General features: G+C 46.4%; 48 protein-coding genes. 29 read left to right on the top strand and 19 right to left on the bottom strand.

Annotation, left to right across the window (positions count from 1 at the left end; all coding sequences use genetic code 11):
* Positions 1-121: 121 nt before the first annotated feature.
* A complete protein-coding gene (locus tag FVR03_RS10985; RefSeq protein WP_147921796.1) occupies positions 122-1,747 on the bottom strand; it encodes an ABC-F family ATP-binding cassette domain-containing protein in 1,626 nt (541 codons plus the stop codon).
* Positions 1,748-2,077: 330 nt separating this feature from the next.
* Here FVR03_RS10985 and FVR03_RS10980 point away from each other — a divergent pair, with 330 nt between their 5' ends.
* From FVR03_RS10980 to FVR03_RS10970, 3 genes are all read left to right on the top strand, one after another.
* On the top strand, positions 2,078-2,551 hold the full coding sequence (locus FVR03_RS10980) for a DUF4199 domain-containing protein (RefSeq protein WP_255474173.1): 474 nt from the start codon (positions 2,078-2,080) through the stop codon (positions 2,549-2,551).
* Positions 2,552-2,594: 43 nt separating this feature from the next.
* Positions 2,595-3,053: a DUF4199 domain-containing protein gene (locus tag FVR03_RS10975; protein ID WP_147921795.1), complete on the top strand. Its 459-nt coding sequence runs from the start codon at positions 2,595-2,597 to the stop codon at positions 3,051-3,053.
* A 721-nt stretch (positions 3,054-3,774) separates the two neighbouring features.
* Positions 3,775-4,170: a hypothetical protein gene (locus FVR03_RS10970; protein WP_147921794.1), complete on the top strand. Its 396-nt coding sequence runs from the start codon at positions 3,775-3,777 to the stop codon at positions 4,168-4,170.
* A 47-nt stretch (positions 4,171-4,217) separates the two neighbouring features.
* Here FVR03_RS10970 and FVR03_RS10965 read toward each other — a convergent pair whose 3' ends face one another.
* Positions 4,218-4,607 (bottom strand): hypothetical protein, encoded by a 390-nt coding sequence (locus FVR03_RS10965; protein ID WP_147921793.1) that lies wholly within the window; start codon positions 4,605-4,607, stop codon positions 4,218-4,220.
* 542 nt (positions 4,608-5,149) lie between these two features.
* Here FVR03_RS10965 and FVR03_RS10960 point away from each other — a divergent pair.
* Positions 5,150-5,887: a murein L,D-transpeptidase catalytic domain family protein gene (locus FVR03_RS10960; RefSeq protein ID WP_255474172.1), complete on the top strand. Its 738-nt coding sequence runs from the start codon at positions 5,150-5,152 to the stop codon at positions 5,885-5,887.
* Between the two features lie 92 nt (positions 5,888-5,979).
* Here FVR03_RS10960 and FVR03_RS10955 read toward each other — a convergent pair whose 3' ends face one another.
* Positions 5,980-6,171 (bottom strand): hypothetical protein, encoded by a 192-nt coding sequence (locus tag FVR03_RS10955; protein ID WP_255474171.1) that lies wholly within the window; start codon positions 6,169-6,171, stop codon positions 5,980-5,982.
* A 342-nt stretch (positions 6,172-6,513) separates the two neighbouring features.
* Between FVR03_RS10955 and FVR03_RS10950 the strand changes: the two genes are divergently transcribed.
* The gene (locus FVR03_RS10950) at positions 6,514-7,311 is read left to right on the top strand and encodes a M48 family metalloprotease (RefSeq protein ID WP_255474170.1); all 798 of its coding nucleotides are present in this window, start codon (positions 6,514-6,516) and stop codon (positions 7,309-7,311) included.
* A gap of 157 nt (positions 7,312-7,468) precedes the next feature.
* Positions 7,469-8,374, top strand: a complete 906-nt coding sequence (locus tag FVR03_RS10945) for a diacylglycerol/lipid kinase family protein (protein WP_147921789.1) — start codon at positions 7,469-7,471, stop codon at positions 8,372-8,374.
* 33 nt (positions 8,375-8,407) lie between these two features.
* On the opposite strand, the gene FVR03_RS10940 is transcribed toward FVR03_RS10945, so the two are convergent.
* Entirely contained in the window at positions 8,408-9,634 is a 1,227-nt protein-coding gene (locus tag FVR03_RS10940; RefSeq protein ID WP_147921788.1) for a metallophosphoesterase, read from the bottom strand.
* A 23-nt stretch (positions 9,635-9,657) separates the two neighbouring features.
* Positions 9,658-10,293: an LON peptidase substrate-binding domain-containing protein gene (locus tag FVR03_RS10935; RefSeq protein WP_147921787.1), complete on the bottom strand. Its 636-nt coding sequence runs from the start codon at positions 10,291-10,293 to the stop codon at positions 9,658-9,660.
* Between the two features lie 335 nt (positions 10,294-10,628).
* Here FVR03_RS10935 and mtgA point away from each other — a divergent pair, with 335 nt between their 5' ends.
* Together mtgA and FVR03_RS10925 are read left to right on the top strand one after the other, a co-directional pair.
* Complete coding sequence (mtgA, locus tag FVR03_RS10930) at positions 10,629-11,384, top strand: monofunctional biosynthetic peptidoglycan transglycosylase (RefSeq protein ID WP_187270127.1); 756 nt, start codon at positions 10,629-10,631, stop codon at positions 11,382-11,384.
* Positions 11,368-11,838, top strand: coding sequence for a YybH family protein (locus FVR03_RS10925; protein WP_147921786.1), 471 nt, complete (start codon positions 11,368-11,370; stop codon positions 11,836-11,838). The genes mtgA and FVR03_RS10925 overlap by 17 nt, the downstream gene beginning before the upstream one ends.
* A 413-nt stretch (positions 11,839-12,251) precedes the next feature.
* Here FVR03_RS10925 and FVR03_RS10920 read toward each other — a convergent pair whose 3' ends face one another.
* From FVR03_RS10920 to FVR03_RS10910, 3 genes are all read right to left on the bottom strand, one after another.
* The gene (locus FVR03_RS10920) at positions 12,252-13,403 is read right to left on the bottom strand and encodes an App1 family protein phosphatidate phosphatase (protein WP_147921785.1); all 1,152 of its coding nucleotides are present in this window, start codon (positions 13,401-13,403) and stop codon (positions 12,252-12,254) included.
* Positions 13,404-13,454: 51 nt separating this feature from the next.
* Positions 13,455-14,279 (bottom strand): M48 family metalloprotease, encoded by an 825-nt coding sequence (locus tag FVR03_RS10915; protein ID WP_147921784.1) that lies wholly within the window; start codon positions 14,277-14,279, stop codon positions 13,455-13,457.
* Positions 14,280-14,743: 464 nt separating this feature from the next.
* Positions 14,744-15,145 carry a hypothetical protein gene (locus FVR03_RS10910; RefSeq protein WP_147921783.1) on the bottom strand — a complete coding sequence of 134 codons (402 nt, stop codon included), beginning with the start codon at positions 15,143-15,145 and terminating at the stop codon, positions 14,744-14,746.
* 134 nt (positions 15,146-15,279) lie between these two features.
* Between FVR03_RS10910 and FVR03_RS10905 the strand changes: the two genes are divergently transcribed.
* Entirely contained in the window at positions 15,280-16,365 is a 1,086-nt protein-coding gene (locus FVR03_RS10905; protein ID WP_147921782.1) for a DNA topoisomerase IB, read from the top strand.
* 315 nt (positions 16,366-16,680) lie between these two features.
* Entirely contained in the window at positions 16,681-16,905 is a 225-nt protein-coding gene (locus FVR03_RS10900) for a hypothetical protein (protein WP_147921781.1), read from the top strand.
* A gap of 147 nt (positions 16,906-17,052) precedes the next feature.
* Here FVR03_RS10900 and FVR03_RS10895 read toward each other — a convergent pair whose 3' ends face one another.
* Positions 17,053-18,645: a hypothetical protein gene (locus tag FVR03_RS10895; protein ID WP_147921780.1), complete on the bottom strand. Its 1,593-nt coding sequence runs from the start codon at positions 18,643-18,645 to the stop codon at positions 17,053-17,055.
* Positions 18,646-18,859: 214 nt separating this feature from the next.
* Positions 18,860-20,512, bottom strand: a complete 1,653-nt coding sequence (gene pgi, locus FVR03_RS10890) for a glucose-6-phosphate isomerase (RefSeq protein WP_147921779.1) — start codon at positions 20,510-20,512, stop codon at positions 18,860-18,862.
* 556 nt (positions 20,513-21,068) lie between these two features.
* On the opposite strand from pgi, the gene FVR03_RS10885 reads away from it, so the two are divergent.
* From FVR03_RS10885 to FVR03_RS10870, 4 genes are all read left to right on the top strand, one after another.
* Positions 21,069-21,818 carry a beta-phosphoglucomutase family hydrolase gene (locus tag FVR03_RS10885; protein WP_187270126.1) on the top strand — a complete coding sequence of 250 codons (750 nt, stop codon included), beginning with the start codon at positions 21,069-21,071 and terminating at the stop codon, positions 21,816-21,818.
* An 11-nt stretch (positions 21,819-21,829) separates the two neighbouring features.
* On the top strand, positions 21,830-22,651 hold the full coding sequence (otsB, locus tag FVR03_RS10880) for a trehalose-phosphatase (protein WP_147921778.1): 822 nt from the start codon (positions 21,830-21,832) through the stop codon (positions 22,649-22,651).
* A 10-nt stretch (positions 22,652-22,661) separates the two neighbouring features.
* Positions 22,662-25,067 carry a glycoside hydrolase family 65 protein gene (locus FVR03_RS10875; RefSeq protein ID WP_147921777.1) on the top strand — a complete coding sequence of 802 codons (2,406 nt, stop codon included), beginning with the start codon at positions 22,662-22,664 and terminating at the stop codon, positions 25,065-25,067.
* A gap of 291 nt (positions 25,068-25,358) precedes the next feature.
* Positions 25,359-26,294, top strand: a complete 936-nt coding sequence (locus FVR03_RS10870; protein WP_147921776.1) for a 1-phosphofructokinase family hexose kinase — start codon at positions 25,359-25,361, stop codon at positions 26,292-26,294.
* 342 nt (positions 26,295-26,636) lie between these two features.
* Here FVR03_RS10870 and fbaA read toward each other — a convergent pair whose 3' ends face one another.
* Complete coding sequence (gene fbaA / locus FVR03_RS10865; RefSeq protein WP_147921775.1) at positions 26,637-27,716, bottom strand: class II fructose-bisphosphate aldolase; 1,080 nt, start codon at positions 27,714-27,716, stop codon at positions 26,637-26,639.
* 718 nt (positions 27,717-28,434) lie between these two features.
* Here fbaA and FVR03_RS10855 point away from each other — a divergent pair.
* Both FVR03_RS10855 and FVR03_RS24375 read left to right on the top strand, forming a co-directional pair.
* Complete coding sequence (locus FVR03_RS10855; RefSeq protein WP_147921774.1) at positions 28,435-29,034, top strand: UvrD-helicase domain-containing protein; 600 nt, start codon at positions 28,435-28,437, stop codon at positions 29,032-29,034.
* A gap of 99 nt (positions 29,035-29,133) precedes the next feature.
* A complete protein-coding gene (locus FVR03_RS24375) occupies positions 29,134-29,286 on the top strand; it encodes a hypothetical protein (protein WP_187270125.1) in 153 nt (50 codons plus the stop codon).
* An 85-nt stretch (positions 29,287-29,371) separates the two neighbouring features.
* On the opposite strand, the gene FVR03_RS10850 is transcribed toward FVR03_RS24375, so the two are convergent.
* Positions 29,372-30,781, bottom strand: a complete 1,410-nt coding sequence (locus tag FVR03_RS10850) for an exonuclease domain-containing protein (protein ID WP_147921773.1) — start codon at positions 30,779-30,781, stop codon at positions 29,372-29,374.
* Between the two features lie 437 nt (positions 30,782-31,218).
* Positions 31,219-32,349, bottom strand: a complete 1,131-nt coding sequence (locus FVR03_RS10845) for an AI-2E family transporter (RefSeq protein ID WP_147921772.1) — start codon at positions 32,347-32,349, stop codon at positions 31,219-31,221.
* A 357-nt stretch (positions 32,350-32,706) separates the two neighbouring features.
* Between FVR03_RS10845 and FVR03_RS10840 the strand changes: the two genes are divergently transcribed.
* From FVR03_RS10840 to rplT, 8 genes are all read left to right on the top strand, one after another.
* Positions 32,707-34,569, top strand: a complete 1,863-nt coding sequence (locus FVR03_RS10840; RefSeq protein WP_147921771.1) for a DNA topoisomerase IV subunit B — start codon at positions 32,707-32,709, stop codon at positions 34,567-34,569.
* A complete protein-coding gene (locus tag FVR03_RS10835; RefSeq protein WP_147921770.1) occupies positions 34,562-37,312 on the top strand; it encodes a DNA gyrase/topoisomerase IV subunit A in 2,751 nt (916 codons plus the stop codon). Before FVR03_RS10840 ends, FVR03_RS10835 begins: the two co-directional genes overlap by 8 nt.
* A gap of 73 nt (positions 37,313-37,385) precedes the next feature.
* Positions 37,386-38,174, top strand: a complete 789-nt coding sequence (locus FVR03_RS10830; RefSeq protein WP_255474169.1) for a tetratricopeptide repeat protein — start codon at positions 37,386-37,388, stop codon at positions 38,172-38,174.
* Positions 38,175-38,333: 159 nt separating this feature from the next.
* On the top strand, positions 38,334-39,437 hold the full coding sequence (locus FVR03_RS10825; RefSeq protein WP_147921769.1) for a tetratricopeptide repeat protein: 1,104 nt from the start codon (positions 38,334-38,336) through the stop codon (positions 39,435-39,437).
* A gap of 5 nt (positions 39,438-39,442) precedes the next feature.
* Positions 39,443-41,380, top strand: a complete 1,938-nt coding sequence (gene thrS, locus FVR03_RS10820; RefSeq protein WP_147921768.1) for a threonine--tRNA ligase — start codon at positions 39,443-39,445, stop codon at positions 41,378-41,380.
* A gap of 112 nt (positions 41,381-41,492) precedes the next feature.
* Positions 41,493-42,029 carry a translation initiation factor IF-3 gene (gene infC / locus FVR03_RS10815; protein WP_147921767.1) on the top strand — a complete coding sequence of 179 codons (537 nt, stop codon included), beginning with the start codon at positions 41,493-41,495 and terminating at the stop codon, positions 42,027-42,029.
* A gap of 24 nt (positions 42,030-42,053) precedes the next feature.
* Complete coding sequence (rpmI, locus tag FVR03_RS10810; RefSeq protein ID WP_007656420.1) at positions 42,054-42,248, top strand: 50S ribosomal protein L35; 195 nt, start codon at positions 42,054-42,056, stop codon at positions 42,246-42,248.
* 94 nt (positions 42,249-42,342) lie between these two features.
* Complete coding sequence (rplT, locus tag FVR03_RS10805; protein WP_147921766.1) at positions 42,343-42,687, top strand: 50S ribosomal protein L20; 345 nt, start codon at positions 42,343-42,345, stop codon at positions 42,685-42,687.
* A gap of 332 nt (positions 42,688-43,019) precedes the next feature.
* Here rplT and FVR03_RS10800 read toward each other — a convergent pair whose 3' ends face one another.
* From FVR03_RS10800 to FVR03_RS10790, 3 genes are all read right to left on the bottom strand, one after another.
* Positions 43,020-43,790: a GAF domain-containing protein gene (locus FVR03_RS10800; protein ID WP_147921765.1), complete on the bottom strand. Its 771-nt coding sequence runs from the start codon at positions 43,788-43,790 to the stop codon at positions 43,020-43,022.
* A gap of 199 nt (positions 43,791-43,989) precedes the next feature.
* The gene (locus FVR03_RS10795) at positions 43,990-44,205 is read right to left on the bottom strand and encodes a response regulator transcription factor (RefSeq protein ID WP_147921764.1); all 216 of its coding nucleotides are present in this window, start codon (positions 44,203-44,205) and stop codon (positions 43,990-43,992) included.
* 655 nt (positions 44,206-44,860) lie between these two features.
* Complete coding sequence (locus FVR03_RS10790) at positions 44,861-45,091, bottom strand: hypothetical protein (RefSeq protein ID WP_147921763.1); 231 nt, start codon at positions 45,089-45,091, stop codon at positions 44,861-44,863.
* A 213-nt stretch (positions 45,092-45,304) separates the two neighbouring features.
* On the opposite strand from FVR03_RS10790, the gene FVR03_RS10785 reads away from it, so the two are divergent.
* Complete coding sequence (locus FVR03_RS10785) at positions 45,305-45,679, top strand: hypothetical protein (RefSeq protein WP_147921762.1); 375 nt, start codon at positions 45,305-45,307, stop codon at positions 45,677-45,679.
* 79 nt (positions 45,680-45,758) lie between these two features.
* Here FVR03_RS10785 and FVR03_RS10780 read toward each other — a convergent pair whose 3' ends face one another.
* Complete coding sequence (locus FVR03_RS10780) at positions 45,759-46,139, bottom strand: hypothetical protein (RefSeq protein ID WP_147921761.1); 381 nt, start codon at positions 46,137-46,139, stop codon at positions 45,759-45,761.
* Between the two features lie 518 nt (positions 46,140-46,657).
* Here FVR03_RS10780 and FVR03_RS10775 point away from each other — a divergent pair.
* The 3 genes from FVR03_RS10775 to FVR03_RS10765 all read left to right on the top strand — a co-directional run bounded on the left by FVR03_RS10775 (position 46,658) and on the right by FVR03_RS10765 (position 49,252).
* Complete coding sequence (locus FVR03_RS10775) at positions 46,658-47,233, top strand: helix-turn-helix domain-containing protein (RefSeq protein ID WP_147921760.1); 576 nt, start codon at positions 46,658-46,660, stop codon at positions 47,231-47,233.
* 190 nt (positions 47,234-47,423) lie between these two features.
* Positions 47,424-48,407 carry an NAD-dependent epimerase/dehydratase family protein gene (locus FVR03_RS10770; protein WP_147921759.1) on the top strand — a complete coding sequence of 328 codons (984 nt, stop codon included), beginning with the start codon at positions 47,424-47,426 and terminating at the stop codon, positions 48,405-48,407.
* Entirely contained in the window at positions 48,404-49,252 is an 849-nt protein-coding gene (locus FVR03_RS10765; protein ID WP_147921758.1) for an SDR family NAD(P)-dependent oxidoreductase, read from the top strand. The genes FVR03_RS10770 and FVR03_RS10765 overlap by 4 nt, the downstream gene beginning before the upstream one ends.
* A gap of 157 nt (positions 49,253-49,409) precedes the next feature.
* On the opposite strand, the gene FVR03_RS10760 is transcribed toward FVR03_RS10765, so the two are convergent.
* Positions 49,410-49,820 carry a response regulator gene (locus tag FVR03_RS10760; protein ID WP_147921757.1) on the bottom strand — a complete coding sequence of 137 codons (411 nt, stop codon included), beginning with the start codon at positions 49,818-49,820 and terminating at the stop codon, positions 49,410-49,412.
* A 3-nt stretch (positions 49,821-49,823) separates the two neighbouring features.
* The gene (locus FVR03_RS10755) at positions 49,824-53,123 is read right to left on the bottom strand and encodes a PAS domain S-box protein (protein ID WP_187270122.1); all 3,300 of its coding nucleotides are present in this window, start codon (positions 53,121-53,123) and stop codon (positions 49,824-49,826) included.
* Positions 53,124-53,556: 433 nt separating this feature from the next.
* On the opposite strand from FVR03_RS10755, the gene FVR03_RS10750 reads away from it, so the two are divergent.
* Positions 53,557-55,119, top strand: coding sequence for a heavy metal translocating P-type ATPase (locus tag FVR03_RS10750; protein ID WP_147921755.1), 1,563 nt, complete (start codon positions 53,557-53,559; stop codon positions 55,117-55,119).
* Positions 55,120-55,160: the final 41 nt, after the last annotated feature.

The raw sequence follows: 55,160 nt of genomic DNA, 5'->3' as shown, positions 1-55,160 counted from the left end.
TTCTGTCTGCGCAAAGGTAGCAGAGGCCGATAACAGGCATAGCATACCAGTTACCAACATAGTGGCCCGCAAGTTTTTTAGCATATCAAGTTATTGGATACAACAATTAATGTGTCTAACGCTAAACAAGCGCCGATTTGTACATCTTTTTGCGTAAGTCCTTAATAAATTCATCGTTCAGGTAGGCCTCGTAGCTCATGCGCCTGTCTATAATACCGCCAGGCGTAAGTTCTATAATACGGTTTGCTATCGTGTCTACAAACTGTAAGTCGTGCGAGGAGAAGAGAACGGTGCCGTCAAAATCACGGAGCGAGTTGTTCAGCGCCGTAATAGACTCCAGGTCAAGGTGGTTCGTTGGTTCGTCCAGTACCAGCACATTGCCTGACTGCAACATCATTTTAGAGAACATACAACGCACTTTCTCGCCTCCCGATAGCACGTTGGCTTTCTTGAGCGACTCTTCACCGGAAAACAGCATACGCCCCAGGAAACCCCGGATAAAGCTTTCATCTTTTTCGGTAGAATATTGGCGCAGCCAGTCTACGAGGTTCAGGTCTGTTTCGAAAAAGGCCGTATTGTCTTTCGGGAAAAAGGCGGTGTTGGTGGTAGTTCCCCATTTGTACTCACCAGCATCTGGTTCAGCTTCTCCGGCTATTATCTCAAAGAAAGTAGAGGCAGAAAGATCATTGCGGCCCAAAATGGCTATTTTATCGCCTTTATCGACCATAAAAGTCACATCGCTGAAGAGGGTGGTGCCATCTATGGTTTTCCGCAGGTTCTCCACATTCAGGAGCTGGTTGCCTGCTTCGCGCTCTGGTTTAAAGGCAATGTAAGGGTATTTTCTGGTAGAAGGCTTGATGTCTTCTATGGTCAGTTTGTTCAGTAACTTCTGACGCGAAGTAGCTTGCTTCGATTTGGAGGCGTTGGCGCTGAAGCGGCGGATAAACTCTTCGAGTTCTTTTCGCTTGTCATCTGTCTTTTTATTTGCGTCGGATCGTTGCTTAGAGGCCAGCTGGCTCGACTCGTACCAGAAAGAGTAGTTACCGGCATACAGCTGAATTTTGCCGTAATCGATGTCAGCTACGTGCGTACACACCGCATCTAAAAAGTGGCGGTCGTGCGATACTACAATTACAGTGTTCTGGAAGTTGTCGAGGAAGTTCTCCAGCCACATAATCGACTCTGCATCCAAGTGGTTGGTAGGTTCGTCGAGCAGCAGAATGCCGGGGTTACCGAACAGTGCCTGCGAGAGCAGTACCCGTACCTTTTCGCTACCGCTCAGGTCTCTCATAAGCGAGTAGTGCAGGTTTTCAGTAATACCTAAACCGCTTAAGAGTTCAGCAGCCTCATATTCAGCATTCCAGCCTTCCAGATCGGCAAATTCACCTTCGAGCTCGGCTGCGCGAATACCATCCTCATCAGAGAAATCGGGTTTGGCGTAAATGGCATCTTTTTCCTGCATAATGTCGAACAGGCGCTTATGGCCCATAATCACCGTTTGCAGCACCGGATACTCATCGAACTCGAAGTGGTTCTGCTTCAGTACGGCCAGGCGCATGTTGGCAGGAATATCGACGGAGCCAGTGTTTGGATCAATTTCTCCGGATAATATTTTTAAGAAAGTAGACTTGCCGGCACCGTTAGCGCCAATAAGGCCATAACAGTTGCCTGGAAGAAACTTGATGGTGACATCTTCAAATAATGTTCGCTTGCCATAAGACAAGCTGACATTGCTAGTGCTGATCATATTAAAATCTGATAATTAAGTAAAGGCTATGCTGCAAAGCTACGAAAATTATTTGTTGAGTGGCGGTAAAGGTGCTATAAACCAATTGTGTAACAGCTTTAAACCAAACGCGTAAGTTGTTTTGTATGAACCTGTTCTGGCACCAGCCTTAAAAATAAATTGATTTAAGCACAACACCTGCCTAACGAAACTAGTATATAATTTTAGTTATATAGAGCCACATCAAGCTGAAGCAGCACCATACCTTGCGTATGGCCTGTAGAGCTAACCAATTATGTGGTTAATCTGTTCATTTTTAAAAGTTTGAATGTAAATTTATAAACAACCATTATGATGGCATCTGAAAACATTTCTTACCAGAAAGTTTCTATTAAATATGGAATTTTTGTTGGCCTGGCCCATATCGTTTATTTCCTGCTTATGCGGGTTTTAGGGCTGCAGCACATTGTGGAGCTCTCTTTTCTGAGTGGTATTTTTCTTGTAATAGGCATTTGCGTGGCTATCGCAAATTTTAAGCGGGCACGTAACGGAGACATTAATTATTTTCAGGGGCTGGCCATTGGTGCCACTACCGGCGTGGTGTCTTCTACTATTTTAGGCTTGTTTCTGGTCGCCTATATAAGTATGGCCGATGCCAGTTACCTGTCTAACCTGCAGGCTAGTTCCCTGTTCCCCGAGAGCTTATCTATTCTTGCTCTGTTTGTCTTAACTATTATTTATGGCTCCTGGCCGGGTTTCTGGCTGGCGTTTATAGCTATGCAGTGGTTCAAGACAGCTGACCATACCATGCCAGAACGAATTTAGTATTTTTCAACCCTTTATTTTATGCACCTTATTACATTGAACTATGGAGAAAACAGGAATTAAATATGGCGTTTTAACCGCTGTTGCCCTTATTGCTTATTTCCTTTTAATGAAATTGCTGGGCTTAGCCCATATCATTGAACTGCGATTCTTGAATGGCCTTATTCTGGCAGCGGGAATAGTAATGGCTATTAAAAACTATAAAGAAAGCGTAGATGGCCTTATCCGGTATTTTAAAGGACTTGGCGTAGGTACTCTTACTGCCATTACGGCTACCGTTCTTTTCGCCGTTTTTATGATTCTTTACATTAAGATTTTTGATACCTCTATGCTGGAGGTGCTGTCGGCAGAACGCTACTTCGGTGAGCGCATGTCGGTAACGCCAGGCATAGTGGTTTTTATGGTCCTGATGGTGGAAGGCGTAATTTCAGGTTTCCTGATCTCGTTTATAGCGATGCAGTACTTTAAGCGCCAGGATCATAAAGTGCCAGGAGCGCCTTGATCTAAATGCTCACTTTAAAACCTGAAGCGGGCCTTGCTGTTTTTACAGCAAGGCCCGCTTTTTTACAGGCTCTTGCAGCAGTTGTTGCATCAGGTACTTGTAGCTCTAAAAATATTTAGTCTAGAGCAAGGGAAACATCGTTTTCAAACTTTTGTATTCAGGAAAGTTAATCCCTATTATAAATTCTGGCTGTGTGGCAGTTATAAAATGTTGGTTTAGGCTGCTTCAAATACCTGTTTTTCCCTCCGAAGTTGTGAGGACCACCCTTGGATGAAAAATGGCAAAAATGCTTAGGAAGGGGCAATTCATTTAAATAATCGCTACACAAAACTAAAATGTGCGGTAGTAGCGATTTGCAGACTGGTTCTCCTTTATTATACTTATAAAATCTATCTGAGGAGGATACTCTGGTTTACCTGCCGCATACTAGTTGGCCTAGGAGTAAGCGCACAACTTGGTAAACTAAAACAAAAAGGGGAGGAGAGATAAGAGAAGCAGGTAAGTAGATGACTTATAAAAAGGAAAGGTAACTTAAAACTGCCGTTACAACAGGAATTTAGATTAATTTATTATTATATACTAATTTAACTATATATTTGAGTTTGTGTAGCTTATAAGATGCGCAGAAAATTTGTTTATGAAAGGCTAACTTGTCGTCTGTTGTTACGTTCTAAGTAAGGTAAAGATAATAATACAATACGCGTAGACGATCAGATATAAAATGAAAAAGAATATATTAGTAGGCATTTTGGCGCTCATCTCTTTCTCCGGATTTGGGCAGCAACTTAAAGTTACCGATGACAGACTTGATAAAGCCGTTTTAAGCGTGACATTAGAAGGCTATCAAATGGCATCTATTGAAATGAAGCAAGAGCTTAATTTAACGCAGGAGCAGTATGCTAAAGTGGAGCAGCTAAATAAAGAGCGCTACCAGCAGCTAAAAGAGGCACAGCTCGTGCAGGCCGAAAAACCTGAGGAAGTGCAGAAAACAGTTTCCAAAATAAATTCTTCAGTAGATAATGCCCTGACTGTTATTTTGTCAGAAGACCAGTTACAGAATTACCTGGAGTTAGAAGGCCGGAAAAAGAACCTGTACATGACTGATGCCATAGAATAAAAGCATCTGCTGAAAACAATAATAGAAACCCGCTTTAGGCGGGTTTTTTATTTTGGAATGGGGCGGAGGTAAGTTACTTCACTCACTTTGTTTAAGGCGTTTAACCGAACCTCTGCTCTGTTAGCTTCCGACAAATTATTTTTTTGTTTGCATTGGCTACCCGGTTCCAGATAATAATAAAAGATGCGTTGCCCACGCGCCATCAATTGTTCCCCATCCGGCCTTCCAAGAATCGAAATAATTTCGGCTTCCCCTTTAGTATACAGCTCCTGGCGCACCTGCTCAAACTCCTGCTGCATTTTTTCTCTGGTACCAGCACACCCCAGCCGATCCGCTTTCCAGCCTGTGCTGTCGAACCCTTCGATTTGGGCCGGCTCAGAACATGCAACCAACAGCAGGCTCAGGAGAAAGGGTACCCATAATGTTTTACGTAACATGGCCTTAAAATTTCTTAAAGTTGCAGGATGCGCCCCTGCTTTACAAGCTTTACTTTAAAAAATCATCAACAGAAGTTGTAAACAGACCTTGCTAAGCAATTGGAGCGTTCGTTTTAGATGTAACTTCTTACTGATACCCATACTGTTACCCTTCCTGTTGACGTCAGTGGGGGCTAAGCATTACCTTATCAGCAGAAGAAAACCATGGATAGCTGTTTCAACTAAAAAAATCCTAAATAAAATATTTTAGCTGCACCTACTATTATGGCAATACTGTCGTTCTGTAAAAGGCGCTGCTTCAGTTACATGTCAGTTTCTTTTGCTAAACAATAGGAGGTAATTCACGAAAGAATGCGTAGATTTAAAATCTGGAAATTGAACTTTTTATCTATCCGGGGAACAATAACGACTATAAACCCTGTTGTTTTTTTGTCGCCTAACTTACTGAACTTGTTTCTATGCTCAAAATAGCCCTTACATCATTTGCATTATGCTTATTTTCGGTAAGCACGCCGATTGCTAACAACAATACAGGCAAACTAATGCCAGCAATAGAGTTAGATGCAGCCGCAGCCAGCAACAACACTGCCGCCATGAGTTTTGCAGAAAAACAGATAATATTTGATGATTATGTACTGCAGGTATACGATGAAGCTAAACTGAACAAAACCGGCCTTTCGCTGGAGGTTTTCAAAAAGGCTATTATCGGTTATCAGAACTTTAAGCAGCACAATATGCTGGCTCCTGCTAAGTCTATAATAACGGTTATAGATTTTACTAAAAACAGCAGCGATAAGCGCCTCTGGATTATTGACCTGAAATCAAAAAAAGTATTGTTTAATACGCTGGTAGCGCATGGTAGGAACTCCGGCGAACAGAAAGCAATGCAGTTTTCGAACGAATTTAACTCGTTTAAGAGCAGCATGGGTTTCTACATTACCGACCAGACTTACTTTGGTAAGCACGGCCTGTCGCTTCGTTTATCTGGCATGGATGAGAACTTTAACACCAATGCGAAAGAACGCGCTATTGTAGTGCACGGAGCCGATTACGTAAGTGAATCGTTTATAAAACAGTACGGCCGCTTAGGCAGAAGCCTGGGTTGCCCTGCGCTGCCTACTGCCGTTACCAAAGAGGTGGTGGAGCTGATTAAAGACAATACCTGCCTGTATATTCATGCAGCAGATGCCAAGTATACGTCTACCTACCTCGACCCCACCATTGCAGTAGAGATGTACGCACTCGAAATGCCGCTGCTCGACCTGCAGGCCAGTAACTGAAGTGCGCACGCGTAGCTTAAGCAGCCTCTAACATACAAAAGCCTCTTTGTCTGAACCGACAAAGAGGCTTTTGTATGTAAAGCTGTATGAAGTTACGTCTGGTCTTTAGTTGTTTTTACAAGTCCGATACCGGAAAAGAAAAAAATGAGCCCCACCAGAAAAGGAACCAGGGCTGTGTATTTCCCGATTGCCCCTCCGTCTCCTCCCATTACAAAGGCATAAGCGCCCCATATGATGCCGATGATTCCTAACACCGTAAGAATAGCACCGAATGCTCGTTTCATGTTCATGGTATTATAGTTATTGATTCGTCTTAGTTGAAATATAGCTGTAGTACGAGATTAACATAAATTAGTCTGGCCTTCCTGCTATGGATTTTTAAGTGTTTTAGCAGTGTGAAAATCTACTTATACCTTAGTTTTTGCAGCCCCACCACAACTAGAAGATATGCCTGCCCATGCCGCAACCACTTGCCTGATCTTCACGTTCTCTCAGTGCCACATCCTGCTCCCTCTACGTAAGTAGTCTTCAGGAGGTGGGGCTGCTGTAACGTGGGTTTAGCAGCCTGCAGTATTGATATTTACTTTTGTTTTTGATTCGAAAACCTGAAGCATATGAGAGGATTAATGAAATTTATTATTGCCCTTCTGATTGCCGGTGTGTCTTTGGTGACCTACTGGTGTAACAGGCAGGAAAATGAGTTTACCGGCGAGACTCAGCACGTAGACATGACCGTGGAGCAGGAAATTGCACTTGGCTTACAGGCGGCCCCTCAAATGGCCTCGCAATATGGTGGCCTGCATGCCGACAGAGAGGCAGCCGCTGAGATAAAACGCATCGGGCAGCAGCTTGTAAACAGCTCCGGTGCAGGAAACACACCTTACCAGTTCGACTTCCATTTACTTGCCGACGAAAATACTGTAAATGCCTTTGCCTTGCCCGGAGGCCAGATCTTTATTACCGCCGGTTTGCTCAAAAGGCTGTCGTCGGAGGCGCAGGTTGCCGGGGTGCTTGGGCATGAGATAGGGCATGTAGTGGCCAGACACTCAGCGCAGCAACTGGCCAAGGCTAAGCTTACACAGGGCCTGACAGGGGCCGCAGCCATCGCTATTTATGACCCCGAAAACCCCGCCAGCCAGTCTGGTGCCGTAGCCGCCGCCATGGTGGGTAAACTCCTGAATATGCGCTATGGCCGCAACGATGAATTGGAATCTGATAGGTTGGCGGTCCGGCTAACAGGCAAGTCTGGTTACGACCCACGCGCCATGACGGAGGTAATGCGTGTGCTGGAACAGGCAAGTGGTGGTGCCAGTGGGCCTGAGTTCACGCAAACGCATCCAAACCCTGGCAACCGGATTGCCGAAATAGAACGGGCCATACAGCAGGAATACCCTAATGGCCTACCAGCCGGTTTAATAGAATAGTGTGTCAATGCCTACTCTAAAACTTTATACAACTTATAGGAGACTTCATTTAAATGGATAGAAAACCTTCTTCGGCTGCCAAATATCGTAAAACAGGGTGAGTAGCAAAAATTTAAGTTAGTACGTAAAGTGGTAAACAGCCTGTTGGCCTGCAATAATGGAAAAAACAAAAGAGGAGCAATTTTATTTGTTCGTGATTAATCCGATAGCCGGAGATATTGAAAAGGAGGACCTGGAGGAAGACATAGCAACAATTTGTGAGGAGAAAGGGATAGCGTTTGAATTCTTTAAAACAACCGGAGAAGACGACAAGCAAAAGCTGCAGGACAAGATCAAGTCGCGGAAAGTAGACGCTATTTTCGCGGTAGGAGGTGATGGTACTGTGAACCTGGTGGCGTCGCTCCTGATAAAGCAGCAGATTCCGTTAGGTATCATTCCGCTTGGCTCTGGCAACGGCTTGTCAAAAGATCTGGATATTCCGCAGGATACGGAGGCGGCACTGCAACTCATTCACACACACCAGGTCATCCCGATAGATACGCTTGAAATAAATGGAATACCCTCCATCCACTTAAGCGACTTAGGATTTAATGCTTTGGTTGTAAAGCGTTTTTGTGAAGGCGAAACCAGAGGCCCAGGATCTTATGCCTGGATTGCGCTGCAGGAGTACCTGTCTTACGAACCTAAGCATTACCGTATAGAGACAGATGTAGAGAATTTTGAAGGACCTGCCTTTATGGTTACTATTGCCAATGCAAATGCCTTTGGCAGCAACGCCAGTATTAACCCCAACGGTGTGCTCAACGATGGCCGTTTTGAAATTTGTCTGATAGAGCCTTTCCCGAAGGCAGCAGGTATCGGTATTTTATACAAGCTCTACACCGATAGCATCGATAGCTCTGTGTTCTCGAGGCGCATAAGCTGCCGAAAAGCTACTATTTACAATACGCAAGGCGAAGTGTTGCATATAGATGGCGAACCGGTGGCAACAGATAAAGTTATTGACGTGAAGATGCACAAAGAAAGCCTCCTGATGATACTGCCACTGCCTGAAGAGCAGTAAGCTTCTGTTCCTGGTTACTACATCATGCAGCCGCTACTGCACTACTTGTTGCGGTGCTGCCTGCAACACGCTTTGCAGCTCTTTCCTGAAAACAACAGGATCGGCGTTCGGGTCTTCTGCACTCGTGACTGCCCGCACTTCCATCCATACTTGCCCGTTTTTGTAATAATTTAGCACCACCAGCCCAAGTTCCTCCAGGGTAAAGGTAGCTTTGCCGCCTTTTTTAACAAAGGCCGTTTTGCTGCCCGATCCGCTCACAATATAATGGTTCTGCCTTACCTCGAAATGCTGCAGGTTATGGTCGTGGCCAGCGGCATATATAATGTTGCTGTACCTGTTAAAAATGCGCAGCAACCGCTTACGCATGCGCTTATACCGCCCATGCGACATATCTTCGTAAGCACCGAACAACTGACGGTAGAAGGGGTAGAGCGAGCCAAAGATTGGCAGCGGAATGTAAAATCGTTTGTGTGCGGCCGTAAGCGGAAAAATATGCTGCTTCAACGTAAACTTGCCACCGTGCAGGGCATTGCTGTATAACGGATGATGCGCAGCGACAATAATACGTTGGTGCTTGTTCTGGCGCAAAACAGCCTTAAGCTCCTGAAAAAACTCGTCGATATGCTCATAAGGGCAGCCGTCTTTGGCTCCAAGAGGCTTTTCGCCACGTTGCACCCACCATTGGGTATTTATAATGAGCAGTAGCAGGCCTTCTGCCAGCTGTTTGGTAACAGGCCCTGGGCAACCATTTCGCGGCAGGTAGGCTTCTTCGTTCTGTAGATACTCCACTACATGTTGCTCCTGGCGAAGTAGCTGCTTATAGCCACCTTTCCTGCCTTTGTTCCAGTCGTGGTTACCGCTTAAGAAGATGCTTTGGCCTTCAAAATGCTTAAAGGTATCAAGTAAGGTGTTTAGCCGGAGCAGAGACGTGTTGTAGAGCATGTTGCCTTCTGGTGGCAAGCCTACAGGATATACTATATCGCCGAGTAACAATGCTGTACCGCGCTGACCGGCCTCCAGTTTCCATTGCTCCACCAGCTTGAGCACCGGGTCAGTGCCGTCGGTGGCGACAGCACCGGGGTCGCCGAGTAGCGCAACGGAGTGCACCAAGTCGTCGGGTGGGGGTAAAGTACATTTCTTCCAGCCAATATCAGCTAGTTTGTAGAACGGCTTTCGGCGATACTTACGCTCCTGCCAATAGCTGAAAGCTAGATAAATAATGGCGAGTGTGGGGAAAATAATCAGAAAATATGTCAGCATAAATTAGAGTCTCCTGGCATGGCCTACAGTTCTGGTGGAGTCAGGTTTTTAAAGTGCCCGTTCATTTTTACCCGTTCTTTAAGCCGCTCAGTTTCGTGCACAACCGGTACAATAGCCCGCAGGTGCTGCAAAATAAAGTCTTGCCGGTCGGCCTCGCTTTTGGTCTGAAGCAGCAGGTACTCCTGTTCCAGCGAGAGGCCCAGGTGATGCGCAACGTCAAACGATTTAAAATCGGCTGGCAGCGAGAGTAGTAAGCTTGTAATGTGCAGCGCCTCGTACAGCTGCCGCAGCAGCTTTTCAATCTCGACTCTAAAAAAAACATCGCCGGAGAGGTCTGTTTCCTGGGGCTGCACCTCACCACCCGGGTAAAGCCGGCCAGGTGCTTGTTTATCTAATTTTATAACCCTGAATATGCCTAACGCCTGCGTTTTTATGTCCATTTCACCATTGTCGTACTTCTTTTCTACACGAAGCACTTTTAGCTCTGTGCCATACTCGCCGATGCCGTTCTCCAGAAAAGACGGGATGCCAAACGTCGTTTTGTTTGTGATGCATTCTTGTATGAGCTGTTTGTACCGTGGCTCAAAAATATGCAGGTTCAGCTTCTCTCCCGGATACACAACAATGCCTAATGGGAAAAGCGGGAGGTACTTTGTCATCTCTTTAATATGTGTTTTAGTGAGTTTAACCCTTGACTACTTCGAGGCAATTTTTTGTTGGAAGGCCTTTTTCATTAGAATAATCTGATAAGGACCCTCTGCTACAGGTACTAAGGCTGGCTACATACTGTCTGAACCTGGAGTAGCTCGGCTTCCTGCTATCTTTTCAATAACCGCCTTATTTGTTTTATGTTTACTTGCGCCGGTAAAGGCACTCATTTTCTTGGTACGGGGTATTGCGCCTTGTGTTGGACTTTAGCTTTTTTGCTGCCGCCTTAATGCCTTATAATAGAACAAAAACTTTACCTTTGCGATCTTTGACGAGAGCAAATTACATGAAGAAAAAGCGTTCTGGCGTAAAAAAAGGATTTGATCTGAAGCAAATTAAATGGCTGTTCCTGAAGCTGGTGTTGAGCCTGTTTTTGCTGAGTGTGGCATGGGTGCTGCTGTACCGCTGGGTAGCTCCTCCGGTTACCTTACACATGGTGCAGCGGCGGGCAGAGGGTGGAGCTGCCGCAAAACCGGAGCCGCAGATACAGTACAGATTTGTGACCTTAGAAGAAATGTCGCCACAACTGCCCTTAGCGGTGGTGGCCTCAGAAGATCAGCGTTTCCTGATGCACTCTGGTTTCGATTATGAAGCCATTCAGGCAGCTTTTAAGCGAAACCAGAGTGGTAAGAATATAAGAGGCGGCAGTACGATTACCCAGCAGGTAGCCAAAAACGTATTTCTGTGGCACGGCCGGAGCTACCTCCGAAAAGGGGTAGAGGCTTATTTTACGTTTTTGATGGAGGCACTGTGGGGGAAGAAGCGCATAATGGAGGTGTATTTGAATATTGCCGAAATGGGCGATGGTGTGTTTGGCGTAGAAGCTGCCTGCCAGAAATATTTTAAGAGGCCCGCCAAAGACGTTACCCGACAACAGGCTGCCTTGCTCGCTGCTGTGCTGCCTAACCCTATCCGATACTCGGCTGCACGCCCCACCGGTTTTGTGCTGCAAAGGCGCAGCCGCATTGCCAGGGCCATGGGCCGCTTAGGAGGAATAACCTATGTAAAAGCTATTCTGCCAGAAGATGAAAAGAAACCTTAGAGCGATACTTCTGGTTGCAGGAACATTGCTTTGGCAAGTTGCCTGCCAGCCGCCGCAACAAACAACAACTACAGGAAACGCTGTTGCAACCCACGCTGCGGAGGAGGTACTACAGGTATTACAGCAACAGTCTGACTGCTGGAGCAAGGGCGATCTGGAGTGCTACATGCAAGGCTATTGGCAGTCTGACTCGTTGGTGTTTATTGGCAAGCGTGGCCTTACTTATGGCTGGCAGCAAACGTTGTCGAATTACCAGAAGTCTTACCCTACCAGCGCCGCCATGGGTAAACTTAATTTCGATATTCTTGAGAACAAGGCGTTGGCTGCTGATACCAGGCTGGTAGTAGGGAAGTGGCTGTTAACCCGGGCCGAAGGTAATTTAGAAGGTCATTTCTCTGTTATCTTCAAACGTTTTCCTGCTGGTTGGAAAATTATTTCAGATCATTCCAGCTGAGGCTCCAGTGTTTGAGTCTTCTGCGAGTGGGGGAAGGTGTCTTCGATTTTGGAGCATCTTGATTTTCGTTGGTTCTTTTTGTAGCAAGGCAAAACGAACATGAAGGTAGGCAATAAGACAAATAGCTGCTGCTGTTACACTTAAACAAGCTATTATACGAACTTAAGCTTCCACACTACAAGTACCAATGCTTCTGGAACTTGCCCACAATATTCTTCCAAGATGACAGCGTGATAAGATGGAACAGAAATGGAAGGGTGCGAATACTAGTTGGTATAAGAGAGTCAATCTTTAATTTTAGCTTCTGGGCTAGGATCTAACTAAATACAACAATCCTGACAAATAAGGCCCGCTGTTTAAGCTTAGGTACCTCATTTGCCAGAATTGCTGCTATTAGTGAATATTCTTTGATACTATAAAATAGAATCGTCGTCGCCAGAGTCGTCTATTTCAGTTTCTTTCTTAATTTCGGGAAGGTCTTCGGTAAATATAAAACCATTGGCGGCTGCGTGTTCTGCTGCTTCCAGGGTGTCTTTAACAATCACCATTTCCACATTGCCGTCAGTTTTAAGTTCATCAGCAATAGAAACTACTTTTCGGGTATGTTTCTCTACATTAACATCTCTTATATAAATAACCAGGATGCGGCCAGGGAAATTACGCACCACTTCGCTGTAGATTTCAGCATCTTTCTGACCACTATCGCCAATTAAAATGAACTCCAGCTCCGGGTAAGAAATGAGCAGGTTTTCTATCTCTTTGTATTTATGGCTCATGTGGTCGGAGCTTAAGAACTTGGTTTCGTCTATGCCAAAGTCGCGGAGCAGGAGCGGGCCGGTAGGTATTTCATTTAGTTCCAGAAACTGGTATAACAGGTCGTACGTGTTCCAGGGGCTGCTCGAAACGTAAAAGAACGGGTTGTTGAGCTTGCCGTTACGCCCTTGTTGCAACGACTTATAGAAAGAGGAAACGCCATGAAACGGGATGCGCCGGTGTGCATTGTTCAGGAGCACATTTCGGCCCGTCTGCAGCAGGCTGGTGGCGCCGGTATAAACAATGGTGTCGTCTATATCGCTGATGATGCCATACTCAGCGTCTGGTGGTGGCACGAGTACATACGCTGTGGCGTGAACGTCTTCTTCAAACTTTATCGGCGAGTCCACCAGCTTCAACTCGATCGGGTGCCAGATGTCGTCTAACTGCAGGGGCGTTTTGGGTTCCATGTTCAGAACAAAGTAACCTTCCACGTCGGTAGTTACTTCATACTCCTCGCCTTGCAGTTTTAGCTGTACCCTGGCATTGGGTATCTCGTCGCTATGGAAGCGGCGGTACATGTTCAGGATATTCTGCCAGGTAGTGTCGGTGGTTTCAGACTGGGTAATGCCTTTGTCTACCAGCACGCGGCCTTTCACATAGAGGCGGTTCGGAGTTCCGTAACTTCGGTAAGGCACAATCTGGAGCGGGCCGAACAGGTTAAGTCGTCTGCGTAACTCAAAGGTGAGTACATCGAATTTCTCTTCGGCCTTCAGAACAGTTTTTTTCGCAATGTTAGTCAGTTTTTTCATAGCCAGATAAATAGAAAACTGCCCGCTTTACGGCAGGCAGTTTGGTTATGGTTAAAGGTTAAGGCTCTTTTTGAGCGCTGTAAAATCGGTATCGGCAGCGGAGGTGGTGCTGCAGCCTCTTTCCTGCGCGCGCTGCTGAATGTTGCCAACTCTGTTCTCAGGGTTAGGGTGCGTACTCAGGAACTCGGGCGTATTGCCCTGGGCTGCTTCTGCGTTGAGCTTCACAAAAAAACCAGCGGCACCATCGCAGGCGTAGTGCTGGGTACCAGCCAGGTAAATAACTGAAGTATCGTCTGCCTCTGTTTCGGCTTCGCGGCTAAACCGAAGGCCTGTAAGGGTGCCGGCAAGTTGTGCCGCAATTTGCTGCAATGCCCCCGGGTTATTGCCCAGCGCCACCGATAGCAGAATAGAGAGGCCATAGTCGCGTTGCAGCTGCCGCACACTGTGGCGCTTGTCGGCGTGTGCGATCTCATGGGCAAGCACGCCTGCAAAATGATCTTCGTCGTCGAGGTACTTAATAATGCCGGTGTACACATAAATATAGCCGCCAGGAGCAGCAAAGGCATTCAGGTTTTCGTTGTCACGAATAATCTTTACGGTCCACGGAAACTCATTCCGGTATTTTACTTCTCCGGAGTTCAGCACCCGGTTCACGATACGGTCGAGGTGAGTATAGGGGGTGGCATTGGCGCTGTTGCGCTCCAGCAGGGTGCCATTTGCCCGGTAAGTAGAATCTACTTCAGCAGCCACCTGTGCCCCCAGGTTAATGTCGTCTTTGGTAGAGAATATAACGCCATCGTTGCCGGAGCAGCTTCCCAGGAGTAGCAACGTGAAGAAAGCAAGAAGGGTAGTAGGTGTAAAAAATAATTTGTTCATTTAAAGTAGGTGTTCGGTTAAGTTAATAAAAGGCTTTTGGTAAAAAATAAGGAAAATAGTTCTAGCTTGTTTATACCTGGCTTTACGAACAAACAGGCGGAGTGTTAACGAAAGCCATACATCCACCCTTAAACGTAGTTTCTGCTGGCATAGGTATATCTGCAACTAAGGCCTGGCCTGGATGAACAGGAGACTATTTTAATAGTTGTTCAGAGCTTACTTTTTGCAACTAGCTCTTTCTAATTAGAAATTATGATGGCCCGAGCATCCTTACTCCTGCCTACTATTCCCTGGCCTCTGCCCGTTTTGAACCTGGAATGCACCGCCCACTTTGTTTTTAAAGTCAGGTCAGGACCATAATTTCTAATGTTTAATTGGGCAAAGCCAGCCAATTATTCTAATGAAAAAGGCCTTCCAAAGAGTATAGGCAGGTTTTGCTTCAAGGGTGGGCTTTACATAATGCTTTAGTGCAGAGAATTATTAGCATCAGCAAAGAAGGTGGCTGTTATAGTCAGCACTACGAGTGCGGTAACAAACATAGTTGCAATAATTAAAAAGGCAATGCTTTTTTGCCGGACAGCCTGCGTGTCGTGCGTTTGTAGCAGTTCGGTCAGTTTCAGGAAGGCGGCACTGGCACGCCAGGCGAAAATACCTGCCAGCAAAACTGCTTCCAAGGCTCCAACATACAAGGCCCAAGTCTGGCTAAGGTTCAGAAAGTGACCTGCTGTGAGGGCAATAAGGCCAAACGTACCACCCGAAACAAGCGCCGTTTTGGCCTTCCAGCCTAAGACCAAAACAGACAACAGGCCGCAGCCGATCAGGAAGAGGCCAAAGAAAGCGTACAGGTAGGAGAGGTGTTGGTGCATGAGAACAAATGTGTGGTGCCGGGCGCAAAGATAAGGATGTTTGTTAAAATCTGCTGCCAGGCTTGCAGGCCTACAACTTTTGTCGTAAAACTCGGTATGTGTACAGCAGGAGGTAAAAACTAATGCCTCAGGAGATGGCGAAGAAGAACGAATTACACGAATTGCACGCAGACCCGGCTAAATCGGCCGCATGGGCTGGGCTACGATATACCACAGACGAGAAACCCGGCATTACCCGCCGCAAAGCCGGCAAGAGCATGATCTACGAAACTGCCAAAGGCGAACGTATTACGGACGAGAAAGTGCTGGAGCGGATAAGTAAACTGGTGATACCACCTGCCTGGACTGATGTCTGGATTTCGCCGAATGCCAAAGGCCACTTACAGGTTACCGGCCGCGACGAAAAAGGCCGGAAGCAGTATGTGTACCACCCCGATTGGCAGAAGGTGCGAAGCGTAACCAAGTTCGGCCGTATGATTATGTTCGGTAAAACACTGCCTAAGCTCCGTGAGAAAATAGAAACCGACATTGCCTCCAGTAAACTGGACAAGCGCCGGGTAACAGCCCTGGTGCTCTCGCTGCTCGACAATGCCCTCATCCGGATCGGTAACAGGCACTATGCCAAATCAAACAAATCGTATGGGCTTACGACGCTCCGCGACCGGCATGTGCAGATTTCTGGCAGCCAGCTAAAGTTCACCTTCAGAGGCAAAAAAGGAGTGGAGCACGAAATAGACCTGAAAGACCGGCGGTTGGCCCAACTGGTTAAAAAGTGCAAAGACATACCTGGGTACGACCTGTTTCAGTATTACGACGAAGAGGGGCAGCGGCAGACCCTGGAGTCGGGCGATGTGAACGCTTACCTGCGCGAAGCCACCGAACACGACTTCAGCGCCAAAGACTTCAGGACCTGGGGCGGCACCGTGCGCATGGTAGAGTGCCTGGAGCTGGTGCTGGAAGAGAACCCCGAACTAGGTAAGGAAAAGAGCATAAAGGAGTCGGTGAAGATGGTGGCCAGGAGTCTGGGCAACACACCCACTGTCTGTTCTAAATATTACATTCATCCGGAAGTGGTAAATCTTTTCAGAGAAGATAAATTATTGCAATATCTGAAACGGCACGATGCCAGCAAACCTGTTACTAAAAATCTAAGCGGTACCGAAGAACTCGTACTCAAGATGCTGGAGAAGGTGGCCAGGGAGAAGAAAGCATCGGTATAAACACGTAAATACAGGAACACCCTTGGCCTGTTTCGATGCATTAGACCTTCTGAAGGCCGTTTTTATTTGAATAATTCAGGTTCTGGAAATTAAACCTTTGGTAGCTACCTCATTGTTTTAATTAAGTGGTTAGTTATAAGGTTATTATGATTTTTTTGTAGATAGGCTAAGATTTTTGCTAGTTCTACTTAAATATTCCTTTGAGCTTAGTTTGTTTTCAGAAATCATGCGTAAAAGACGTAAAAATTTGCGGCAAAGTCTTAGAAACTTCTAGGGCTGGGCTTGTCGCGTTAAAAACCTGAAAACGACTCTTTTATGAATAAAGAATGGATACCAAGTTCAGAGCAGTTGCCTGAGCTCCGACAAAATATCTTAGCTACCATTGATGAGCATGGGCACCCTACCGTGGTAGCCTGCTGGTATGTAGGAGATAACCGCATTAAAATGGATTCTTCGCCCAACGCCAAAACCTATGATTTTTCAATTGTAAAAGCCTGGATTCCTTTCCCAAAACCCTACATGGAACTCGAGCCAAAGTAATGCCTGAAAGTTCCTGCTATTCGCTTAACGCGTATTTGCCTGCTCTTGCGGTAAATACGCGTTTTTTACTGTTCAGGAGTTTGATAAGGTGCTTTACCGCCAGGAAGCTTTACTTTTTTGCCTGGGCAGCAGGTACAGAGGAGCGGCTCAGTTTCCTTCGCGGTCGTAGGCATGAACGCGTACATCGCGGGTGGTGCGGTCGCGGCCTTCAGACCCAAAAATAATGCTGTTACCGCGTTCTGTGTCGAAGATACTTGTTTTCTTTTTCCAGGATTTCACACTCGATCTTTCTGATATCTTATCCTCGCCCAAACCGCCATAAATTTCTATCGGGATAGCGTTATTCACGAATCCTTCAACCACAAACTCATCGTCTCCGGCAAGTCCATACAGGCGAATTATTTTGGTTTCATCCGCAGAAAAAACACGATTGTACAGCTGCTGCTCCGGCGACATAATGGAGGTACGGCGAAATATACGCACCTGCGTCTTGCCATCCGGATGCCGGTTAACAATAAACTGCTCTTCCTGATCGGTACCTGGTATGGTTACTTCTTTGGCCAAAATCGAATACATAATTTCAGCGGCCTCGGGTAGGTTGTTGCGTCGTGTCTGCAGGCTGGCCTCCAGTTCTTTTCCGATCTTTTTTCTGATGGGTTCCGGCAGTTGCCGCACGGCAGCTGCTATAACCTGGTCGGTAAGGGCAGCCTGAGCCTGCCCGGCAAGTTGTAGCCAGGCCTCTTTTGACAGCTCGTGTAGCAGCCGCTCATCTATAAACCGTGCATTAATAAGCAGTGCCTGCACATCGCCGAACTTCTCCGAAAAAGAGTAAAATTTCCGGACCATTATTTTGCTGCTGGCTATAAAAGGAATCAGGCCATCGTTCATTTTAAGAAAAACCTGGTCCCGGTCTTTCGGTATAGGCCTGAAATAAGTTTCTTCTCCTTTCTTGCTTACTGCCCAGTCCCATTGCCCTTTATGCCGGTCCCAGTCTCCGAGGAGCAGGTCGAGTAAGCGGGCTTTGGCAAACTCGCGCTGTTCAAAGTGGTACCGGTTCGATGAAAAGCGAAGGCGGAAGGCCTCGTCAGAATCCAGGAAGCCAATTGTATTATTTTCATTGGCAGGTATATCAGCGGGAGTCTTGAATTTTTCTTCCAGCATAAATACTTTGCCTTGTACAAGTGGCGCAAACTCTCCAAAGCTGGTGTCGTTGCTGCTTACATAATATAACCTGGGGTTGCTGTGCCAGATACGAAGTGCCTCGGCAAGAGGCGGCACTACCAGTGCCGCAAATGGGTTGGCAGCCGAGGTCTGGTCGCGTACTACATTCGTTACAAAAGTTTTTTGCCAGAAGTCAGAGAGTACGTGCACAGGGTCCTTATCGAGTGTACGAAAGGCGTAGAGGCGGCCATCACCATCCTGCAACTGAAAACTGGTAGACTGGTAACCACCGCCGCGCTTTACAACTTTTAAACCACCAGCCACTTTATGAAGCCTGAAAACCGGCACCTTTACGGGTGTTGCCCAGAGCTGCCGGTTATGTTTCCCCCAGAAGATGTAATAAAAGGCGTTGCGGTTGTAATGGCCTCCAACTGTTACCCAAACACTGTCGGTTGCAGGTGTAATAGCGGGTGTTGTGCCAGATTGAACCAAGGCATCTTCCTGAAAAAATGTATTATCTGCGCAGCCCGAAAGCACCAGTGAAAACAGGAAGATACATGCCGCACGAAAAGAAATCATTTGTAGGGGTAGGTGTTCAATTCTACAGTACGCAGTGGCGCAGAAAGGTTTTAAAATACTGTAGTTGCCGGCAGGCTAACGGAAAAAAATAGCCTGCAAAAGAAGCCGGCGCGGAGTTTATGGCTCCGACTCAGTTTCTTTTGCAGGCTTGTGAAGCAGGGAATAACTCGATTACAGATGAACCTGCTGCTATAATCTTAGCTTCAAACTTTTATTACCCCCGGTTTTCGTTATAAAATTGAATAAGCCCGTTGGTAGAGCTGTCGTGGTTTCCGGTTGTTTTACCCATCAGCTCATCCTCTATGGCGCCTGCAAGTTGTTTGCCCAGTTCCACTCCCCACTGGTCGAAACTATACACATTCCAGAGCACACCCTGCACAAAAACTTTTTGCTCATACATCGAGATGAGGCTGCCAAGGGTGTAAGGTGTCAGTTTTTTAAACATGATGGAGGTAGTAGGCTTGTTGCCTGCAAACACCTTATGCGGCACCAGTTCCTCTACTTCCTGCTCCGATTTATCTCCTTTTTTCTGTAACTCAGCTCTGGCTTCTTCTGCCGTTTTGCCTTTCATCAGGGCCTCTGTCTGGGCAAAGTAGTTAGAGAGCAACATGGTGTGGTGGTTGCCGATCTGGTTCAGGCTTTGTGCCGGCGCTATAAAATCTGACGGAATAAGCACCGAGCCCTGATGAATGAGCTGGAAGAAGGAGTGCTGGCTGTTTGTGCCGGCCGCTCCCCAAATAACGGGTTGGGTTTCGTAGTCTACAAAGGTGCCGGTGCGGTCTGCGCTTTTGCCGTTGCTCTCCATGAGACCCTGCTGCAGGTATTCGGGCAACAGGCGCAGGTACTGGTCGTAAGGCAGCACAGCATGCGACTGGGCACCAAAAAAGTTCGTGTACCAAAGCCCGAGCAAGCCCATCAGTACAGGTGCGTTCTGGCGCAGTGGCGCGCTTCTAAAGTGTTTGTCCATAGCTTCAGCGCCACGCAGTAACTCCTCGAACTTATCGTAACCCAGTGCACAGGCAATAGAAAGCCCGATGGCAGACCATAACGAAAAGCGTCCGCCTACCCAGTCCCAGAACCGGAACGTGTTTTCGGGTGCAATGCCAAAGGCCTCCACTGCCGCTGTGTTGGTAGAGAGTGCCACAAAATGCTTTTTAATATGCTCTTTGTCGGTAGCATGTTTCAGAAACCAGTCGCGCGCGGTATGGGCGTTGGCAATGGTCTCTTTGGTTGTGAAGGTTTTGGAAGCAATAATAAACAGCGTCTGTTCCGGGTTCAGCTTTTTCAGTACTTCTGCCGCATCGGTTCCGTCTACGTTCGATATAAAATCGATGGACATGCCCGGTTGCTGATAAAACTTAAGGGCTTCGCACACCATTTTAGGACCCAGGTCGGAGCCGCCAATGCCAATGTTCACCACATGGTTTATTGGTTTACCGGTGTAGCCAAGCCATTGGCCGCTATGCAGTTTGTCGCAGAATGCTTTCATCTGCTGCTGCACGTCGCGCACTTCAGCCAGAATATTTTCCCCATCCAGCAGCAACTCTTCATCCGTAAAGTTCCGAAGGGCTGTATGAAGCACAGCGCGTCCTTCGGTTGCATTTATGGTTTCACCTTTGAACATGCTCTCAATGGCTTCCTTCATGCCTGTTTCTTCGGCAAGTTCGGTCAGCAGGTCGAGTGTTTCTTCAGTAATCCGGTTTTTAGAAAAGTCGTAAAGCGTATCGTCTACGGTTAAGGACAGTTTGCTGAATCGTTCCGGGTCTTGCTCGAACAGCTCGCGAAGGTGTTTCGACTGAATAGCTTCGTAATGCGTCTGGAGCTTCTGCCAGGCCTTTGTGGTGGTAGGATTGATATTTTTCATCATACAGGTTATGTAAAAATACAGTATATAAACGAGGTGCTGCTTCTGAAATAAAGTTAAAAGGAAAACGTAAATAAACTAAACGAATTGAATTCTCCTTGGTTATATAGTATATTTAAAATATGGATTGCCGGCAGGCATCATTTACGCAGTTGCTGCGTAACAAGAATGCTGTACATGGTTGCTAAAGTATAAAAAGGTGCTAACTAATCATAGTGCTGCCAGGTGGGTTCTGCCGTACCTGTTTAGCAGCGAGCACTTTTGCCCGTTAGCGCAAGGCATTTCGCAAGGGCAGGTGCAAATACGGTTCAGAATCTTTTCGGCAGTCCTTAAAACTTATACTGCTTCTGAGTATGAAATTCTGAGATAAAAACGCTAATATAGCTTCTGTAGCGTATACGAAGAGGGGACAGCGGCTGGCACTTATCTTTCCGGCCATCGCACCAAGTCCTGCTACCTGCTGGCAGGAGCACCTACATAGGAACCGCTGTTGCATGCAGTAGCAGCACCATAAAGTCAGAACAGTAGATTTATCATAAAATATAAGTTACACTACTATATGAGCAACCTGAATACTCTTGTAAAGGAGAAAAACATCAAAGCCCTTATACTCGACATGGACGGTGTTATTACCAACACAGCCGTTGTGCATGCCGAAGCCTGGAAAAAAATGACAGATTTGTTCCTGAAAAAGCGTGGGGAGAAAGACGGCAAATCGTACAAACCGTTTGATGTAGTGGAGGATTACCGGTCTTACGTAGACGGTATGCCTCGCTACGATGGCGTGCGTAATTTCCTGGAATCCAGAGGCATCACCATTCCAGAGGGAGAGGCAGCCGACGACGATGGAAAAGAAACAATTATTGGGCTGGGCAACCTGAAAAACCTATACTTTCAGGAGCTGCTGAAACAGAATGGCGTAGTAGTGTTTGAAGATACGCTGGCCTGGGTTAAAGCCTATAAAAAGAATGGTTTAAAGACAGCCGTTATCTCCTCTAGTAAAAACTGCTTCGACATAATTCGCAGAGGTGGGCTGGAGCAACTTTTCGAAGCGCGTGTAGATGGCCTGGTTTCAGGAGAACTAAAACTGAAAGGCAAACCTGAGCCTGATATTTTCCTGGAAGCAGCTAAACGGTTAGGTGTAAAACCCGAAGAAACAGCCATTTTTGAAGATGCCTGGGCTGGCGTGGCAGCCGGTAAAGCCGGTAATTTCGCTTTGGTGGTAGGCATTAACCGCGGCAATGCCGGCCAAACGCTCGAAGAAAACGGTGCCGATATTGTTATTTCTAAATTTCCTAAGCCAGAATAAAATCATTTTCTATGATAACATCCGGAGATAAACATATTACCAGGAAGGAAGCTGCCGAGCTTCCTTCTGCTTTCGATAAAATGGAGGAGCTGCGTGAAAAGCTTCAAGGTAAGAAACCAGCTGTTTTCCTTGATTATGACGGCTGCCTGAGTCCTATTGTAAAAGACCCAGACAAGGCCATTCTGACAGACGAGATGCGGCAGGTACTGCAACAATTGGCTGAAACCTGCACCGTGTCGGTGGTGAGTGGCCGCGACAGGCAAAATGTGAAGAACCTGGTGCAGTTGGAGTCGCTTTATTATGCGGGTTCGCACGGTTTCGACATTACAGGCCCTAACGGCATGCAGGCCGAACCCGGCGATGCACACGAAGCACTGGTAGCCCTCGACACAGCAGAAGAAGAGCTGAAAGAACGCCTGACAGATGTTGAAGGCGCTCTGGTTGAACGCAAGCGCTATGCCATTGCTGTACACTACCGAAACGTGGAAGATGCGCTGGTCGATATTGTTCAGAAAGCAGTAGATGATATTGTGAACGCACATGATGGCCTGAAAAAAGGCTTCGGGAAAAAGGTGCTGGAGCTAAAGCCGAACCTAGACTGGCACAAAGGCAAGGCAGTATTATGGCTGATGAAGGAGCTGGGCCTGGACCTGGATACAACAGTTCCAATTTACATCGGTGACGATATCACCGATGAAGATGCCTTTGCAGCCTTACAAGGTATAGGCATTAGTGTGCTGGTAGGGGAGCACGACGAAAAAACAGCAGCTGCTTATTCTCTGGAAGATGTTGACGAAGTAAAGCAGTTTCTTTCCGATCTTTCGAAACTCTAAAAATGTGCGAATGGCTGAATGGAAAATAGCATACGACTCCTGGAAACCTGAAGAACAACCCCTGCGCGAAGCACTCTGCACCCTTGGTAACGGAAACTTTGCCACACGTGGTGCCGCCGAGGAAAGCAGCGCCGACGAAAAAATAAATTACCCCGGAACCTACCTGGCCGGAGGCTTTAACCGGCTCGTTTCGAAGGTGTCTGGTAAAGACATTGAGAACGAAGATCTGGTGAACTGGCCGAACTGGCTGCCATTAACTTTTCGGCATACAGGCGAAGAAGGCTGGTTTGAACTGAGCCAGGTAGAGGTGACACATTACCGGCAGGAACTGGATATGTACCAGGGCCTGCTGACGCGCCAAATTCAGTTCCGCGACTCCCAAAACCGGGAAACGCACATCACCAGCAGGCGCTTTTTAAGCATGGCCAACCCGCATGTGGCAGCCCTGGAGTGGGAGTTAACGCCTCAAAACTGGTCTGGTGAAATAGAGGTGCGCTCTGCCCTCGATGGTCGGGTTAAGAATAGTGGCGTGGCCCGTTACCGCTCACTTGCCAGCCAGCACCTGGTGCCATTAGAGACCGGCCAGCACAACGATGAAACCATTTTTCTGCTGACCCAGACAACACAGTCTCACATCAGAATGGCGCAGGTCGCGCGTACCCGTGTTTTTGTTGAACCACCCTCAGAAAACTACAAGCGCGAAACTAAAACAGGAGACAAAGCCTATACAGAGCAACTGCTCCGTCTGTCTTGCAAAAAGCAGCACCCGCTCCGCATCGAGAAAGTGGTCATGCTGTATACCTCCCGCGACTTTGCTGTTTCTGAAATAAAGCAGGAGGCCTGCACCAACGTATCGCGCCTGGGTAGTTTTTCGCAACTGCTGCATGAGCACTGCCGAACCTGGCGCCACATCTGGGACCGGTGCGACCTGGAGATTGCCAGTAACCACAATGCCCAACGTATTCTGCGGCTCCACATTTTCCATCTGCTGCAGACAGTTTCGGGCAATACCGTAGATCTGGATGTGGGAGTGCCGGCAAGGGGGCTGCATGGTGAGGCTTATCGCGGGCATATTTTCTGGGATGAGCTGTTTATTTTCCCGTTTCTGAACCTGCGCCTGCCCGAGCTTACCCGTGAGCTGCTCATGTACCGTTACCGCCGCTTGCCCGAGGCCCGGTACGCAGCCAGCCAGGCGGGCTACAGAGGCGCCATGTTTCCGTGGCAGAGTGGCAGCAACGGCCGCGAAGAAAGCCAGGTCATACACCTGAACCCAGAGTCAGGGAACTGGTTGCCCGACAACACGTTTTTGCAACGGCACATCAATGCGGCAATTGCCTACAATGTGTGGCAATATTACCAGTCTACTACCGACCTGGAGTTCCTGAGTTTTTATGGGGCAGAAATGATTTTTGACATTGCCCAGTTCTGGTCTACTATTGCCACCTACAACGAACAGAAGGGGCGTTTCGAGATTCTTCATGTTGTTGGCCCCGATGAGTACCATACCGAGTATCCTGATTCTGAGGAGCCCGGCCTGCGCAATAATGCCTATACTAACGTAATGGCGGCCTGGGTCATTAGGTGTGCTTTGGGCATTGCCAAGGTGCTGGATAATACCCGCCTGGAAGAACTGTATGAGAAACTCCATATTTCTGCCGATGACCGTAGTCGCTGGGAAGACATCAGTCATAAAATGTTTGTGCCTTTTATAGAAGATGGCTCCATTATAGCGCAGTTCGAAGGGTATGAACAGCTACAGGAGTTCGACTGGGAAAAGTATAAAAAGAAACATGGCGAATCGATGCGGCTCGACAGGATACTGGAGAGCGAAGGCGACAACGTAAACAAGTATAAAGCCAGCAAGCAGGCTGACGTTATCATGCTGTTTTACCTTTTCTCGTCAGAAGAATTGTTGGCGCTTTTCCAGAGCCTCGGCTATGAACTGACCGAAAAAGACATTTCTGCCAACATCGATTATTATGAAAACCGCACCTCGCATGGTTCTACCCTCAGCAAAATTGTGCACTCCTGGGTTCTGGCCCGTTCAGATCGCAAACGTTCGTGGTCTAACTTTTTAGAGGCGCTGATGAGCGATGTAAGCGATGTGCAAGGCGGAACTACACAAGAAGGAATTCATTTGGGAGCTATGGCCGGCACAGTAGATCTGCTGCAGCGCGGATATGTCGGTCTCGATATAAGGGAGAATGTGCTGTGGCTGAACCCGGCGCTGCCAGTAGAGGTAAGTTACATTAAGCTGCAGCTCCGTTACCGCGGGCACTGGCTTACCTTACTGCTTACGCACCAGAAGCTGCTGATAAGTGTAGACAAGGGGTTCACGAAAAAAGTAAAAATTGGCTTGAAAGGACAGGTGCATACCCTACAGACGGGCGACAAAAAGGAATTTGAAATAAGCTAATATAGCCTTCATCAGAGCGAATTGCCTTTACCCTTGACATGAAATTAGTTGATTTACCTTCTGAAGGGCATTTTGATTAGAATAATTGATTGTTAATTGTCGATTGCTAATTGTAGAATGGCGAAACTGCTAAATGGTTTTATTGAGTATTTTTGAATGATAGAATTACAAACTTTTAACTCCTGACTTTTAACGTTCAACCTGTAAAGGAGCTGGCTAATTTAGTGTTAATGCTCGTGTCTTTTTCATTAGCATCTAACCTCTAGAAACTAATACCTAACAAGAACTTACATGAAAAAGATTGTAACCATAACTTTAAACCCTGCCTTAGATAAAAGTACCACCGCTAACAGAGTAGTGCACGAAAAGAAAATCCGTTGCGATGCGCCCCTCTACGAGCCTGGAGGCGGAGGCATAAATGTATCGAGGGCCATTAAGAAACTGGGTGGCGAATCGTGTGCCTGGTTTTTGTCGGGTGGGCCTTCGGGTGAGCGCCTGGAGGAGCTGCTTCATGAAGAAGGGGTGAATTTCTGGGCAGCCAAAGCAAAAAACTGGACCCGCGAAAACCTGATGGTGTACGAGAAAGCTACCGGTGAACAGTATCGTTTCGGAATGCCTGGCCCCGAGGTATATGAACCGGAATGGAAGCAATTTATTGATAAGCTGGAGCAGGCAGAGGAAATACCGGAATATGTGGTCGCCAGTGGCAGCCTGCCTCCCGGCGTGCCCGAAGATTTTTATTACCAGCTTGCGGTAGTGGCGCACAAGCGCGGTTTTAAGCTTGTGGTAGATACCTCGGGCGAGGCCCTGATGAAAGCGGCAGGGGAGGGCCTGTACCTGATTAAGCCGAACCTGGGAGAACTGGCCGCACTTGCCGGAAAAGAAAGTATTACAGCCATGGAGCAGGAGGATATCGCCAAAAAGGTGCTGGCCGACGGAAAGTGTAAAGTGCTGGTCGTGTCGTTGGGGGCAAGAGGCGCTATGCTGGCCACGAAAGACGGTATACACTATGTCGGTTCGCCTACGGTAAAGCAACTAAGTGCGGTTGGAGCCGGCGATAGTATGGTGGGGGGCATGATCCTGAGTTTGTTAAAGGGGTGGAGCATGCTGGATGTCGTGCGCTACGGTGTGGCTGCCGGCACCGCCTGTACCATGACTCCAGGCTCTGAACTGTGTCGCAAAGAGGACACCGAACAAATATATAAGTGGATACTGGAGCATAGTTAATATCAGGCCGCAAATGCTCCGGAGTTCTGTTTTCATTCAAATAATTGTTGGTTGCTGATTGTTAATTGCTAAATGGTTAAACTGTTAAATGGTTGATTTGGAAATATTTGATTTGTCATCCTTACAGCATCTTGTGGGCGAAAAGCACCTATTCAGCAATAATGTATTCATGCAAATTCCGATTCAGACAAAAATAAGTCTAGTATCTAGCATCTGAAATCTAGCATCTTTTTTGCCTCTGGAAGGCCGTTTTAATTTGAATAATTGGTATTGAGAGATGATTTTAAACACAAAAGGTGAAGCTGATCGGCTTCACCTTTTGTGTTTAAGGTATGCAAGACATTAAGCGTTTCTGTTGTTGGCATTCAGATCAGTAAATGCTTCTTTCAGACGCGTGATAAATGTTTTTTCGCCTTCACGTAGCCAAACACGCGGATCGTAGAACTTCTTGTTCGGAACATCTTCGCCCTCAGGGTTACCAATCTGGGCCTGCAGGTAGTCTTTCTTCAAAGACATATAATCTCTGATGCCTTCGGTAAATGCCCATTGCATATCGGTATCGATGTTCATTTTAATGGCACCATACTCGATAGCTTCTGTGATCTGGCTTTTTTCAGAACCGGAGCCACCATGGAACACGAAGTGCACCGGGTTTTCGCCAGTCCCATATTTTTTCTGGATGAAATCTTGTGAATTTTTCAGGATATCGGGGCGCAGCTCTACGTTACCTGGTTTGTAAACACCGTGCACGTTGCCAAAAGCAGCTGCAATGGTGAAGCGGGAGCTAACCTTGTTTAGCTCTTCATAAGCGTAAGCTACTTCTTCTGGCTGCGTATAAAGTCTTGAGCTGTCAACGCCGGTATTGTCTACGCCGTCTTCCTCGCCACCGGTCACGCCAAGTTCTATCTCTACCGTCATACCAAGCTTATCCATGCGCTTCAGGTAGCTGGCGCAGGTCTCTATGTTTTCGTGTATCTCTTCTTCAGAAAGGTCCAGCATGTGTGAACTGAATAATGGCTTTCCGTGATCAGCGAAATATTTCTCACCAGCATCTAAAAGGCCATCTATCCACGGCAGGAGTTTTTTTGCAGCATGGTCGGTGTGCAGGATTACAGGAACTCCGTAGGCTTCTGCCATAATGTGCACGTGGTGCGCACCGGAAATAGCACCTGCAATAGCAGATTTCTGTGCATCGTTTGCCAGACCTTTGCCTGCGTAAAACTGAGCGCCGCTATGAGAAAACTGAATGATGACAGGAGAATTAACGGCCTTGGCTGTTTCCAGTACGGCGTTTACAGAATTTGTGCTGATCACGTTTACAGCCGGAAGTGCAAAGTTGTTTTCATTAGCGTACTTGAAGAGTTCTGTTACTTCGTCGCCAAACAGTACACCTGGTCGGAATTTGGTAGTGGTTTCGCTCACTGTTGTAATTTTAAGAGTTATAGATTTGGGTTCAATACTTGCTTGAAGATAGCAATAAATAAAATAATCTTCTTAAAATATTTCAGAATGTTTTCCTATCTGTTTTACAATTTATCTGCTGAGAAGATAATGCTTAATGGTTTAAGCAATTATTTGTATGTTTTGATCCGGAATTTTTGGTATGATGTGTTTGGGGTACTTGAGAGGGAAGGAGCTTCTTATACGGGGGCACCCGCGAGGGGTGCCCGACTTATTTTGGGGAGTTTCGTTTAACGAGGGGTGAATTTTATAATTTATGGGTTATAATCCTGTCATTCATCATAGAAGGTCTATTCGGCTGAAAGGGTATGATTATGCACAGGAAGGAATGTATTTCATTACCATTTGCACCCACCAACGGGCGCATCTGTTTGGCGAAGTCAGAAATGGAGAAATGACTTTATCAGATTTCGGAAAAATAGAAGCTGAAACCAGGCAAAGCCTGCCTGCTATACATCAAAACTAACCGGCCGGGCAAAATCTGGCATCGAAACTTCTACGAGCACATTATCCGGAACGAAAGAGCATTTTCAGCATATATCAGATTATTTTTGCACCAATCCTGCAAAATGGGCGCAGAATATCTTTAGCAAGCCGGAAGGATAAATGAGCAAAAAAGACCTCATCCAATAGCCAACATGTTTCGGTAACCAACCTACCACTTCTGCCGGAGCAGTAAATGAACGAAGGCGCCTGGTTCGACAGTAACATTGTATCTTACAACTACCTGGAGCGTGTGCAGCCGCAGTACGATTTTATTGTGATAGACGAGGTGCAGGATATCACCATTGTGCAGTTGGAAGTTATCCGGAGAGCGCTGCATAAACCCACTGATTTTATTCTCTGCGGCGACTCCAACCAGATTGTACATCCAAATTTCTTTTCCTGGTCACAGATAAAAACGGTTTTTTACCAGGAAGAGCTTTCCGGCAACATCGTCCGGATTCTGGCTACCAACTACCGCAATACCCCCGAAGTAACCAACATTGCGAACAAGCTGCTGCTGGTGAAGAATGCCCGCTTCGGCTCCATCGATAAAGAAAGCACCTACCTGGTAAAGCCAAACTCAAAACACCACGGGGCAGTAGAGTTTTTCGAGAACAAGCCTAAAGTCAGGGAAACACTGAACCAGCGAACCCGACACTCCGCTAGAATTGCCGTGCTGGTCATGCGCAACGAAGACAAAGCAGAGGCCGCCAAACACTTCGACACACCACTGCTTTTTTCGGTGAAGGAGGCAAAGGGCTGGAGTACGAAAGCATTATACTGTTCGACATGATCTCCGGCTACCAGAAAGAGTTCCTTATCTAAAAACGAAGTATACCGCGCCGATAAGTACAACAAGCAGCTGTTTCTGAGAACAAGGCTCGGGCAATATGTGCCTAACCCCACCATGGAAGTGCAGGTAGAAAGCGAGTGGGTGAGCCTGTATGAACTGATTCAGCTGGATGAGGTCATGAACAACGCCCAGTTCAAGACCTATGTGTTCAGTAGCATCAAAGCGTACCAGCAGGAGGCGGGCTTTAGTTAATTAAGTAGCATCACGGAGCAAAAACCTTCCGGAAGGCCGATTTCATTAGAATAGTTTGGAGGCTGGTTGCTAAATTGCTGCTGCCTTAATCAAATACAATCACTTTGTCTTTGTGCTTGCTACGGATATGCCCCCGTATAATCTGCTGAATATCTTTGTTGTCTTTGTAGCGGGTAACGGCGCCTTTAAAGTCTTCGAGGCTTTGTGCCGAAAATGTCTCATCTACAAATCCGAAGCCCAGGTAAATCCCATTGTCTACCACCACTACCGATTTTTCATTTTCATGCCTTCCTCTGCCGATGATCACGAAGCTGTTGTGTTCGTAGGTAAAAGATTCAATGGCTTCGTCAACACGTGCATTGTACGACTCAGGACTCTCCTGACCGATGCAGGCGCCCTGGCACTGGTGCACCTGGTAATCGAAGCAGGCGCCGTTGGTCTTGTACAGGTCACAGAGTTTCTGGCAAAGGTTGTATTTCGATACTTTATGAAAGAGGAACCCTTTGGCTTTAAATGGATTAGATAAGGCTATAATTGGCGTCAGGCTCACGTTCTCGGCTTTGTTCACGCTGCCGAACGTAAGGCGTTTATACCCGTTGCTGTCTTCGTACATAAAAATGCCAGTGTTAAAAACACTTCGCCGCTGCTGTCGGTTATAGAAAGGTTTCATGCGCTTTATCTCCGCCGATTCGAACAGCAAGGCCACAAGCTCATTGCCCATCAGCTCAAAGGAAATGTCGGCGATGCTATTTTTAAAATCGAGCGATTTCCGGCTTTTATAATCTATGTTGAAGTGCTGGATAATTCTTTTGCGGATGTTGATGCTCTTGCCTACATAGATGACCTCGCCCTGCTCGTTGTAAAAATAGTAGACACCGGGTGCTAAGGGAAGTGCATCTACCTGTTCCTTTTTAATATGGGGCGGCAGGAGCGATGTCTTGATTTCTTTGGCTAGTTCCTTGGCAGGTTCTGCTGTGTGCAAGGCCCCATCAACGGCGGTACGGTTTATTTTGAGCAGCTTATCGAACAGCTCGGCGGTTGCCTCTGCATCGCCTATAGCCCGGTGCCGTTGCTGCAACTCAATATCGATGCTTTTGCACAGTTTGCCCAGGCTATAAGAAGGCAGGCCCGGAATAAGGGAGCGGCTAAGGCGAACGGTGCAAAGCGTTTTGCGCTGAAAGGTATAGCCCAGGTCGGCAAACTCTTTTTTAAGAAAGGAATAATCGAAGCGCACGTTGTGGGCCACAAAAATTTTGCCTTCTGTGAACTGCACAATCTCTTTGGCTACTTCATAAAATTTTGGCGCCTCCTGCACCATCTCATCGGTAATGCCGGTCAGGTTGGAGATAAAATAAGGGATGGGGCGCTGAGGGTTTATCAGGGTGGTATATTTATCCACTATCTGCTGACCATCATGTATAAAGATCGCAATTTCAGTGATCTTATCCTGAAAGGGCTGACCTCCGGTGGCTTCGATATCTACTATAGCGTACAAGCTGCTCTTTGTCTTAAGGTTATGATGCAGGTTACCAGCTGCTACCTTGTAAACCAATATTTTTAGTAATACGTTTCAAAACAGCCTTTCAGGTGTGTGTTTGCAAATGGTATTAGCAATTTACAGCGCAAAGGTTAAAGATGCTCTAAGCTAAAACTTAGGCACCAATTAAGATTATTCTAATGAAAATAGCCTTCCGAAGAGATTCTGGTTGTTTTTAGTCAAGGGTCATTGCATTAGCGATGAGTTAAATCGCACCGTTCGTTCAGTTCCTGATTCCTTCCGGCAAACTCTCTCCTTCATCTTCAAATTTCTAAATCAACCATTTCACAGTTTAACCATTTAACAATCAACCACCGGCAATTATTCCAATGAAAAAGCCCTTCCAAAGCTTTTTCTGCTTTAAATAGTCAAGGGTTGCTCCAGTGTTTAAGCGCTTAGGGGTTTCGTTTTCCCCGGCCTATACCGTTCCATATCTGGCTGAACCAGCTACTGACTTTGCCTTTTTTTCGTGGTTTGTTTTCGTCTATATCAGCCAACAGAAAGGCAAAGGGCGAGAGTGGCGGGTAAGCATCGAACAACACTTTGAGCGTAGCAATTACCGGAATGGACAGGATCATGCCGGCTGCTCCCCATATCTCACCACCAATCAGTAAGGCCACAATGGCAGCAAACGGGTTAATGCTTACTTTGGAGCCAACCACCAGAGGGGTAATAAAATTGCCTTCCAGGAACTGCACAAATACGAACACCGCCACCACCAGTACCGCATCTATCAAATGACCTGTAGTAGCCAGCGTAAACAAGGCTGGCAGCATAGCTCCGATCAAAATGCCTATATATGGAATTATGGTTAGAATAGAAGCGAAAATGCCGAAGAAGATAGCGTACTTTACATCGAGCAGCAGGAGCCCGGCAGAGTTAAGCAGAGCCACGATCATGATCACGATCATCAGCCCTGAAATATAGCTCTGAATTACCTGCTGAATATTAACGATGGTGGTATTGAGGTTGCTGCGGCTGTCTTTGGCCACGAACTTAAACATAAACTGCTCCAGGTGGTCGCGGTAGTAGAGAAAGCAAAAAACGAAAATCGGCACAATTGTAAAGGCAGCCAGCGCCCCGGTTGTCATAGAAATGGTGCTGCCCACAAAGGCGGTCGAGAATTCGCGGAGACTGCCAATAGCGTTTTTTATGAAGTCGCTCTTGTTGGCCGGGGCAATGTCGAAGTTTTTGTACAGGTAATCCTGTACGCGCATGAGCAGCATGTCGAAGTTGTTGCCGATAGTTTCGAGCTCTGAAGTAAGACTCACGATCTGCATCGACAGAAACCAAATGACCAGCCCCAGTATGACGATCACCAGCACAATGCTACATAGAATAGCAAAAGGCCGCGGAATTCTTAGTTTTTCGAGGTCGCGGGTCATGGGTAGGAGCAGGAGGGCAAAGAGCAAAGCAAACGCCATCGGCATCAGCACTGATTTAAACATTTGCAGCAGCCAAATCAGTAAAATGATACCCAGCATCACGAGGATGTATTTAAAGTACCGCGGTAATTTTATTTCCATTGATGTTAAATTCTGTTATCTTCCACCCCGCATCTGCAGGAATTTTTTTTCTAAAATTACTAAATTGCCCACTTCAGAGTATTATAAAATAGCTATATAATTTGCTAAAATTATTAGTTTTTCCTTCTCTGTAAAATTCATTCTTTCATGAACTACCCTCGTTCTTTTGCTGTTGTACTACAAACAGAGCAGAAAAAGCTTTAATTTGGATTTCAGATAAACTAAAATATTTAGTAATTTTATCTTTCCTTTAATAGAGTAGCCTGTTCGGGGATAGGAGGCAAGGCACCTGCAAAATTTTATTTTACCTATATTTCGGATTGATTTTACTTAAACAAATATACTTACGCTTACAATATGGCAGAGTTAGAACATAATTACAACGAAGACAGCATACGGTCGCTGGAGCCCCGGGAGCATATCAGGTTACGCCCTGGTATGTATATCGGCAAGCTGGGCGATGGCTCTTCGGCAGACGATGGTATTTATATTTTAGTTAAAGAGGTAATCGATAACTCCATTGACGAGCATGTGATGGGGTTCGGCAAGACAATTGAAATAAAAATCTCTGACCATAAAGTTCAGGTGCGCGACTATGGCCGTGGTATTCCGCTGGGCAAGGTAATAGACTGCGTGAGCAAAATTAACACGGGTGGTAAATACGACTCCAAGGCATTCCAGAAATCGGTAGGTCTGAACGGGGTAGGTACTAAGGCTGTGAACGCCCTCTCCAGCCATTTCAGAATACAGTCGGTGCGCGATGGCAAATTGAAGGCAGCTGAGTTTGAGCGTGGCGTGCTGACGCTGGACCAGGACTTGCAGGAATCGAACCAACGCAACGGTACGCTAACCATTTTTACGCCAGACGATACCATTTTCAAGAATTACCAGTTTAACCCCGATTACCTTGAGAACCAGATCTGGAATTATGCCTACCTGAACGCCGGCCTGACGATCAATTTTAACGGCAAGAAATTCTACTCCGAAAACGGGCTGCTGGACCTGCTCCGCAACAAAGCCGATGAGGAGAGCGTGCGCTATCCAATTATACATCTTAAAGGCCCAGACATTGAAATTGCCCTGACACACGGCAACGACTATGGCGAGGAATATTATTCTTTCGTGAACGGCCAGTTTACGACCATGGGCGGTACACACCTGACAGCTTTTAGAACGGCAGTGGTAAAAACAGTGCGCGAAGTGTTCGGAAAAGACTACGATGCTTCTGACATCCGGGCTTCTATTATCGGGGCTATATCGGTTCGTGTACAGGAGCCGGTGTTTGAGTCGCAGACTAAAACCAAGCTGGGCTCTATCGATATGGGCCCAGACGGACCTACGGTTAACGCCTTTATTACCGACTTCATAAAAGAGCACCTCGACAATTACCTCAGGATGTACCCTGAAACAAAAGAGGCGCTGAAAAAACGCATTGAGCAGAGTGAGCGGGAACGTAAGGATATGGCCGGCGTAAAGAAACTGGCTAACCAACGGGCCAAAAAGGCCAACCTGCACAACCGCAAACTCCGTGACTGCCGCCTGCACTTTAACGAAGACAAAGGCGAAAAACCGTTGCTCTCCACGCTGTTCATTACAGAGGGTGACTCAGCGAGTGGTTCCATTACGAAATCGAGAAATGTAGACATTGAGGCTGTTTTCAGTTTGCGTGGTAAGCCGCTTAACTGCTTTGGCCTAAAGAAAAAGGTGGTGTACGAAAACGAGGAGTTTAACCTGCTGCAGCACGCTCTCAACATTGAAGAAGGCCTTGAAGGACTGCGCTACAACCGCGTAGTAATTGCCACCGATGCCGATGTAGATGGCATGCACATCCGCTTGCTGCTGCTCACTTTCTTTCTGCAGTTTTTCCCGGACCTGGTACGGAACGGACACGTGTTCATCCTGGAAACGCCGCTCTTCAGGGTGCGCAACAAAAAAGACACCATTTACTGCTACAACGAAACCGAAAAACAGGAAGCCATCCGGAAGTTGGGTAAGAAGCCGGAGATAACCCGCTTTAAAGGGCTGGGTGAAATATCTCCTGATGAGTTCGGTAAATTCATTGGCGAGAACATAAAGCTAAAGCCGGTGATTCTGCAGAAGGATACCACCATTCAGAAAATCCTGAGCTACTACATGGGCAAAAACACGCCGGAGCGCCAGAACTTTATAATTGATAACCTGAAGATAGAGAAAGACATAGTAGAAGAAGTTTATGCATAACGACGAGTTGAATAACGAAGACATAGAAAGGGAAGAAGAGCTGCACGTGGAGTTTACAGATGGAGAAGAAGAAACCATCCATAACGTTACTCCGGTATCGGGCCTTTATGAAAACTGGTTCCTCGAGTATGCCTCGTACGTAATTCTGGAGCGGGCGGTACCAGCCATTGAAGACGGACTAAAGCCAGTGCAGCGCCGTATTCTGCATGCCATGAAAGAGATGGACGATGGCCGCTTTAACAAAGTTGCCAACGTTATCGGGCAAACCATGCAGTATCACCCGCACGGCGATGCTTCCATTGGCGATGCCATGGTAGGCCTTGGTCAGAAAGACTTGCTCATAGAAACACAGGGTAACTGGGGCGACGTGCGCACCGGAGACAGTGCGGCTGCTTCGCGTTATATCGAGGCCAGACTTTCTAAGTTCGCCCTCGATGTGGTATTTAACCCGCAGACTACCATCTGGCAACTCTCCTACGATGGCCGTAAAAATGAGCCGGTAACGCTGCCCGTTAAGTTTCCGCTGCTGCTGGCCCAGGGCGTGGAAGGTATTGCGGTAGGTTTATCTACCAAAGTAATGCCGCACAACTTTAAGGAGCTGATAAAAGGCTCTATTGATGTGCTGAAAGGCCGCAAAACGCAGCTGTTGCCCGACTTCCTGACAGGCGGACAGGTAGACGTGACGAATTATAATGGTGGTGCCCGTGGCGGTAAAATACGTGTGCGAGCAACTATCGAGAAGATAGACAAGACGCTTCTTATTATCCGGGATGTACCATACGGCATCACCACCACCGGCTTAATGGAGACGATTGTAAAAGCCAGCGAAAACAATAAAATAAAGATTAAAAAGGTAGTCGATAATACGGCTGCTGAAGTGGAGATACATGTGCAACTGCCGCCAGGGGTGTCTCCTGACTTGACGATTGATGCACTCTACGCCTTCACTGATTGTGAAGTATCTATATCGCCTAATACCTGTGTGATTATAGATGACAAACCACATTTTATGAATGTGGACGATTTGTTGCGAATTTCTACTTTCAAAACAGTAGACCTGCTGAAGCGGGAACTGGAGATCCGGAAGGCAGAACTGGAAGACAAGTGGCACCACTCGTCGCTGGAGAAGATCTTTATCGAGAACCGTATTTACCGCGACATTGAAGAGTGCGAAACCTGGGAGGCAGTGCTGGAGGCGATAGACAAAGGCTTAGACCCATTCAAGCCATTGCTGCGCCGCGAAGTTACCCAGGATGATATTGTTCGCCTGACAGAGATCAAGATCAAACGCATCTCCAAGTACGACTCCTTTAAAGCCGACGAGTACATCCGCAGGCTGGAGGAGGAGATGGCCGAGGTAGACGATAACCTTGCCAACCTGATCCGGTATGCTATCGCTTACTTCGAGGGTCTGCTTAAAAAGTACGGACAGGGTAAAGACCGCCGCACTATCGTAAAAACCTTTGATGTGATTAATGCTCAGAACGTTGCGATAGCCAACCAGAAGCTGTACATGAACGCTAAAGACGGCTTTATAGGAACCAGCCTGCGCAAAGACGAGTTTGTGTGCGACTGCTCCGATATGGACGATATTATCGTTTTCCGAAAAGACGGTAAGTTCACGGTAACCAAAGTGGCCGAAAAAGCTTTTGTGGGCAAAGACATTATACTGGCCGGCGTTTATAACAAGAACGACGAGCGTATGGTCTACAACATGATCTATGTAGACGGAAAGTCAGGTGTTTCCTACGCAAAACGATTCTCGGTTAAATCGATTACCCGCGACAAAGAGTACGACCTGACAAAAGGCGAGAAGAACTCTAAAGTCCATTACCTCACCGCGAACCCGAATTCTGAATCTGAAGTCGTGACGCTTACGCTGGCACCATCCGTTACGGCACGTAACAAAGTATTCGATTTCGATTTTGCAGAGCTCATGATCAAAGGCAAAGGCTCCAATGGCAATATCATAACCAAGTATCCCGTTAAAAAAGTGGTGCAGAAAAGCCTGGGCGACTCCACGCTGGGTGGTCGTGAAATATTTTACGATGAAGTAATAGGCAGGCTGAACACCGAAGGCAGAGGCCGCTATTTGGGCTCTTTCAACACCGACGACACTATTCTGGTTATCTACGAGGACGGCTCCTATGAAATGACATCGTTTGACCTTGCCAACCATTACACGGTAGAGAAGATAAAGGTGCTGCAGAAGTTTGAGACGGAACTGGTGGTGTCGTGCATCTACTACGAAGGCGAAAACAAAACCTATTATGTAAAACGCTTTAAAGTTGAGACCTCTACTATAGGCAAACGGTTCATCTTTATTTCGGAGAGCAAAGGTTCACGCCTGGAGGCTGTGTCTACGCATCCGCAGCCGCTGGCCGACATTAAGTTTAAACGCGACCGCAAAAGCGATAAAGAAGGAGAGAAATTGCTGCTCAGCGAGTTTATTGATGTAAAAGGCTGGAAGGCTATGGGCAACAAACTCAACTACTATAAAATACTGGAGGTAGAGGTGCCGAAGCAGGAGTTTCAGCATCAGGAAGATAAAACTGGCGCTAAAAAGGCTGTTGGTGCCAAGCGAGGGTCTATTGAGGTGCCGGCGGAGTTGCAGGAACTAGCTGTTGCAGCAGCAAAAGTTAGTGGAAACCAACCTGTTGAGCTGGAAACCGTAAGTAATGATACAGATAGTAAAAGTACAAAATTAACCTTAAAAGAAAAGAAACAGATCAATTTGTTCTAGAAAAAATCCTTTTATTGTTTTTGTCTTTTTGATTGTCTATCTTAACGAACGGTAATTAGCGTGAAATTGACACATGAAAAGATTTCTTACATTTATATTTCTTTTAACCATATTAGGAACAGCGCTGCCTGGCTTTCAGGCAGGCGCTATTTCTGGTTCCGACCATGAGCAACTGATGCAGCGTGCAGAGTTTCTTCTGAACAATTATAAGGAGACAGAGGCTTTGCGCATTTACGAAGAAGTGCTCTCAATGTCGGCTGACAACTATGAAGCTCTTTGCAAAGCAAGCTTACTCCATAACCGCATAGGCGACAGGTACAGCACCAACGATACCCGCCAGATGGAACACTTCAGTAAGGCCAGGCAACTGGCTGCCCATGCCCTTGCGCTTCATCCATCCGATGAAGAATCTAATTACTTAATGGCTCTCTCCTTAACTAACCTGGCCACTGTTCTGGGCCCGAGGCAAAGGCTCGAACTGACGACGCAGGTAAAAACTTACCTCGATGCCGCGTTGGAAAGCCAGGCAGAGCATGCAGGTGCCTGGCACCTGATGGGGCGCTGGCAGTACAAAATGGCCAATCTAAACTTTGCTGAGATAGCTGCCGCAAAAATGTTTTTCGGAGGTTTTTCTAATAGAGCTTCAAATCTGGATGCTATACATTCCATTCAGAAAGCCATTACTATCAGTCCGCAGAACATTCGGTATTACTATGACCTTGCCACCATTTACCAGGAGCTGAAAGATAAAGAAGCTTGCGTATCAGTGCTGAAGGAGGCGCTAACGGTGAATATGGAGACCAAAGAAGAGTATGAATTGAGCAGAAGGTGTAAAATAATGCTGGAAGAACAAGTCCAGTAACGGCCTGCCTGCCTGAACGGAAGAAGCCTGTTTCTGAAAAAGGAACAGGCTTCTTTTATTTTTATCTCTCCTCTTGCTACTGTACTTTTTCGTAAATTCAGGAAAATATCTATAATTTAGCAGCATTAATATGGGTGCAGCATTAGTTTTTAGTCGCAGATGAGGGCAGGCTCCTTTAATTTAATCGTAAGTTTACTGTTACTCATTAGCAGTGCCGCCTGTAGCTCAGAAGAAGGCAGAAAGGAGCAGATGGTAAACCTGCAGGTTATTACAGATAATCCGGAGGCCCAACTCACTAACCTGACTGCCGCCATTGAACGATCGAGGCACGATGGCAGCTTGTATGCCAGGAGAGCGATTGTTCTGCTACGGAAAGGGGAACTGGAGGAGGCACTCACCGATGCTGACCTCGCTGTTAAACTGTCGAAAAACAACCCGGCGGCTTTATTTGTGAAAGCACAGGTACTATATGCGCTTGGGCAACCAGATGAGGCTTTGCCACTGGCTTTACGCGCAGAACGAAACTCTTACCAGAGTGCATCGCTTTACGTGTTGCTAAGCGAGTTGTATCTGCAGCGAAAAGACTTCAGGCAGGCCAGAGCTTATGTGAACCGGGCACTGGAGATATCGCCAGCCGATGAGTATGCTTTTTACTACCGGGGCCGCATACAGGCTGAAACCTCTGATACGTCACGCGCCATCGGGAGCTATAAAGCAGCTCTGGAGCAGGCCCCTGATTTTATGGAGCCGCAACGTGAGCTGGCGGGGCTATACCTGGCGCGAAACGACGTCGCATCGGCTACACCTTATGTGGAGGCTGCCAGAAAACTTGCTCCTGACGATGCCCTGCTGTGGTTTTACCAGGGGCGGTTGTACCAGTTGCGCCAGAAACAAGATAGTGCCATGGTCTTTTTTGAGCAGGCACTGGCATTAAACGACTCGCTGCAGGTAGCTCATTTTCAGTATGGCCTGGGGCTGTACAAGCGAGGAGATAACGAAGGAGCTGTTCTGCATCTGGAGCAGGCTGCTAAAGAATACCGGATGCATCCACCATACATCACAACACTTGCCGGTGCCTATGAGCGCCTGGGCCTGTACCGTAATGCGCTGCAGCAGTATCAGCGGCTGGTTACCTTAGACCCCAGGTATTCGTTTGCGTACCAGAGCATCAGTCGTCTGAAATTTAAATTAGAAGGGCGAAGAACAAGCACAGACACAGCAACTGTAGAGAAACTTAAGATATTGGATTTTAATATCAACTAAAAAACATGATCAACATCACACTGCCAGATGGTTCCGTGCGCCAGTTTGAGCAAGGCGTAACCAGCCTGGAGGTAGCACAAAGTATAAGTGAAGGTTTAGCCCGCAATGTGCTGGCCGCTAAAGTGAACGACTCCGTTTGGGACCTTAGTCGCCCTATAACCGAAGATGCCAGAGTTCAGTTGCTTACATGGAACGACGACCTTGGCAAAAATACATTCTGGCACTCTTCTGCCCACATACTGGCCGAAGCCTTGGAGGCACTTTATCCGGGAATAAAATTCGGAATAGGTCCGCCTGTTGAAAACGGATTTTACTACGACGTGGACCTGGGCGAGCAGCATTTCTCACAAGACGACTTTGCGAAGGTAGAACAGAAGATGCTGGAGCTTGCCCGCAGCAAAAGTGAGTTTGAGCGCAGAGAAGTTTCTAAAGCGGAGGCAGTAGCCTATTTTGAAGAAAAAGGCGACCAATACAAGCTGGACCTGATTAAAGACCTGGAGGATGGAACCATCACGTTCTACACCCAGGGTAACTTCGTGGACCTGTGCCGTGGTCCGCATCTGCCGAATACAGGCTTTGTAAAGGCTGTTAAACTCATGAACGTGGCTGGTGCTTACTGGCGTGGCGACGAAAAAGGAAAACAACTGACCCGTATTTATGGTGTTACCTTCCCGAAGCAAAAGGAACTGACAGAGTACCTGGAGCGCCTGGAAGAAGCCAAGAAACGTGATCATCGTAAACTCGGGAAAGAGCTGGAGCTATTCACCTTCTCCGAAAAAGTAGGCATGGGGCTTCCGCTCTGGTTGCCGAAAGGTACGCTTTTGCGTGAGCGCCTGGAGCAGTTTCTGCGCAAGGCCCAGCAGCGCGCCGGCTATCAACCGGTGGTTACGCCGCATATTGGCAGCAAAGAGCTTTATATTACATCAGGTCACTACGAGAAATACGGAGCAGATTCTTTCCAGCCTATCAGGACGCCAAATGAAGGGGAGGAGTTCTTCCTGAAGCCCATGAACTGCCCGCACCACTGCGAGATCTATAAAACGCGGCCACGGTCTTATAAAGAACTGCCGGTGCGCCTGGCAGAATTTGGTACTGTTTACCGATACGAGCAAAGCGGTGAGCTACACGGCCTGACCAGGGTGAGAGGGTTTACTCAGGACGATGCTCATATTTTCTGTAGACCCGATCAGGTGAAAGACGAGTTCCTGAAGGTAATCGACCTGGTACTGTATGTATTTCATTCGCTTGGGTTCGAAGACTATACAGCTCAGATCTCACTGCGTGACCCGGAAAACAAGCAGAAGTATATCGGGACCGACGAAGCCTGGGAGAAAGCTGAAACCGCAATTATTGAGGCTGCTGCAGAGAAAGGCCTTAGCACTGTAACCGAATTAGGCGAGGCTGCGTTCTACGGACCTAAGCTAGACTTTATGGTAAAAGATGCCTTGGGTCGTAAATGGCAGCTGGGAACTATTCAAGTGGATTATAACTTACCAGAAAGGTTCCAGCTGGAATATATTGGTGCAGATAACCAGAAACACAGACCGGTAATGTTGCACCGGGCACCTTTTGGCTCGCTGGAGCGTTTTGTTGCTTTGGTAATTGAGCACTGTGGAGGTAACTTCCCGTTGTGGTTAAGCCCTGAGCAGTACGCTATTCTGCCCATTTCAGAGAAGTTCCACGATTTTGCACAGCAGGTAAAAGAACTGCTGGAGCAGGAAGATATTAGAGGTTATGTAGATAACCGCGACGAAAAAATTGGCCGTAAAATTCGTGATGCAGAAGTTCGAAAAGTGCCGTTTATGCTCATTGTTGGGGAAAAGGAACAGGAGAATAACGCTGTTTCGGTTCGTAAGCATGGCGAAGGCGACCTGGGTAGCATGACAGTGGGCGAATTTACAGGAATGTTTAAAGCTAAAATAGCTGAGGCTCTGAACAAATAGAGTAAATATTTTTTTCTTGATATAATATTTACGATATTTGCAGCCTGATTGAGAAAACTAAATCATTAAAGGAGGTAATACTATAGCTACTACTAGCAACAATAGGCGCTACATCCCACGAGGAAAGGTAGAAGAGCCGTACAAAGTCAATGATAAAATTACTGCCAGAGAGGTAAGGCTTGTTGGAGACAATGTAGAACAGGGCGTTTACCCTCTGCGCGTGGCTCAGCAAATGGCCAACGAGCAGAATCTGGATTTGGTTGAAATCTCGCCAACGGCTAACCCGCCGGTGTGCCGTGTTATCGACTACTCGAAATTTAAGTACGAGCAGAAGAAGAAAACACGCGAGATGAAAGCTAAGGCGCAAAAAGTAGTGATCAAGGAGATTCGGTTTGGTCCGAATACCGACGACCACGACTTTGAGTTTAAGCTGAAGCATGCCAAAGCCTTTCTCGAGAGCGGTTTTAAAATAAAGTCGTATGTCCACTTTGTGGGTAGAACGATTGTGTTCAAAGAAAGAGGAGAGATTCTCCTGCTAAAATTTGCACAGGCCCTCGAAGATTTAGCTAAGGTGGAGCAATTGCCGAAGCTGGAAGGTAAACGGATGTTCCTGATTCTGGCTCCGAAAGTAGCTGCTCCTAAAAAGTAATTCAATTAAATTAATTATATACCCATGCCAAAAGTTAAAACAAAATCTGGTGCAAAGAAGCGTTTCTCTTTGACAGGTACTGGCAAAATTAAGCGCAAGCACGCTTACAAAAGCCACATCCTGACCAAGAAGACGACAAAGCAGAAGCGTAATTTAACTCACACTGGCCTTGTTAGCAGCGCTGATATGGACAGAGTGAAACTGATGCTTCAGATCTAATCAGTAAAATTAGAAGGTTAATTAAACAGTACGAACCCGGTGCCTGGTTTTTTAAGATTACACTATAATCACCAGTCGCTAAAACTTTAAAGAAATGCCAAGATCGGTCAATGTCGTAGCAGCACGACACAGAAGAAAAAAAATGATGAAAATGGCCAAAGGTTACTTTGGCCGTCGTAAAAACGTTTGGACAGTTGCGAAAAACGCAATCGAAAAAGGTTTAGTTTACGCTTACCGCGATAGAAAAGCTAAGAAGAGAGACTTCAGAGCCCTGTGGATACAACGTATTAACGCTGGTGCACGTGAGCATGGTTTATCTTACTCAGCCCTGATGGGTGGCCTGAAAAAGGCTAACATCGACCTGAACCGCAAAGTACTTGCTGACCTGGCGATGAACCACCCAGAGGCTTTCAAGAGCATCGTTGAGAAAGTAAAGTAATTTACTGACCATACCCATATACCTAAAGGCCTGGCTTCTGCCGGGCCTTTTTTGTTGTTTATAATGGTGAAGGAACATTGGCAGATCTCTTGCTCGTGCAAAGCAAAGATTTAAATATTGCTCAGGATTATATGTTCTTCCTCGCCATAAATAGCTTGGGAACATTGGAAACGACACTTTCCCTAAAAATCAGCAGCCATGTCTGGAGGTTTGGAATGTAATACCAGGAGATGAATTTTATGAGTGAGGAGCAAAATATACCCTAGACGAATTTTTGTTCAAAAACCTTTTGAAAGCCAATTTGATTTGAATAATTAGGGTTATACGCTACGTTAGATTATCGACGAAATAGACCGGTTTAGCAGTTGCTGCTCTAAGGTGGCCTGCAAGGTTACGATCTGCTTTTTCAGAAGTGTAAGATAACTGGTGGTGGTAGCCATATCTTTCTCAACCAAAGCAAATTCCATTTTCTCGGTTAATGTCTTGAGCTGAGTTAGCTTAATCATAAGATCAGGGCTGTTGCTAATCTCGCTTAGCTGTTTGTAGGCTTGCTCCAGGAGTAATTTCTCTTTTCCTAGCTGTTGGTCTTTTAGCCGCAGTTCCAGGTGGGCCACTACCTGCTCCGATAAGGTGGCAAGAGCAAAACGTTGCTTCTCTGTCAGCTCACGTGGTTGCACATCAATAACGCATAAGGTGCCTAACTTATAGCCATCTTTGTTTACCAGTGGAGCACCGGCATAAAACCTTATCTTCGGATCTCCGGTTACATACGGGTTTTGAAAAAACCTGATATCGGATGTGGTATCACATACTTCCAATATATCATCTAGTGCAACGGCATACTGGCAAAAGGAAACCGATAGCGGCGTTTCCTTCACATCTATACCGATGCCGGCCTTGAACCATTGCTTATCGGAGGTAACAAGGCTAATGAGCGCAATCGGTGTTTCGCAGATGGTGGAGGCGAGCGCTACCAGAATGTTGAATTCCTCTTCGGCGGCAGTGTATAGTATGTCGTACTGATGAAGCGCCTGGAGCCTCAGCTCTTCATAACTTTCTGTTGTTACTAAAGATGTGCACATAGGAGGCGGCAGCTTGGTCATCAGGATTTCTTTTTAAGATTAAAAAGTGGCACAACTAGTATAGCAAAGCCAAAAGAAAGTAGCCTATACACCGGGTGCTAAAGCAAAAGGAAAGCGATAGTGTGATTTTTGTGCCTGAATCTTAGAACAAGCCTGATCTTTAGTGAAGTATTTAAAAAGTATAGCAGGTACGGGTGGTACTATGTGCACCAGATTTTAGTTATTTAGAAGCCAGCACCCCAACCCGGTAAGCCCAGCTAACCAGCTCCATAGAATTATTCATCTTCATTTTCCGGAGCATGTTGCGGCGGTGTGTCTGAACAGTGAGTTCTGTAATCTGTAGCTCTTCACTCATCATTCTGCTACTATACCCTTTGGCTATCAGGCCCAGAATCTCTTGTTCACGTTTACTTAAAGTCACATTTAATTTTTGCATAGAAAAATCCGTGAGTAGGTTATTTTATATAATCATTCAGATATTATTTTGTAAATATCTGATTTAAATTATTGATAAACAATACCTATATTTAGGTATTTGGAAAGAAATAGTAAGTTTTTTCTAAGTTTACTGGCTTTCAGGTATTTAAACGGGAGCAAAAATGGAGCTTCAGGAGGTCTAATTGCTCCATAAAGAATAAAGCAGTAGCATAGTGGGCATAAAAAAAGGAGGAGCTTCCTTTTTCAAGGGAAACTCCTCCAAATTTTCAACTTTTAGCCGAGTATGTATACGGGCCTAAGGTTGCGGCGGTTTCAATATTTTAAAAATATTTAATTTATTTTTTATGGAGTACCAAGAGAGGGTTTAAGGCGAAAGAAGTACTTCTAATTCCTGATTAAGCTGCTCCCCAAAATTAGATGCAGCTAGGTGTAAAGCAGAGGCAAAAAGAGTAGCAAAACTTAACAGATAATGAAGTAATTTCAGGTGACGCCATGATGTTATCGGCACTGAAAAATATTGGACCTGGGAAACGAATTATTTAAATGAAAATAGCCTCCAGAAGCTTATTTGCCGTTTTAGATCCAAGGGTATAACCTTTTATATATCCTAAAATGCTACGCTGTTCAAGCGTCCGTTGAGGAAGCTGACTGGCTTAGTGGTGGTGATGGTGGTGACCATGATCACCGGGTTTGCTTTTAAAATTTGCAAACGTGCCAGCGCTGAAAAATACGACCCAGCAAATATACAGATACCCGAAACTCTCCACTCTTTTATTTATTACCACCAGAATAATATGTGCCACAATCGTCATGATCAGGCCCGTGGCAGCCACAAATTGGTAGGAATTCATTTCCCGCGGATCGTATATTTTAGCAAAATTCATAATAAAACATGTTGATATGAAGCAGTAACAGAATAAATAGAAAAGAGGTGCCAACTGCAGGCAAATATAGCAGATACTTCTGAAGAGTTCCTACAATCTGGCCGCTTACCTATAGCTTCGCAACGAGGCGGCTAAGGTATTGTGCCATACTTTGAACAGGAACATGAAACGGGCAGGAGCGTATACAGTAAACGTACCAAAAGAAAATGAATTATGGCCATAAGAGATGAAGATAAAAAAAGCACCCCGGATAAACCTAAAAACGTGCACGATGATTTTAACAAACGGGTAACCATCGGCAACGAACCCGATCCGTCGGCTAAGCGAAATGTAGGAAGAGGTGGTGACCTGGAGCGTGACGATCAGAAAGACAAACTGGAAAACATGCACATCGGGGGTAACGAGGCCACAGGCTATGGCGCTAACGATCCAAAGAGCAAGGAGTCGTATGCGCAGGGACCAGGCTTTGAGTTTGAAGGTAGCGACACAGCCATGGACGACAGCGTGAATGGCATCAGAAATTCTGATCAGCCCTTTGAGGGAGAGGCTTCTGCCAACGACCAGGAGGGAGACCCGACCCGGGTATAATCAGTTTAAAAATAAAAGAGAGAGGCTCCCCGGAAGTTAATTCAGGAAGCCTCTTTCTTTTACCTGCCTGGGCAGTTAGTTATCGACTTTCAGTTATGGCCATTAAGCTGGTATTACCTTCTTTTTTATAATGAGAAAAAGAAGTTAGCTGCATCGGCGTTAAAAAAGAGGTCAGATCCTTCTCGAAATTCAGCTCTAGTTCGTTTAGTTTCTGTAAACGCGCTGCCTGATCGTTATTATATGCCGCATTTATTTCAGCAGTCTTCGCAAAGAGGCTTCTGTTTAGGGCTTTTAATTTTATGTATTCCGGCTCGTTTAACTGAAGCGAGTTAGTTAAGGCCCTTGTCATCTCTAGGCATTTCTTTTCTGCATCAGGTGTTAACGAAACATAGGAAGACTGTGCAAAAGAAGCAGAAGCAGTAGATAACGCAAATATGGATAATAGTAATATTTTTTTCATATGATCGAATTTAAGTGTTAAAACAAGGAGATGAGGATTGATAAACTTATAGATTTGTGTATATTGATAAAGTAATATTTGCTGTGTATGTTGATTTTACGAGAGAAGAGTAGTAGTGTTACTCAAACTGAAAAAAATATTTTAAATAACTAAAAAAGGCTGTTTTGAGATGGCAGGCGCTATTTTTTAAGTTTACTTCCAATAAGTTATAAGGAGTATTAGGTTTGAAAGGTGCTATTTCTTAATTGTTATTGATTATGTGTTGCAGGTGATGAAACTAATAGCTTGATAAAAATCAGGATTAAACTATATATAGAATTCTTTAATGAAAATGCAGAGCGCTTTTTATATTATTATGCAAAAAAGTAGATGCGCGTATATGGGGTGGTATATGTTAGCATACTCTTAAATGGTTACTTAATGAGCTTAAAAAACTTGAGCCTCATTAGCTAATAAATCGATTTACTTCTGTTAAGCTTTCAGATTTCGTAAATTAGGTGCACAAGAAAATGTTGAAAATGGCTGAAACGACTTTACATATCCGGAATATGGTTTGCCCCCGATGTATTAAAGTGGTAACCGACGAACTTACAAACCTGGGCCTTCCGGTGGTGGAGGTGAAGCTTGGAGAAGCAAAGCTTTCGGCAGTACCAGCACCTGATGCCTTAAACAAGGTTCGGGTGGTGCTGCTTGAGAACGGTTTTGAGCTCCTCGAAGACAAAAAATCTGAAGTTGTGGAGCAAATAAAAGTCGCTATAATTCAGTTAGTGCAGTCTGGCCGCATCGAAGATCTTACAACCAACATATCAACCTACCTGGAGTCGGAGCTGGGCCATGACTATAACTACCTGAGCAGTTTGTTCTCTGCAGAAGAGAATTTAACAATAGCCCGGTACGTGGTGCTGCAAAAGGTGGAGCGAGCCAAAGAGTTACTTACTTATAACGAGTTAAGTCTGAGCCAGATTTCCTTCCAGTTAGGCTACAGCAGTGTGGCACACCTATCGAATCAGTTTAAACAGATAACGGGCATTACACCTTCCGACTTCAAAAAAAGCAACGCAAGCTCACGCAAACCTCTCGACCAGGTTACCTGAAAACAAATAACCCGCCCACGTAGAATCTCGTGATAGGAGAAGGGGCCAGGGCAGTGTGCTTCGAAATTTCATCAGGTGGACCCTTGGATTAAAAACTTGAAAATAGCTTCCAGAGGCTGTTCTCATGTATATAATTTGAATTAGTACCCGTCAGAATTTTTTTAATAGGCTCGCACGGTTAAACTTAGCTATGAAGGTATTTATAACGGGGGCAACAGGCTATATAGGGGAGCAACTGGCATTGGCGCTGGCAGCCCGGCAATTCGAGGTGGTGGCGCTGGTGCGCTCACCTGAACAAGCCACAACTTTGCGCACTGCTGGCATCACTCTACTGCAAGGCGACCTCGATTCAGTAGCTGTTCTGGAGAAAGGCATGCAACAGTGCCAGGCAGTGTTGCATTTGGCTGCTTATGCCAGGTTGTGGCCCGAAAACGAGGCTATTTTCAGAAAGGTAAACATAGAAGGAACTTGCCATGTGGCCGATGCAGCACTTAAAAACAAGGTGCAGCGCCTTATCTTTACCTCTACTGCCGGGGTTTTCGGTCCGTCTGCCTCGGCTGCTGAGCCGGTTACCGAAGACACAAATAAATCAGTACCACACACAAGCGCTTACGAAGCCACCAAAGCAGAGGCCGAAAAACTCCTTAAAACCTATGTGCCCAAAGGCTTAGAGGTTATAATCTTGAACCCAACTCGCGTTTACGGGCCCGGCAAAGAGAGCGAAAGTAATGCCGTTAACAAACTTATCAGTTTGTATATGAAAGGAAAATGGCGATTTTTGCCAGGCAACGGTCAGAGCATCGGCAATTACTGCTTTACCGAAGACATCGTATCCGCTCATATAAATGCGATAGCTTTGGGCAAAAGCGGACATAATTATTTGCTGGGAGGGCACAATATCTCGTATAAAGAGTTGTTTGATTCGGTTGCACAGGTAACGGGACAGCACCACCGGCTTTACAAGGTACCTGCAAAACTGTTGCATGTGGTAAGTCAGCTGTTGGTAGCAGGGGCAAAGCTCACAAACTCCAAACCATTGCTTACACCAAAATGGCTTCAGAAGTACTTAAACAACTGGTGCGTTTCGAGCCAAAAGGCACAGAAAGAACTGCAATACACAATAACTCCACTAGCTGTGGGTTTAAAAAAGACAATAGATTATATTAAAGAATGATTGAAGCGAAGAGATACTCCTTAGTAACTGGTGCAAGTACAGGAATTGGCAAGGCAATTGCCGAAGAATGTGCCAAAAGAAAACAAAACCTGATACTCGTATCGCTTCCCGAATCTGGCCTGCACGAGGTAGGCAAAACCCTGCAACAACACTACGAAGTTGATGTAAGAACAGTAGAACTGAACCTTATTCAACCCCATGCTGTAAACGAACTCTACGATTGGTGCTGCCGGCAGGAACTTGCCATAGATGTGCTCATAAATAACGCCGGAATGGGCAACTACAGCCCGTTCTCCTCTACCGAGCCGGAAACATATTTGAACATTGTGCGCCTGAACGCAGAAGTGGTTGTTCTAATGACCAACATCTTTTTGCCAAAACTAAGAGAGCACCGCGAATCGTACGTTCTGAATGTGGGTAGCTTTGTTTCCTTCCTCCCGATTCCTTATAAAAGTGTTTATTCTGCCTCCAAAAGCTTTGTGCTCACCTTCTCAAAAGCCTTGCACAGCGAGCTCGACCAGTATGGGGTGCACGTAAGCTGCCTCTGTCCGGGGCCAACCTTGACCGAAACAGTTAAAAAGCGGAACCAGCTGCTCCTGAGCCAGAACAGCGATCTGCTCTCGCTGTCGCCGGAGGTAGTAGCTAAAGTGGCCATCGACGGACTTTTTAAACGGAAACGGGTTATTATACCTGGCTGGAAAAATAAGTTTATTTTGTCTCTAATTCCGCTGCTCCCTTTCAGGCTGAAAAGCTATATTCTAAAGGCTATCTTTAAAAACGGATTTGAGAAGGAGGAAAAAAGACCACTGAATAAAACAGATGAGCAGAAAGCATCAGTGCATTAAATCTAATTTTCTTGATGTTTGGGACAGAATTATTCAAATAAAAAAGCCCTTCAGAAGCTAAAATGGTTATTAGGTGCCAAGGGTATGTAATAAGTTGTGGTAACAAAAATGCCCGATGTTGTACAGCATCGGGCATTTTTATGTAACATGTTTTAGTTTAAGCAGAAATGAACTCTTCTTTAATAAAACCAAGGATTTCTGGTGAAAGAGGTTTAGAGAAAAAGTCTTTCACTTCGCTGTGGCTTTTGGCAGAAATAATATCTTTCCGATCTACAGCCGACGAGAGCATAAACAGGTTACATAGAGCAGTGGCCTCTGTGGGTAGTTTCCGGTATTCTTCAATAAATGACCAACCATCCATGCCGGGCATATTTATATCTAAAAAAATAAGCTCCGGAAAGCCGGCAGGATCTTTATCTGTTATTTCTTTTAAAAAAACCAGGGCATCTTCCGCCCACTCGAAGCTAATGACTTCGTCTGCAAAATTTTCATTTTTAATTATACTCTCACACACAAAGTTATTAACCTGATCATCGTCAATTAGTACCACTTTTTTCAAGGTTCCCATCAATTATGTATAATTTTTTAAAAACACGATAAAATTTGTTCCGGAACCGGCATTGCTCTCAACCTCTACGCCTCCTCCAAGTAACTCGGCCTGCGTTTTTACAAGATGAAGCCCTATGCCTTTCCCTTCGGTGTGTGGGTGGAAACGTTTATATAAGCCAAAAATCTTGTCTTTGTTCTTCTTTAAGTCTATCCCCAAGCCATTGTCAGTAATACTTAGGCAAATATAATTAGGAACTTTATAACTACGTAGTTGTAACAGCAATTTTCTATCAGGAGATTTATACTTGATGGCATTTGCCACCAGATTATACATTATGCTATATATAAAACTTCTGATTGTAAATACCTCTGGTACTTCGTCAAAATCGGCCTCTACCTGTACATCTTCGGCTGTTACTTCATCTGTTAAAATCGCCAGTATCTGCTCCAACAGTGCGGCAAAGGCAATTTTCTCCTGAACTTTGTTTATTTCACTTCTGATTGTGAGGATGTCGTTTAAGTCTCTGATGACGCTGTCGAGGGACCTGGCAGATTTTATGAGGTTATCTATTATTTTGGTATTCATCGGCGATTCGGGCAGCGACCTATTGTAAACAGACGTAAGACCCAAAATGTTTGCAATAGGTGCCCTTAAATTATGCGACACGATGTAGGCGAACTGCTGCAGGTTCTGGTTTTGCTTGAGTAACTGCTCGGTTAGCTCATTTCGCCGGGCCTCAGCGGCTTTGTACTGTGTCATGTCGGAGGCAGACCCATCAATGCGCAGGAGCTGGCCAGCTTCATCGAACAAGGGCGAAAGCCGGAGCAGGATCCATTTCTGCGCCATGTTTCTGCTGATAATCCGTACTTCGCAATGCTGGCGCTGGCCATCTTTGAGGTAGAGTAGCGTCTGGTCCAGCAGCATATCGCGGTCTTCTTCCAGTGTTATTTCGAGCCATTTGTGTGCGTGCTGCAGCAAATAGTTTTCTTTATAACCTGTTAGTTCCAGGCACTGCGGGCTTACGTAGGTCATTCTGAACTCGGCATCCGTCGAGAAAATAACTTCCGGAATGTTCTCGAGCGTAGACTGTAGCAGGTTGCGTGCTTCGGTGGCTTTCCGCTCGGTTTCCTTCCGTTCGGTTATATCCTGTACAGAGCCCGAAATTTTAACCGGCTCTTCGTCTTCGTCATACACTATTTCCGCAATCTCGATTACGTGGCGCTCCGTACCGTCCTGTCTTAAAATGCGGTGTTCCCCTGTCAGCATCGTTTTGCTAGTGATGGCCTCCTGTACCTGTGCCACCATCCAGCCCAGGTCATCGGGGTGTATTAGCTCGGAGAAGTTTTGGAGGGTAGGGCGGAACACATCCTTCTCCAGCCCGAATATGGCGTAAACGCCTTCGGAGCAGGAGAGCAGGTCGCGCTTCAGGTCGTACTCCCAGTTACCCAGGTGCGCCAGTTGTTGTGCCCGCGCCAACTGCTGCTCGCTGCGCTTAATTGTTTCTATGGCCTGCTTACGCTCCGAAATATCAAGTATACTAAAGGCAACCGCCAGTGTTTTATTCTCCGGACCTAATATAGGCCTGAAGGCTATTTCGTGCCAGAAATCGCCACGGCCGGTTTCATAAATAATGGTTGCGCCCTGCATGGCACGCTGGTGGTTTTCTACTATGGTGGTAGTAGCGCTTTCTTCTATATACTCTATTATGTTCTGGCCTGCCTTCAGGTCCTTGAGTAGGTGTGTTTTAACCTGTGCAGCAGCCACTTTGTTAAACGACAACACTTGCAGGTCGGCGTTGAGCAGGTAAATAGCCTGCGGAGAACTGTTTAACAGGGCACGCAGGTTGGCCTCGCTGTTCAACAGCTGTTCCTGTGCCTCTTTCTGCTTTGTAATGTCAATCAGAGTGCCATTCCAGGTTATAGGGCCGTTATTCTTTTGGCTCGGCAAACCATGCCCCCTAATCCAGCGCCATTTGTTCTGAACCGGCTCCCAAATGCGGTACTCCACCTCCCAGGGCTTTAGCTGCTGAAAAGAGCATAAGGTAATGCGTCGCATTCGGTACCGATCGTCGGGGTGTACAGGCACAAACAGTTTTTCGGGGTTATCGGTAAAAGAGGCCGATGCTATACCATATAACTCCTGTATGCCTTCGCTTAAAAACGAAATCCTGATCTGGTGCTGGTCGTTCATCTGAAATTGGAACACAGCACCCGGAATGCTGGAGCTGACCTCCCGCATCTGCTGTTCACTTCGTTCGAGCTGCCTTACGGCACGCTGCCGGTCTTCCACATTAATGGCAACTACCAGCCGTGGGTGCCTGTTCTCGGTCAGGGGCAAAGCATGCGAACGGGTTTCGGCTGTAAACAAGGTGCCGTCGTGGCGCTTGTGGTAGCCACTGTTAACTGTTATTCCCCATCGGTCTGCACTTGTCAATTCGTTCCTGAGCAGGCTGAATTCTTCTTCAGGCCGAATGTCAAAAATTGTTTTGGAAAGAAATTCGTCCCGCGTATACCCATACTCCCGTAGGGCCGCCTCGTTTACCTCCAGAAACTGAAACGACTCCTGGTCGAATACCCAAAGGGGAACCGGGTTGTAATCGAAGAGGTTCTTGTACTGGCGTTTATGTTCGGTAAGTGCCAGCTCCAGTTGCTGCCGTTCCTGTATTTCGTTGTTCAGCACCAGGTTGTCGCGCCTCAGCCTGTTTATGGTAATTAAAATCATGGAGCCTGCCCCGATCGCAATAAAAAAGGCTACCACCAGCAAAAAGTTAAAACTCCGGATGGTATCGGTAATGCTAGTAACGGCTTTTTCGGAGTTCTCGCGGGTAGTTTCCCTGATGCTGTGGTTTAGCTGGTGCAGCAGCCGCTGGTGCGTGCGCGACACAGGAGCCAGTGTATGGGCGCTTATAAGTTCGGACCTGGTGTAGCGTCCCTGTTTGCTCATTTCCAATATCTTCTCCACATGCAGGCTATAGGCCTCCCGCTCTTTTACAAACTCTTCTAAAATAATAAGGCGGCCATCGTTGTGCAGCAACTGGCGGAGTTGTTCTATGGTGGCTGCGTTTTTAATATTTCGCTCCCTGATCCGGTTTTCGTAAAGCGATTTCAGGTTAAGGTCCGGAGTCGAAATAAAGCCCAGTACAGAAGTGTACATGGCATCTTCGTTTTCATGCAGGTTATTCACCAGCTCCAGCTTCAGCATGGCATCCGAAACAATATTATTGTAATTTCCGCGCACCTGCCTCGCCCCGAAAAACGACAAGGCACTAACGGTGAGCAGTACAGCCAGTAAGAGCGAAAAAGCGATAACCACATACTTCACCGTCCGGCTACTATGGGTTAATATATTAAATCTATTATTTGTAAACTTCATACGAGAATACACTCCAGCCTAATTTCAGGCAAAATTAAAGTGGCGCAAATTTATATATAAATTATGGGCTGCAATTGCAAATTTGTTTAATTATATAAAAGAATTATCCTTTAACTGATTTAGTAAAACAGGCAACGACGCCAGCCAAAACCTATAAGTTACTGCGGCTTAAAGGTTTTTATGACCTTAAGCTGCTTTGCAGCTAGCTTCTAAAATAGTTATTCAGGAAATAGGTAAGAAGTTTGTTTTCTGGTAGGAGAGGGGGCAGGAGCAAGTAGGTACTCGATACCTGTTCCGAAAAATCTGCAAATGATAGCAGTAAAACTGTAACGAACCAGGCTTCAAAGTATTTTAATTTTGTACGATTCATAACAAAGACGAGATGGAAGCCAGAATAGATACAAAATTAGAAAAGAAAACTTTTCCGGTTGAGGGAATGACCTGCGCCTCCTGTGCCTCGAGTATAGAAAGTATGCTGCGGGCTACGGCAGGTGTGCAGGAAGCAAACGTGAATTTTGCCGGTAAAACGGTGCAGGTGGCCTATGAACCCACTATTATAAAACCGCTGCAGTTAAAGGAGACAGTACACGAAATAGGGTTCGAACTCCTGGTGGAGGAGCAAACTGAGCAGGAACTGGAGCAACGAGAAGTTGCCTCACTGCACCAGCTCAGGATTAAAACTGTTGTAGCTGGCATGCTGGCAGTGCCTGTTTTCATTTTGGGCATGTTCTTTCATGGTAGCTTTAGCTGGGGGAACTGGGCTATGCTGCTGCTAACCTTGCCTATAGTAGTATGGGCTGGCCGACATTTTTACACCGGTGCAGTAAAGCAGGCGAAACATTGGCGCGCCAACATGGATACCCTGGTGGCGCTGAGTACAGGTATTGCCTTTGCGTTCAGCTTGTTTAATACCATATACCCTTCTTTTTTCCTGAACCGTGGCCTAATGCCCCATGTTTATTATGAAGCAGTAGCCGTAATTATAGCTTTTATTCTGCTGGGAAAGTTTTTAGAGGAGCGGGCGAAAGGGAGAAGTGCGACAGCCATTAAAAAGCTGATGGGGCTACAGCCTAAGGTAGTGCGCATTATAAGAAATGAAGTGGAGCAGGAGGTGCCGCTGGAGCAAGTACAACCTGGCGACCTAGTGGTGCTTTTGCCCGGTGACCGTGTGCCTGTAGATGGCGAAGTAGTGGCAGGTGCCTCTTATATTGAGGAGAGCATGCTTAGTGGAGAGCCACTGCCGGTACAGAAACAAAAGGGCGATCAGGTTTTTGCCGGTACAATAAACCAGAAAGGCAGCCTGCAACTGCTGGCGCGCAGAACTGGCAGCGAGACTATATTGGCCCATATCATCAGGATGGTGCAGGAGGCCCAGGGAAGCAAGGCGCCGGTGCAAAAGCTGGTCGATAAAATTGCGGGCATTTTTGTGCCGGTGGTACTCCTGATTGCCGTTTTGACCTTAGTTGCCTGGCTGGTATTTGGTGGCCAAAGCTACTGGTCTGAAGGGTTGGTTTCTATGATCTCGGTACTGGTAATTGCCTGCCCCTGTGCGCTTGGGTTGGCAACCCCTACAGCGATTATGGTAGGTGTAGGAAGAGGGGCGGAGAATGGTATTCTGGTAAAAGACGCAGTGAGCCTGGAAAAAGCGCAGCATGTAAACGCGGTCCTGCTCGACAAGACAGGTACTATAACAGTAGGTAAGCCTGCCGTAACTGATGTAAGTTGGGCTGGCGGAGTAGGAGACAAACCTGCGCTGGAGCAGTTGTTCTTCTCGATGGAGGCGCAGTCGGAGCACCCGGTGGCGCAGGCCATTTATACGCATTACAAGGAGCAGGGGCTAAAGGCACAACAGCCAGACAGTTTTACCAGCATTACTGGCCACGGGGTGGAAGCCAGCTTTAACGGCAAAAACTATTTAACTCGAGTTGCGATTATAAAACTATGAAGCCATCCAGGTTTGTTAAGGGGTAAAGCTACCAAACTTTA

It is taken from the genome of Pontibacter qinzhouensis (genome assembly GCF_008017455.1).
GTDB lineage: Bacteria > Bacteroidota > Bacteroidia > Cytophagales > Hymenobacteraceae > Pontibacter > Pontibacter qinzhouensis.
Note: the sequence above shows the minus strand (reverse complement) of the source record. Positions and strands in the feature narration are given on the sequence as shown.

Coding starts and splice junctions, on each gene's coding strand:
- FVR03_RS10985 (WP_147921796.1), bottom strand. CDS start 1,747: ATGATCAGCACTAGCAATGTCAGCTTGTCTTATGGCAAGCGAACATTA.
- FVR03_RS10980 (WP_255474173.1), top strand. CDS start 2,078: ATGATGGCATCTGAAAACATTTCTTACCAGAAAGTTTCTATTAAATAT.
- FVR03_RS10975 (WP_147921795.1), top strand. CDS start 2,595: ATGGAGAAAACAGGAATTAAATATGGCGTTTTAACCGCTGTTGCCCTT.
- FVR03_RS10970 (WP_147921794.1), top strand. CDS start 3,775: ATGAAAAAGAATATATTAGTAGGCATTTTGGCGCTCATCTCTTTCTCC.
- FVR03_RS10965 (WP_147921793.1), bottom strand. CDS start 4,607: ATGTTACGTAAAACATTATGGGTACCCTTTCTCCTGAGCCTGCTGTTG.
- FVR03_RS10960 (WP_255474172.1), top strand. CDS start 5,150: ATGCCAGCAATAGAGTTAGATGCAGCCGCAGCCAGCAACAACACTGCC.
- FVR03_RS10955 (WP_255474171.1), bottom strand. CDS start 6,171: ATGAAACGAGCATTCGGTGCTATTCTTACGGTGTTAGGAATCATCGGC.
- FVR03_RS10950 (WP_255474170.1), top strand. CDS start 6,514: ATGAAATTTATTATTGCCCTTCTGATTGCCGGTGTGTCTTTGGTGACC.
- FVR03_RS10945 (WP_147921789.1), top strand. CDS start 7,469: ATGGAAAAAACAAAAGAGGAGCAATTTTATTTGTTCGTGATTAATCCG.
- FVR03_RS10940 (WP_147921788.1), bottom strand. CDS start 9,634: ATGCTGACATATTTTCTGATTATTTTCCCCACACTCGCCATTATTTAT.
- FVR03_RS10935 (WP_147921787.1), bottom strand. CDS start 10,293: ATGACAAAGTACCTCCCGCTTTTCCCATTAGGCATTGTTGTGTATCCG.
- mtgA (WP_187270127.1), top strand. CDS start 10,629: ATGAAGAAAAAGCGTTCTGGCGTAAAAAAAGGATTTGATCTGAAGCAA.
- FVR03_RS10925 (WP_147921786.1), top strand. CDS start 11,368: ATGAAAAGAAACCTTAGAGCGATACTTCTGGTTGCAGGAACATTGCTT.
- FVR03_RS10920 (WP_147921785.1), bottom strand. CDS start 13,403: ATGAAAAAACTGACTAACATTGCGAAAAAAACTGTTCTGAAGGCCGAA.
- FVR03_RS10915 (WP_147921784.1), bottom strand. CDS start 14,279: ATGAACAAATTATTTTTTACACCTACTACCCTTCTTGCTTTCTTCACG.
- FVR03_RS10910 (WP_147921783.1), bottom strand. CDS start 15,145: ATGCACCAACACCTCTCCTACCTGTACGCTTTCTTTGGCCTCTTCCTG.
- FVR03_RS10905 (WP_147921782.1), top strand. CDS start 15,280: ATGGCGAAGAAGAACGAATTACACGAATTGCACGCAGACCCGGCTAAA.
- FVR03_RS10900 (WP_147921781.1), top strand. CDS start 16,681: ATGAATAAAGAATGGATACCAAGTTCAGAGCAGTTGCCTGAGCTCCGA.
- FVR03_RS10895 (WP_147921780.1), bottom strand. CDS start 18,645: ATGATTTCTTTTCGTGCGGCATGTATCTTCCTGTTTTCACTGGTGCTT.
- pgi (WP_147921779.1), bottom strand. CDS start 20,512: ATGATGAAAAATATCAATCCTACCACCACAAAGGCCTGGCAGAAGCTC.
- FVR03_RS10885 (WP_187270126.1), top strand. CDS start 21,069: ATGAGCAACCTGAATACTCTTGTAAAGGAGAAAAACATCAAAGCCCTT.
- otsB (WP_147921778.1), top strand. CDS start 21,830: ATGATAACATCCGGAGATAAACATATTACCAGGAAGGAAGCTGCCGAG.
- FVR03_RS10875 (WP_147921777.1), top strand. CDS start 22,662: ATGGCTGAATGGAAAATAGCATACGACTCCTGGAAACCTGAAGAACAA.
- FVR03_RS10870 (WP_147921776.1), top strand. CDS start 25,359: ATGAAAAAGATTGTAACCATAACTTTAAACCCTGCCTTAGATAAAAGT.
- FVR03_RS10855 (WP_147921774.1), top strand. CDS start 28,435: ATGAACGAAGGCGCCTGGTTCGACAGTAACATTGTATCTTACAACTAC.
- FVR03_RS10845 (WP_147921772.1), bottom strand. CDS start 32,349: ATGGAAATAAAATTACCGCGGTACTTTAAATACATCCTCGTGATGCTG.
- FVR03_RS10840 (WP_147921771.1), top strand. CDS start 32,707: ATGGCAGAGTTAGAACATAATTACAACGAAGACAGCATACGGTCGCTG.
- FVR03_RS10835 (WP_147921770.1), top strand. CDS start 34,562: ATGCATAACGACGAGTTGAATAACGAAGACATAGAAAGGGAAGAAGAG.
- FVR03_RS10830 (WP_255474169.1), top strand. CDS start 37,386: ATGAAAAGATTTCTTACATTTATATTTCTTTTAACCATATTAGGAACA.
- FVR03_RS10825 (WP_147921769.1), top strand. CDS start 38,334: ATGAGGGCAGGCTCCTTTAATTTAATCGTAAGTTTACTGTTACTCATT.
- thrS (WP_147921768.1), top strand. CDS start 39,443: ATGATCAACATCACACTGCCAGATGGTTCCGTGCGCCAGTTTGAGCAA.
- rpmI (WP_007656420.1), top strand. CDS start 42,054: ATGCCAAAAGTTAAAACAAAATCTGGTGCAAAGAAGCGTTTCTCTTTG.
- rplT (WP_147921766.1), top strand. CDS start 42,343: ATGCCAAGATCGGTCAATGTCGTAGCAGCACGACACAGAAGAAAAAAA.
- FVR03_RS10800 (WP_147921765.1), bottom strand. CDS start 43,790: ATGACCAAGCTGCCGCCTCCTATGTGCACATCTTTAGTAACAACAGAA.
- FVR03_RS10795 (WP_147921764.1), bottom strand. CDS start 44,205: ATGCAAAAATTAAATGTGACTTTAAGTAAACGTGAACAAGAGATTCTG.
- FVR03_RS10790 (WP_147921763.1), bottom strand. CDS start 45,091: ATGAATTTTGCTAAAATATACGATCCGCGGGAAATGAATTCCTACCAA.
- FVR03_RS10785 (WP_147921762.1), top strand. CDS start 45,305: ATGGCCATAAGAGATGAAGATAAAAAAAGCACCCCGGATAAACCTAAA.
- FVR03_RS10780 (WP_147921761.1), bottom strand. CDS start 46,139: ATGAAAAAAATATTACTATTATCCATATTTGCGTTATCTACTGCTTCT.
- FVR03_RS10775 (WP_147921760.1), top strand. CDS start 46,658: ATGGCTGAAACGACTTTACATATCCGGAATATGGTTTGCCCCCGATGT.
- FVR03_RS10770 (WP_147921759.1), top strand. CDS start 47,424: ATGAAGGTATTTATAACGGGGGCAACAGGCTATATAGGGGAGCAACTG.
- FVR03_RS10765 (WP_147921758.1), top strand. CDS start 48,404: ATGATTGAAGCGAAGAGATACTCCTTAGTAACTGGTGCAAGTACAGGA.
- FVR03_RS10760 (WP_147921757.1), bottom strand. CDS start 49,820: ATGGGAACCTTGAAAAAAGTGGTACTAATTGACGATGATCAGGTTAAT.
- FVR03_RS10750 (WP_147921755.1), top strand. CDS start 53,557: ATGGAAGCCAGAATAGATACAAAATTAGAAAAGAAAACTTTTCCGGTT.